Source organism: Pseudomonas sp. FP597 (assembly GCF_030687435.1).
GTDB classification, from domain to species: domain Bacteria; phylum Pseudomonadota; class Gammaproteobacteria; order Pseudomonadales; family Pseudomonadaceae; genus Aquipseudomonas; species Aquipseudomonas lactucae.
Genome location: NZ_CP117432.1, coordinates 2,419,249 through 2,476,919, shown reverse-complemented (window position 1 = coordinate 2,476,919; position 57,671 = coordinate 2,419,249). Strand labels below are relative to the sequence as shown.

At 54.8% G+C, this 57,671-nt stretch carries 51 protein-coding genes and 4 pseudogenes (1 of these 55 running past the window's edge); 21 read left to right on the top strand and 34 right to left on the bottom strand.

What is annotated here, in order from left to right; translation table 11 throughout:
* Positions 1 to 417: 417 nt before the first annotated feature.
* From PSH66_RS11575 to PSH66_RS11565, 3 genes are all read right to left on the bottom strand, one after another.
* A complete protein-coding gene (locus PSH66_RS11575) occupies positions 418 to 1,695 on the bottom strand; it encodes an FAD-binding oxidoreductase (protein ID WP_205489420.1) in 1,278 nt (425 codons plus the stop codon).
* A 68-nt stretch (positions 1,696 to 1,763) separates the two neighbouring features.
* Positions 1,764 to 2,681: a GNAT family N-acetyltransferase gene (locus PSH66_RS11570; RefSeq protein ID WP_205489421.1), complete on the bottom strand. Its 918-nt coding sequence runs from the start codon at positions 2,679 to 2,681 to the stop codon at positions 1,764 to 1,766.
* 37 nt (positions 2,682 to 2,718) lie between these two features.
* The gene (locus PSH66_RS11565; RefSeq protein WP_305429117.1) at positions 2,719 to 4,044 is read right to left on the bottom strand and encodes an FAD-binding oxidoreductase; all 1,326 of its coding nucleotides are present in this window, start codon (positions 4,042 to 4,044) and stop codon (positions 2,719 to 2,721) included.
* A 991-nt stretch (positions 4,045 to 5,035) separates the two neighbouring features.
* Here PSH66_RS11565 and PSH66_RS11560 point away from each other — a divergent pair.
* From PSH66_RS11560 to PSH66_RS11550, 3 genes are all read left to right on the top strand, one after another.
* A complete protein-coding gene (locus PSH66_RS11560; RefSeq protein ID WP_225908575.1) occupies positions 5,036 to 6,469 on the top strand; it encodes an NAD-dependent succinate-semialdehyde dehydrogenase in 1,434 nt (477 codons plus the stop codon).
* 77 nt (positions 6,470 to 6,546) lie between these two features.
* Positions 6,547 to 7,044, top strand: coding sequence for a CMD domain-containing protein (locus PSH66_RS11555; RefSeq protein ID WP_205489423.1), 498 nt, complete (start codon positions 6,547 to 6,549; stop codon positions 7,042 to 7,044).
* The gene (locus tag PSH66_RS11550; RefSeq protein ID WP_305429115.1) at positions 7,041 to 7,616 is read left to right on the top strand and encodes a peroxidase-related enzyme; all 576 of its coding nucleotides are present in this window, start codon (positions 7,041 to 7,043) and stop codon (positions 7,614 to 7,616) included. Before PSH66_RS11555 ends, PSH66_RS11550 begins: the two co-directional genes overlap by 4 nt.
* 252 nt (positions 7,617 to 7,868) lie before the next feature.
* On the opposite strand, the gene PSH66_RS11545 is transcribed toward PSH66_RS11550, so the two are convergent.
* Positions 7,869 to 8,264 (bottom strand): VOC family protein, encoded by a 396-nt coding sequence (locus PSH66_RS11545; RefSeq protein ID WP_305429114.1) that lies wholly within the window; start codon positions 8,262 to 8,264, stop codon positions 7,869 to 7,871.
* Positions 8,265 to 8,411: 147 nt separating this feature from the next.
* Positions 8,412 to 9,265 (bottom strand): annotated as a pseudogene (locus PSH66_RS11540) (aldo/keto reductase).
* A 424-nt stretch (positions 9,266 to 9,689) separates the two neighbouring features.
* Here PSH66_RS11540 and PSH66_RS11535 point away from each other — a divergent pair.
* Positions 9,690 to 9,890, top strand: coding sequence for a DUF1737 domain-containing protein (locus PSH66_RS11535; protein WP_305429112.1), 201 nt, complete (start codon positions 9,690 to 9,692; stop codon positions 9,888 to 9,890).
* A 55-nt stretch (positions 9,891 to 9,945) separates the two neighbouring features.
* On the opposite strand, the gene PSH66_RS30140 is transcribed toward PSH66_RS11535, so the two are convergent.
* Together PSH66_RS30140 and PSH66_RS11530 are read right to left on the bottom strand one after the other, a co-directional pair.
* On the bottom strand, positions 9,946 to 10,080 hold the full coding sequence (locus PSH66_RS30140; protein ID WP_370694831.1) for a transposase domain-containing protein: 135 nt from the start codon (positions 10,078 to 10,080) through the stop codon (positions 9,946 to 9,948).
* Between the two features lie 7 nt (positions 10,081 to 10,087).
* Positions 10,088 to 10,754, bottom strand: a pseudogene (locus PSH66_RS11530) (IS66 family transposase zinc-finger binding domain-containing protein); the annotation flags it as partial.
* Positions 10,755 to 10,917: 163 nt separating this feature from the next.
* On the opposite strand from PSH66_RS11530, the gene PSH66_RS11525 reads away from it, so the two are divergent.
* On the top strand, positions 10,918 to 11,400 hold the full coding sequence (locus PSH66_RS11525; protein WP_305429110.1) for a GNAT family N-acetyltransferase: 483 nt from the start codon (positions 10,918 to 10,920) through the stop codon (positions 11,398 to 11,400).
* Positions 11,401 to 11,523: 123 nt separating this feature from the next.
* Here the strand turns inward: PSH66_RS11525 and PSH66_RS11520 are convergent, their stop codons facing one another.
* The 8 genes from PSH66_RS11520 to PSH66_RS11485 form a co-directional block, all read right to left on the bottom strand.
* Positions 11,524 to 12,030, bottom strand: coding sequence for a GNAT family N-acetyltransferase (locus PSH66_RS11520; protein ID WP_205489431.1), 507 nt, complete (start codon positions 12,028 to 12,030; stop codon positions 11,524 to 11,526).
* Between the two features lie 88 nt (positions 12,031 to 12,118).
* Entirely contained in the window at positions 12,119 to 12,556 is a 438-nt protein-coding gene (locus tag PSH66_RS11515; protein ID WP_305429109.1) for a GNAT family N-acetyltransferase, read from the bottom strand.
* A 55-nt stretch (positions 12,557 to 12,611) separates the two neighbouring features.
* Entirely contained in the window at positions 12,612 to 14,138 is a 1,527-nt protein-coding gene (locus PSH66_RS11510; protein ID WP_205489477.1) for an IS66 family transposase, read from the bottom strand.
* Between the two features lie 60 nt (positions 14,139 to 14,198).
* Positions 14,199 to 14,534, bottom strand: coding sequence for an IS66 family insertion sequence element accessory protein TnpB (tnpB, locus tag PSH66_RS11505; protein WP_225908577.1), 336 nt, complete (start codon positions 14,532 to 14,534; stop codon positions 14,199 to 14,201).
* Positions 14,531 to 14,857 (bottom strand): transposase, encoded by a 327-nt coding sequence (locus PSH66_RS11500; RefSeq protein ID WP_217664562.1) that lies wholly within the window; start codon positions 14,855 to 14,857, stop codon positions 14,531 to 14,533. Before PSH66_RS11500 ends, tnpB (PSH66_RS11505) begins: the two co-directional genes overlap by 4 nt.
* Positions 14,858 to 14,915: 58 nt before the next feature.
* Positions 14,916 to 15,224, bottom strand: coding sequence for an IS66 family insertion sequence element accessory protein TnpB (tnpB, locus tag PSH66_RS11495; RefSeq protein ID WP_305429104.1), 309 nt, complete (start codon positions 15,222 to 15,224; stop codon positions 14,916 to 14,918).
* Positions 15,221 to 15,553, bottom strand: a complete 333-nt coding sequence (locus tag PSH66_RS11490; RefSeq protein WP_305429102.1) for a transposase — start codon at positions 15,551 to 15,553, stop codon at positions 15,221 to 15,223. Before PSH66_RS11490 ends, tnpB (PSH66_RS11495) begins: the two co-directional genes overlap by 4 nt.
* A 71-nt stretch (positions 15,554 to 15,624) precedes the next feature.
* Positions 15,625 to 16,994 (bottom strand): IS3 family transposase gene (locus PSH66_RS11485; RefSeq protein ID WP_131700679.1). Its coding sequence is split into 2 segments (ribosomal slippage): positions 15,625 to 16,526 and positions 16,526 to 16,994, totalling 1,371 coding nucleotides; the frame shifts between segments, so codons are not numbered across the junction.
* Positions 16,995 to 17,214: 220 nt separating this feature from the next.
* On the opposite strand from PSH66_RS11485, the gene PSH66_RS11480 reads away from it, so the two are divergent.
* Positions 17,215 to 18,330 carry an AraC family transcriptional regulator gene (locus tag PSH66_RS11480; RefSeq protein ID WP_205489433.1) on the top strand — a complete coding sequence of 372 codons (1,116 nt, stop codon included), beginning with the start codon at positions 17,215 to 17,217 and terminating at the stop codon, positions 18,328 to 18,330.
* Here the strand turns inward: PSH66_RS11480 and PSH66_RS11475 are convergent.
* Positions 18,327 to 19,925, bottom strand: coding sequence for an NAD(P)/FAD-dependent oxidoreductase (locus tag PSH66_RS11475; RefSeq protein WP_205489434.1), 1,599 nt, complete (start codon positions 19,923 to 19,925; stop codon positions 18,327 to 18,329). The genes PSH66_RS11480 and PSH66_RS11475 overlap by 4 nt on opposite strands.
* 291 nt (positions 19,926 to 20,216) lie before the next feature.
* Between PSH66_RS11475 and PSH66_RS11470 the strand changes: the two genes are divergently transcribed.
* Together PSH66_RS11470 and PSH66_RS11465 are read left to right on the top strand one after the other, a co-directional pair.
* Complete coding sequence (locus tag PSH66_RS11470) at positions 20,217 to 21,098, top strand: TauD/TfdA family dioxygenase (protein ID WP_305429100.1); 882 nt, start codon at positions 20,217 to 20,219, stop codon at positions 21,096 to 21,098.
* Positions 21,099 to 21,116: 18 nt separating this feature from the next.
* The gene (locus PSH66_RS11465) at positions 21,117 to 21,431 is read left to right on the top strand and encodes an EthD family reductase (protein ID WP_205489436.1); all 315 of its coding nucleotides are present in this window, start codon (positions 21,117 to 21,119) and stop codon (positions 21,429 to 21,431) included.
* Between the two features lie 121 nt (positions 21,432 to 21,552).
* Here the strand turns inward: PSH66_RS11465 and PSH66_RS11460 are convergent, their stop codons facing one another.
* The 8 genes from PSH66_RS11460 to PSH66_RS11425 all read right to left on the bottom strand — a co-directional run bounded on the left by PSH66_RS11460 (position 21,553) and on the right by PSH66_RS11425 (position 29,352).
* Positions 21,553 to 22,674 carry a PLP-dependent cysteine synthase family protein gene (locus tag PSH66_RS11460; protein WP_205489437.1) on the bottom strand — a complete coding sequence of 374 codons (1,122 nt, stop codon included), beginning with the start codon at positions 22,672 to 22,674 and terminating at the stop codon, positions 21,553 to 21,555.
* A 32-nt stretch (positions 22,675 to 22,706) separates the two neighbouring features.
* On the bottom strand, positions 22,707 to 23,084 hold the full coding sequence (locus PSH66_RS11455; RefSeq protein WP_205489438.1) for a Rid family detoxifying hydrolase: 378 nt from the start codon (positions 23,082 to 23,084) through the stop codon (positions 22,707 to 22,709).
* A 106-nt stretch (positions 23,085 to 23,190) separates the two neighbouring features.
* Positions 23,191 to 24,693 carry an FAD-dependent oxidoreductase gene (locus tag PSH66_RS11450; protein WP_305429098.1) on the bottom strand — a complete coding sequence of 501 codons (1,503 nt, stop codon included), beginning with the start codon at positions 24,691 to 24,693 and terminating at the stop codon, positions 23,191 to 23,193.
* Positions 24,694 to 24,967: 274 nt separating this feature from the next.
* Positions 24,968 to 26,272 (bottom strand): FAD-binding oxidoreductase, encoded by a 1,305-nt coding sequence (locus tag PSH66_RS11445; protein WP_205489440.1) that lies wholly within the window; start codon positions 26,270 to 26,272, stop codon positions 24,968 to 24,970.
* A gap of 78 nt (positions 26,273 to 26,350) precedes the next feature.
* Complete coding sequence (locus PSH66_RS11440; protein ID WP_305429096.1) at positions 26,351 to 27,016, bottom strand: amino acid ABC transporter permease; 666 nt, start codon at positions 27,014 to 27,016, stop codon at positions 26,351 to 26,353.
* Between the two features lie 10 nt (positions 27,017 to 27,026).
* Complete coding sequence (locus PSH66_RS11435; protein WP_205489442.1) at positions 27,027 to 27,695, bottom strand: amino acid ABC transporter permease; 669 nt, start codon at positions 27,693 to 27,695, stop codon at positions 27,027 to 27,029.
* On the bottom strand, positions 27,679 to 28,482 hold the full coding sequence (locus PSH66_RS11430; protein ID WP_305429095.1) for an amino acid ABC transporter ATP-binding protein: 804 nt from the start codon (positions 28,480 to 28,482) through the stop codon (positions 27,679 to 27,681). The genes PSH66_RS11435 and PSH66_RS11430 overlap by 17 nt, the downstream gene beginning before the upstream one ends.
* A 48-nt stretch (positions 28,483 to 28,530) precedes the next feature.
* Complete coding sequence (locus PSH66_RS11425) at positions 28,531 to 29,352, bottom strand: ABC transporter substrate-binding protein (protein ID WP_205489443.1); 822 nt, start codon at positions 29,350 to 29,352, stop codon at positions 28,531 to 28,533.
* Between the two features lie 275 nt (positions 29,353 to 29,627).
* On the opposite strand from PSH66_RS11425, the gene PSH66_RS11420 reads away from it, so the two are divergent.
* Positions 29,628 to 30,131: an Lrp/AsnC family transcriptional regulator gene (locus PSH66_RS11420; RefSeq protein WP_205489444.1), complete on the top strand. Its 504-nt coding sequence runs from the start codon at positions 29,628 to 29,630 to the stop codon at positions 30,129 to 30,131.
* 354 nt (positions 30,132 to 30,485) lie between these two features.
* Here the strand turns inward: PSH66_RS11420 and PSH66_RS11415 are convergent, their stop codons facing one another.
* Positions 30,486 to 31,145, bottom strand: a complete 660-nt coding sequence (locus PSH66_RS11415; protein ID WP_205489445.1) for a TetR/AcrR family transcriptional regulator — start codon at positions 31,143 to 31,145, stop codon at positions 30,486 to 30,488.
* 107 nt (positions 31,146 to 31,252) lie between these two features.
* Here PSH66_RS11415 and PSH66_RS11410 point away from each other — a divergent pair, with 107 nt between their 5' ends.
* From PSH66_RS11410 to PSH66_RS11385, 6 genes are all read left to right on the top strand, one after another.
* Positions 31,253 to 32,425 (top strand): serine hydrolase, encoded by a 1,173-nt coding sequence (locus tag PSH66_RS11410; RefSeq protein ID WP_205489446.1) that lies wholly within the window; start codon positions 31,253 to 31,255, stop codon positions 32,423 to 32,425.
* A 167-nt stretch (positions 32,426 to 32,592) separates the two neighbouring features.
* Positions 32,593 to 33,897: a M20 family metallopeptidase gene (locus tag PSH66_RS11405; protein WP_370694830.1), complete on the top strand. Its 1,305-nt coding sequence runs from the start codon at positions 32,593 to 32,595 to the stop codon at positions 33,895 to 33,897.
* 249 nt (positions 33,898 to 34,146) lie between these two features.
* Positions 34,147 to 34,920 carry an SDR family oxidoreductase gene (locus PSH66_RS11400; protein ID WP_205489448.1) on the top strand — a complete coding sequence of 258 codons (774 nt, stop codon included), beginning with the start codon at positions 34,147 to 34,149 and terminating at the stop codon, positions 34,918 to 34,920.
* A 64-nt stretch (positions 34,921 to 34,984) separates the two neighbouring features.
* On the top strand, positions 34,985 to 36,736 hold the full coding sequence (locus PSH66_RS11395; RefSeq protein WP_305429092.1) for a monovalent cation:proton antiporter-2 (CPA2) family protein: 1,752 nt from the start codon (positions 34,985 to 34,987) through the stop codon (positions 36,734 to 36,736).
* Between the two features lie 4 nt (positions 36,737 to 36,740).
* On the top strand, positions 36,741 to 37,322 hold the full coding sequence (locus PSH66_RS11390) for a DUF924 family protein (protein WP_305429091.1): 582 nt from the start codon (positions 36,741 to 36,743) through the stop codon (positions 37,320 to 37,322).
* A gap of 70 nt (positions 37,323 to 37,392) precedes the next feature.
* A complete protein-coding gene (locus tag PSH66_RS11385; protein WP_205489450.1) occupies positions 37,393 to 38,301 on the top strand; it encodes a LysR family transcriptional regulator in 909 nt (302 codons plus the stop codon).
* 50 nt (positions 38,302 to 38,351) lie between these two features.
* On the opposite strand, the gene PSH66_RS11380 is transcribed toward PSH66_RS11385, so the two are convergent.
* Positions 38,352 to 39,269: a LysR substrate-binding domain-containing protein gene (locus PSH66_RS11380; RefSeq protein ID WP_205489451.1), complete on the bottom strand. Its 918-nt coding sequence runs from the start codon at positions 39,267 to 39,269 to the stop codon at positions 38,352 to 38,354.
* Positions 39,270 to 39,458: 189 nt separating this feature from the next.
* Between PSH66_RS11380 and PSH66_RS11375 the strand changes: the two genes are divergently transcribed.
* The 5 genes and pseudogenes from PSH66_RS11375 to PSH66_RS11355 all read left to right on the top strand — a co-directional run.
* On the top strand, positions 39,459 to 40,208 hold the full coding sequence (locus PSH66_RS11375) for an SDR family NAD(P)-dependent oxidoreductase (protein ID WP_205489452.1): 750 nt from the start codon (positions 39,459 to 39,461) through the stop codon (positions 40,206 to 40,208).
* A gap of 96 nt (positions 40,209 to 40,304) precedes the next feature.
* Complete coding sequence (locus PSH66_RS11370) at positions 40,305 to 41,606, top strand: MFS transporter (protein WP_205489453.1); 1,302 nt, start codon at positions 40,305 to 40,307, stop codon at positions 41,604 to 41,606.
* A 19-nt stretch (positions 41,607 to 41,625) separates the two neighbouring features.
* Positions 41,626 to 42,474, top strand: a complete 849-nt coding sequence (locus PSH66_RS11365; protein ID WP_205489454.1) for a transketolase — start codon at positions 41,626 to 41,628, stop codon at positions 42,472 to 42,474.
* Positions 42,471 to 43,493 (top strand): transketolase family protein, encoded by a 1,023-nt coding sequence (locus PSH66_RS11360; RefSeq protein ID WP_205489455.1) that lies wholly within the window; start codon positions 42,471 to 42,473, stop codon positions 43,491 to 43,493. The genes PSH66_RS11365 and PSH66_RS11360 overlap by 4 nt, the downstream gene beginning before the upstream one ends.
* 50 nt (positions 43,494 to 43,543) lie before the next feature.
* Positions 43,544 to 44,407: pseudogene (locus PSH66_RS11355) on the top strand (alpha/beta hydrolase); the annotation flags it as partial.
* On the opposite strand, the gene PSH66_RS11350 reads toward PSH66_RS11355, so the two are convergent.
* The 7 genes and pseudogenes from PSH66_RS11350 to PSH66_RS11320 all read right to left on the bottom strand — a co-directional run bounded on the left by PSH66_RS11350 (position 44,360) and on the right by PSH66_RS11320 (position 56,724).
* Positions 44,360 to 48,847: a RecQ family ATP-dependent DNA helicase gene (locus PSH66_RS11350; RefSeq protein WP_305429088.1), complete on the bottom strand. Its 4,488-nt coding sequence runs from the start codon at positions 48,845 to 48,847 to the stop codon at positions 44,360 to 44,362. The pseudogene PSH66_RS11355 and the gene PSH66_RS11350 sit on opposite strands and share 48 nt — an antisense overlap.
* Positions 48,848 to 49,610: 763 nt before the next feature.
* A pseudogene (locus PSH66_RS11345) lies at positions 49,611 to 50,741 on the bottom strand (NAD(P)/FAD-dependent oxidoreductase).
* The gene (locus tag PSH66_RS11340; RefSeq protein WP_205489480.1) at positions 50,734 to 52,356 is read right to left on the bottom strand and encodes a methionine--tRNA ligase; all 1,623 of its coding nucleotides are present in this window, start codon (positions 52,354 to 52,356) and stop codon (positions 50,734 to 50,736) included. The pseudogene PSH66_RS11345 and the gene PSH66_RS11340 overlap by 8 nt, the downstream one beginning before the upstream one ends.
* 4 nt (positions 52,357 to 52,360) lie before the next feature.
* Positions 52,361 to 53,482, bottom strand: coding sequence for an FAD-binding oxidoreductase (locus PSH66_RS11335; RefSeq protein WP_305429085.1), 1,122 nt, complete (start codon positions 53,480 to 53,482; stop codon positions 52,361 to 52,363).
* Between the two features lie 2 nt (positions 53,483 to 53,484).
* Entirely contained in the window at positions 53,485 to 53,838 is a 354-nt protein-coding gene (locus tag PSH66_RS11330; RefSeq protein WP_205489459.1) for a cupin domain-containing protein, read from the bottom strand.
* A 16-nt stretch (positions 53,839 to 53,854) separates the two neighbouring features.
* On the bottom strand, positions 53,855 to 55,198 hold the full coding sequence (locus PSH66_RS11325; RefSeq protein ID WP_305429083.1) for a lysine N(6)-hydroxylase/L-ornithine N(5)-oxygenase family protein: 1,344 nt from the start codon (positions 55,196 to 55,198) through the stop codon (positions 53,855 to 53,857).
* A 98-nt stretch (positions 55,199 to 55,296) separates the two neighbouring features.
* A complete protein-coding gene (locus tag PSH66_RS11320) occupies positions 55,297 to 56,724 on the bottom strand; it encodes an MFS transporter (protein WP_305429081.1) in 1,428 nt (475 codons plus the stop codon).
* An 86-nt stretch (positions 56,725 to 56,810) separates the two neighbouring features.
* Between PSH66_RS11320 and PSH66_RS11315 the strand changes: the two genes are divergently transcribed.
* Positions 56,811 to 57,539: a helix-turn-helix transcriptional regulator gene (locus PSH66_RS11315; RefSeq protein ID WP_205489461.1), complete on the top strand. Its 729-nt coding sequence runs from the start codon at positions 56,811 to 56,813 to the stop codon at positions 57,537 to 57,539.
* Between the two features lie 16 nt (positions 57,540 to 57,555).
* On the opposite strand, the gene PSH66_RS11310 is transcribed toward PSH66_RS11315, so the two are convergent.
* On the bottom strand, positions 57,556 to 57,671 hold the end of the coding sequence (locus PSH66_RS11310) for a glutathione S-transferase family protein (protein WP_205489462.1). It continues 541 nt past the right edge of the window; 116 of the gene's 657 nt are visible here — the last part of the coding sequence; its start codon lies beyond the right edge, outside the window; the stop codon is at positions 57,556 to 57,558.

Sequence of the window (57,671 nt, the reverse complement as noted above, 5' to 3'; positions counted from 1 at the left end):
GGTTGACCGGGACGTCCTGCAAACGCAAACGACGGTGATGCCAACCTCAATACCAAATACGGAACCCGCGATGGGTCTTAAGCGACATGGCACCCTTGCAGTCTCTCAGTCGAGCCAACAATCAGCGGCCGATCCGCCTAGCGGCACAACGTTACGGATGTATCAACGCTTTGCTGCACCACAAATTGATTACAGCACCACCCGACCATGCAAAACGTTTGGAATGAAACCCCGCCTGGCACAAACCACCGTTTTCAGCCTCGCCATCAGTAGAGTTTGCGGAGTGCACCACGCACGGGCAAATCCATCCTCCGTGCACTTTTCCGAGTATTTTTTACAATGTCTGCGCGGTGATCAGCCGTCGAACCGAATCAAACAGCGAGTCGGCGCAGATTGCTCATATATCGGTACTTCGGTTCAGCGCACCAAATCCTGAAACCGGTAATACGCACCCACCAACGGTAAAAACCAGGGATTCCCGAAATGCCCGGGGATCGCCGGCCAACTGAAGTCCCGCCATGGGTTCAGGTCGGCGCGACCGTCAAGAACTTCGGCCATGATCGCGCCCATATAGGTCGACATATGCGTGCCGTGGCCGCTATACCCCATCGAGTAGAACAACCCATCGTGCTCACCGGCCCGTGGCAGGCGGTCACGGGTCATATCGACCATACCGCCCCAGCAGTAATCAATGCGGGTGTCGCTCAATTCCGGAAAAACCTCGATCAGCGATTTCTGCAGGATGATTCCGCTTTTCATGTCGGAGGCGGGATTGGAGGTGGCGAAGCGCGCACGCCCACCGAACAGCAAACGATTGTCGGGGGTTACCCGAAAGTAATTGACGAAGTTTTTCGTATCGACAGTCATGCGCCGGCGCGGAACCAGACGGTCAAGCACCTCGACTGAAAGGGGCTCTGTAACGATGATAAACGCCCCCACTGGCACGATACGCCGGCGAAACCAGGCCAAGGGGCCCACCGAGGAGGTGCCGGTCGCCAGCAGCACCTGCTTGGCACGCACTTCACCGCGCGGCGTTTTGACCTGATGCACGGTGCCGGTCTGACGCGAGAGGCCAAGCACCGGTGCATTTTCATAGATACGCACGCCACGCCGGGCAGCCGCCTCCGCCAGACCCTGACCGTAGCGGCCAACGTGCATACCGGCGCTTTTTGCGAACACCAGGCCACCAAAATAACGATCTGAGCCGATCTCGCTGCTCAATTGCTCGCGCGTCAGCATGCAGGTGTCAGGATCGCATTCCTGCTCCATGAGCGCCTGCGACCGGGCCAGCTTGTCAAAGTGCTCAGGCTTCGCCGCGAGCTTGAGCTTGCCAACGCGTTTGAAATCGCAATCGATACCCTCCTCCGCGATCAGCGACTCAACTTTGCTGACCCCGGCATCAAAGGCGCGATACAACATATTGGCGCGCTCACGCCCAATGGCCGTCGACAGTGCGTAATAATCCTGGGCAAAGCCGTTGTTGCACATTCCGCCATTGCGACCGGAAGCGGCGTTACCGACCAGGCCGGATTCGAATACGGCCACTCTCGCGCCTTTTTTTGCCAGTGCTATAGCGGCGGACAAACCGGTAAAGCCAGCGCCGACGATGGCCACATCCACCTCACCACTAGGCGCATCGCGTTCACCCGACGCAAATTTGGGCGCGGTATCCAGCCAATAGGGCATCAGTTTCATAAGGGCTATCCATCATCTCAGGGTTAATCATCAGGTCGCGAATTCCGCAAGCTCGCGGTCAATACACCTCAACCGATCGACTGGTTGGACAGGGCAAACAACTGCGCACCAGTTTCAGCGCGGAGAACCTGTGATTGGGCAGCGCGCACCATGGGAATCGCATGACCAACACAGGGCAGGCCCTGCTCGGTCAACCAAGGCGACAAGCCTGTGTCTTCAGTGACATCGATCCGCACGAACCTTCCTCGATGGGCATTAGCGAGTGCCGTGATCAGTGTTCGGGCATCCACTATCGCAGTCGCGCCCCTGGCGATCACCGGGCCGATGACCACGCCGCGCCCGAACTCGCGCGCACAGCCGTAGGCTAAAACACCCGCGCCGCGGTCGATGACCAAGGTATTGGCGACGTCGAACAAGGCATTGAGCAATTCACTGCGGTCGCGGCCCGTGGCGGCCAGATCCAGTTGTCGCAGCGCTTGCTGGTCCTCGGCCTGCATGGCACGAACCTGCCCCGATACGGGAACAAAATGCACCGCGTGTTCAAGCATCGCTTGATGCTGGTTGACCTGCCCCTGGGCAACGAAACCCAGTCGTCTATACAGCGCCAAGCCTTCCTGGGTGGAATTGAGGATCAGCGTTCGCTCGCCGGCCTCCTGCATCAGGCGGTCCATCAGGGCGCGCCCGAGGCCCTGGCCCTGCAACACCGGAGAAACAATGATCATGCCCACCGAGGCATGGGTCTGGCCTTGTGACCACCACAAAGCCGTCGCCACCAGCCGTCCCTCCACTTCCACAGCAAGGCCAGCGCCAAGGTCGAAGGCGAATCGCCAGTCCGCCTCGCGATACGGCCAGCCCAAGGCGGATGAGAGGCCGACCGCCTGTGGTAGATGATCTGCGCGCAGGGGCATCAGACGCGGTGCCGCCGGGTCTGACGCCGTGACGGAGCGTGGCTGGGATCGGGCCGTCTGGTCGGAATCCTTCAACATACAGGCGATACCTCTGGTTCAAATGGAGGGAAAACGCTTAGAAGTCCGCAACTTTGCCCCAGGCCGACGCTTGAAAGCGGTCCGGGTGATAAGGTTGCGGATCGACAATGGGGACGGCACCGCTGACGATATCGGCAATCAAATGGCCCGCGCCCGGCCCAATACCGAAACCATGACCACTGAACCCCGCCGCCAGTACCAGGCCCGGCAGGCTGGCTATCTCGCCGATCCCTGGAACACCATCAGGCGTACTGTCCACGTAACCCGCCCAGGCTGTAGTGAGCGAAGACGCCTTTAATGACGGAACCAACTCCACCGCGCGTTTGTAAGTCAACTGGACAATCGCGGCGTCGACCTTCGGATCGAGAATTCGCATCTTTTCCATCGGTGTCGGCTGGTCCAGGCGCCAGCGTTTCCAGCTTTCATGCCCCGAACGCACCCCCTCCAACCCACCAGGCGCCAGATTGCGCCATCTCCGTTGAAACATCGGCAGGAACTGCGTAGCGAAACCAAGCAGTTGCGGTGTGAAGTCGACACGTCCCCGGCCACTGATCGCCAGTGTATAACTGCCATCGAAACGCCGCGTCATGGAGACATCGGACGTGTGCAATGCACTGGGTATCGCCTGGCTTGGTGGAGAAACCGAAAGCACGGTCTGACGAATGGTGGCTTGGGGAAAACGAATACCATATTGGCGACAGAACGAAGACGCCCATGCGCCGGCGGCAAGAACCGCGAGGCGGGTGCGGATGATGCCCTTTTCGGTAACGACCGCAGAGAGTCGACCGGCCTCGGTCTCAAGGCCACGGACGGCGCAGTCTTGATGGACAGTGCTGCCAAGGGCCAGGATGGCACGAGCCACCGCCGGTGCGGCGCGAGATGGGTCCGCAGTGCCGTCGGAGGGGGCAAATACCCCTCCCTTCCAAGCCTTGCCGGTGGCCCTTGCGCGTTCGGCTGCTTGCTGCGCATTGAGCATGTGGGTCTCGACATTGACCGTACGGGCGAACTTCCCCCAACGCGCCCACCCCTCAAGCTCAGTTTCATTATTGCTCAGGTAGAGCAGCCCGCACCGAGTAAAACCTGTTTGCTCGCCGGTCTGCGCGCCGAACTGCTCCCACAACTCCAGGCTTTTGGTCGCCATCGGCAGCTCACGCGCATCGCGATTTTGCTGACGGCACCAACCCCAGTTACGACTCGATTGTTCAGCGCCTATACGGCCCTTTTCGACCAAAGCGACCTTCATGCCGCGTTTGGCCAGGTAATAGGCGGTAAACGCCCCGATAATACCGCCGCCAATCACGACCACATCAGCGTCCGTCGGCAAATCTGGAGAGGTAGATACGGAGGTCAAAGGAGCTGGCATGTTCTGGATCCGTTGAGGAGGAAAGTGGCATAGGCATCCGAGCCCAATGATTCGTGCTACGAACAGGCACGTTGTCAAAACTGACGCGATTTCGAAGTTGCAACACACTTTTATTACAACACCGAAAAATCAGCAGATAGCGTTAAAAGAGTCGTGAGGCTGATAGAAAAAGCCGTATTGCCTCTGTGCTTCAGCAGACTTTGCGGACTGCGCCAAGCTTGGGCAAAACCACGACTCATGCGCTGTTCTGGAGCCAGTCAGAGGCCAAACATTTACTGCCAGCCTTACCCTTCATTAAACCGGCAACTCCCGCCCACAGGACCGACGAAGCCTGCGGCTGGTGCAAACATCCAACGCCCAACGGCGTGGAGTATCTGATACCAACCGGCGACCAGTCGGACGGCCGGCACACGCGTCGGATAAAAAGGAATTTGGCGCATCTTATCTGCCTACATCAGGCCGATGTGCGGGAGTCTGCCCTGCGACCACTTGCACCACGTATTTGCCTATATAGGACGCCATAGCGACGCCCGTGCCGTTGTATTCAATGACCGAGACTTGGGAGACTTTCAGAAAGCCACCATCAAGTGGGCGGTGCTGCTCTCACTCTTGATGACAATAGCGTCGCGGCTGACGGGCGCAATTACGCTGTTCACCTGAAAGCAAAAGCGGTCGATAAACTCTCACAGTGCTTTTGGGCGCTGGCATCGTCGACGGGCCGCTTCACAACCACGAGAAAAACCTTCCAAGTAGTCGATAGGAAATCATCGACAACACGCCATTCACATATATTTTTCAATATCACTTCTATTCATGGAAATAGCTTCTAACACACGAATGTTTTCTGCAAAAAAACAGAAAAAGTTTCGGGGTCAGATGCCCTATATTTTTATTGAAGCCCAGGTGTCGTAAATCGCGCGTAGCTCAGCACCACTTTGAGTTTTTAGCCAAGCCGTGGGACGTCAAAACCATTAGCAACTGAGAGGTGATCATGGAACAAATACCACTGTTTATTGGCGGTGTATGGCGTAACACGCATCCCAATGAATCGATCCCTGTAGTCAATCCGGCAACTGAAGAGCAGATCGGACTCATTGCGAAAGCTAGCTTGACTGATATCGAAGACGCGGCGATCGCTGCCGAAAAAGGTTTCGCTGCTTGGAAGCAGGTCAGCGCACTTGAGCGCGCGACGATTATGCACAAAGCCGCGAATTTGATTCGTGAGCGCGCGGAACATATTGCCCGTACCCTAACCATAGAGCACGGGAAGCCCTTGGCGGAAGCGATGGGTGAAGTCGGCGCAACCGCAGACACAATCGACTGGCACGCAGAAGAAGGCAGGCGTACGTATGGGCGCGTCATCCCATCTCGCGCGTTAGGTGTTCATCAATTCACCCTGATGGAGCCTATCGGACCTGTAGTGGGATTCGCCCCATGGAATTTCCCACTTATTCAAGCGGTTAAAAAAGTCGCCGGTGCACTTGCCGCTGGCTGCTCGATCATTTTGAAGGGTGCAACAGAGGCACCTACATGTGCAGTCGAGTTGGTCAAGGCGTTCGCTGACGCTGGCGTCTCTCCTGGAGCCGTCAACCTGTTGTTTGGCGATTCGGGCCAAATTTCTGAGCATTTGATCGCCCATCCTTCTATCCGGAAAGTAACGTTCACCGGATCGACGCCAGTAGGCAAAAAGCTTGCGAGCCTTGCAGGGCTTCATATGAAGCGATCCACGATGGAACTGGGTGGCCACGCACCTGTGATCGTAATGGATGACGCGGACATCGCCACAGCCGTCAAGATTTCTGTCGCGGCCAAATACCGCAACGCAGGCCAGGTTTGTGTTTCCCCCACTCGCTTCCTCGTTCATTCGAAAGTGTTCGACGAGTTCGTTAGCCGCTTCGTAGACGGAGCGCGAGCGATCAAGGTAGGTGACGGTCTCGACCCCCAGGTAAATATGGGCCCTATGGCACATCGTGGGCGTCTTAAAGCGACAGAAGAGCTCGTGGCTGACGCCGTATCGCAGGGTGCGAAGCTTGAGACTGGCGGTAATCGCGTAGGCGATAGAGGTTATTTTTTCGAACCTACCGTTTTGACAAATGTGCCGGTGACCGCCCTGGCGATGATCGATGAACCTTTCGGCCCGATTGCTTTGATCAATTCCTTCGACGACATCGACGAAGCCATCAAGGAAGCGAACAGATTGCCCTATGGCCTCTCTGCATACGCCTATACACGATCACTCAGTTCGGCCAATAAGCTATTCAACGGCATCGAGTCTGGCGCCATCTCGATCAACCATCACAGCGTAGCCCTGCCCGAACACCCATTTGGCGGCGTAAAAGATTCCGGATACGGAACCGAAGGAGGCCCTGGGGCACTGGATGCGTTCATGACCACGAAATTCGTTTCGCTTGCGAGCGTTCTTTAACCTAGGGCGAACATTTGCGGTCCTGTCCAGCATAGCTGTACTCAGGAAGTTACGCGTCGCTAACCATTGGAACTTATATGCTTACTCCGAATATTATCGAGCGTCTTGTTGGCGCAAACGAAAACTCTCCAATCGCGATGGCCATTGCGCAGCGCTCGGAAATTATGGCCCTCAGTCAAGCGAGCCATGATGCTGTGATCATTCCTAAAGATCCGGGTGGTCTATCACATGCAGAGCGTGCAGCGCTTGCGGAACGAATCGCCAGGTTGAGCGATTCTGAAGAACTGGCTGATCACTATCATGTGTGTCTTGAATCAGCGGATGGCGACGAAGGACTTTACGTTGCGGCCAATCCTCAGCAGACCGCCTATGGGGATGAGCGCTTCATGGCAATCATCCGATTCACTGATCTGGTTACTCAAAAGCCGCGCGAAGCGACCAAGCAAGACATCGACACATTGAAGACTGTCGGAATCACAGAGCCGGATATCGTGAGGCTGACTGAGGTTATTGCGTTCGTTAACTATCAGCTTCGGGTCGTTGCTGGATTTAAAATCGCGGGAGAAATCGAATGAGCCAAGTCGTGCATAATTTCACGGTATCGGTGCCTCACTGGTCGCCATACATCAAGCCTGTTGAGTTGGAAAGCGCAAGCCAGGAGCAGCTAGATGCGATGAAAGTGACCCCATCGAGCAAGAAAATCTCGGAGTATGTGCTCACTCTTGCTCATGACCCTGAATCGCTCGCGGTACGATCCCCTTTGTTTAACGCCATCATGTACGGTCGCGCCGGCTTGCCGCCAGCTGAGCGTGAACTGGGAGCGATTGGTTCTTCAATCGTCAACCGATGCGTCTACTGCGCAGCAGTACACGGCGCCCGATACAATCAGTTGACCAAAAGTACAGAGCTGGTTGCAAAAATCTTTGCCGACGAAACCGAAGCGCAATTGGATGATAGGTCTCAGGCGTTGTTCGACTTTGCGGTCGAGCTGGCCAAGTCACCCCCAGTGCTGACTACACGGCATGCCGACGCTTTGAAAGAGCTTGGCTTTGATACGCTTGGGGTCGTCGACCTTGTGCTGGCCACAGCCATCTTCGGATGGGCGAATCGCCTGATGCACGTTCTAGGCGAACCTGTAAAAATCTGATGAGCACATCGTTCACTAACGAGTAGCCACGAACTGCCCGTTAGTGAACAATCAAGATGCATCGCACAATTCAGTCCCTCCCCTTCGTGCCCCCATTCGCACCACTCACTCAGCTCTTAAACGCGTCCGCGATAGCCTTGGAATATTCGTGTCTGCCGTGCTAAACATTCGTAAGCGTCTGCCCAAGTCACCTTGCGTGACTCAGGTAAGAACCCGCTGAGTCGGCAACCTCATCAGCGCAGAAGTCGAAGGTCAGTCACCGCTGTGGCATACGCAACATATCTTGTTGCCGTCGGGGTCTCTGATATAAGCACCGTAATAATCTGCAGAGTACTGAAGACGCAGTCCTGGTGCGCCTTCGTCTGATGCCCCATTAGCCATAGCGATCGCGTGAAAGTCATCAACCTGCGCCCGCGTTTGGGCTTCGAACGCAACCATCGACCCGTTACCTGGCGTCGCGCGTTCGCCATTTAGAGGGCTATAGATGCAGAACGCCGTACCTGAGTCAGTCGTGCTTTGGGTGAATAGAGCGTGTTCAGGATTGTGCTTGAGGGCAAGCAACGTGATGCCTAGCGGTGCAAGTAGCCGCCCATAGAAGTTTGTAGCGCTGGCGAGGTCGTTGGTGCCGATTGTGATATGGCTGAACATGACGCACTCCGATGGGATTAGGGTATGCGTCTACCTAACTTACCTCGTGTAGACATGCATCAGCAGGGGGGCAGTTTTCAGTCGGCAGAACAGCCTTTACCGGGTCAGTTTTCGGTCAGCTGCAACACCTCAATCTCAGATTTGGGCTCAGAGGCCCATTTCTATGGTCTCAGGGTCAGGCCCCAGGCGGCCGGTTTGCTTGAGCTGTGCAATCGCCTCAAGCTCGTCGCTGCTCAGCTCAAAATTGAATATATCAAGGTTAGCCGCCATGCGCTGAGTATTGGTGGAGCGCGAGATCGGCACATGGCCATTTTGCAGGTGCCAGCGAAGGATGACATGGGCAGGTGTTTTGCCGTGGCGCTGGGCGATTTCGGCGAACAGGGGCATTTTCAGCAACTCGCCACCTTGGCCCAACGGGCTCCAGGACGCGGTGATAATGCCTTGCTGGTGGCACCACTTGCTCAGGTTGGCCTGGTTAAAATCAGGATGGACTTCGATCTGGTTGACTGACGGCACCACGCCGGTGTCATCCATGATGTTGGTCAGATGCTCCACATTGAAGTTCGACACACCAATGGAACGCACTCGACCTTCCTGCTTCAAGCGCACGAAGGCTTTCCAAGTCTCACGATACGCACCTTTCTTCGGGATGGCCCATGAATGAGGTACAGATCCAAGGTTTCGAGTCCTAGGCGCTGCATACTGACGTCGAAAGCTCGTAGGGTGCTGTCGAAGCCCTGGTCGGTATTCCATAGCTTGGTGGTGATAAAAATTCGTTCCCTGGGTAGTTCGCTTTCAGCGACGGCGCGACCAACTCCGGCTTCGTTACCGTAGCTCACCGCTGTATCGATATGCCGGTAACCAGCTGCCAATGCAGCTTTGGCCGCCTCGTAAGCCTGCGCATCATCTAGTTTCCAGACCCCGAAGCCGAGTTGCGGAATTTGTACGCCGTCGTTTAGAAAGATCAGTGGAGCAGATGCTATCCGAGGGACGAGTTCCATGTTCACAACGTCCTATATAGTTTTTAGTGGAGGCAAGTAGCATGTGAGAGTAGCGCTGCGTCAAATTGCTTTTCAAGCGCGCCAAGGAATTCTTCATGTTGGTGTCTTTCTTCCATCTCGGGGAAATTGTTGTTCTCTGTCGGCCGTCACTACGGCGCGTGGTGAACAAATCGAATGCAAGCGAAGGGTTAGTGGCAATGCAACTGGGTGGTCAAACTCATGCAATTACGGTAAGCGCCCAGCGTAAGCGCCTGGGCAACCCGCCTTGTAAAGTGCGCGCTGAGGATGGGTACATTTTCTTCAAAATGGCAGTGTCACACGAGTGGTGTAATCTATTTCAGAACTCAAGATACGCAAGCCGACAACCTATGCCCTACATGAGCAATCTTGAGCCAGAACCACCCTATGTTAGAGGAGCTCGCATGTGACCGTACCACCGGACGATCTGCCAATTTATCGTATTCTTACTGGCCCTGACGATGCAGCTTTCTGTCACCGTGTGAGTGCTGCATTGCAGATGGGTTACCAGCTCTATGGTAGCCCTGCTGTCACCTTCAATGGGAAAAATGTGATAGTGGCGCAAGCGATCATTTGGGGCGGATCTACCCTTGTATCTGTTGGGTAATCAGTCTGTATCGATGATGGTTAGAAGTATGCCTCCGGCATCACGCCTTGCGTAATTAGACCGGATGCCACCTATGCGGCAGTAACTGATCGATTTCGCTCGCCCGCTGCGTCGGCAGGCGCGTGAGGACGTCCTTCAAATAAGCATACGGATCATGCCCGTTGAGCCGCGCCGACTGGATCAAGCTCATGATCGCCGCCGCCCGTTTTCCGCTGACGGTAAAGCGGCAGGTGGTCGGCAAACTTGGCAATCATGACGTGGGCCAGCAGCCCGGCGGTTGGGATACCCTTGTCGATGATCTGGGCCGGAACCGGTGCCTGGATCAACGTTTCGCAGTCATCGCAGACCCATTTGCCACGCACATGACGCTCGACGTTGAACACGCCCGGTGTGTATCCAGCTTTTCGCTGACGTCCTCGCCGATGCGCTTCAGGGCGCAGCCGCATGGGCAGTGAGTGTTGTCAGGTTCGTGATGGATCAGCGTGCATGGAAACTCAGCCGGCAATGCAGTGCGCTTGGGTTTCTGTTTTTTCTTGGTCAGAGTTATCACTGCCTGCAAGCTTTGAAACTCTGCTTCAATTGCCGCGATATCGGTGTCGATCAGGTCATCGAGCAAACTGGCCTGCTCGGGATTCATCTGCTCGCTGCGCTTGGCAAACTTCAAGCGCTTGAGTTGGCGATCTCATGGGTCAGTTTTTCGATGAGTGTTTGGTCGTGGTGGATCTTCTTGTCCATGGTCTCGACTGTCTTGCCCAGAGTGTCGACCTGGTGGTCGAGCGTCTCGACACGCTGCATCAACTGCGCAGCTAAGGCACGCAGTTGGTCAGTAAGCGTCTGCCCAACACACCTTGCGAACGTTTGAATACGACGTGAACAGTCATTTTTCTCACGCTTGACTCCTTCCTCATGCCCACGCTTGGCCCACACCGTCCCATGCCAGCAATCGATCAGAACAACCGTTGGAATGGCTTGTTTAGTATGAGACAAAGACACTTTTCAGGAGCGCCTTAACATGGAGGCTACACGTATGGACGAAGTCATAAGTTATCGAGAAGCAACAGAAAAGGACGCGCCAACGATTTGTGAGTTGGGACAATTGCTCAACTCGGTTCACCATGCTGCACGCCCTGATATCTACGCCGCTGCAACCCCTGAACCTACGCGCGACCTGCCACACTGGATGAGTTTTTTTGACAATACGGCACAGATTGTTTTTATAGCGCATGTAGGCCTCCAAGCGGCAGGTTTTATCACTGCCAGCATATCGTCAAGCTCCGGGCCACTGATGAAACCGCTGAGCTTCGTGCGCATTGGATCTGTGTGTGTAGCAGAGAAATATTGGGGGAAGAGTATCGGGCGGGGCCTTGTCCAAAACGTTCAAAAATGGGCTGCTGAGCGCGACGCTAAAGACATCAGACTGTCGGTCTGGGCTTTCAATGCACCGGCAATTCGGTTGTATGCAGAACTGGGGTTCGAGATTCGTGCATTCGAGATGGGAATGCGCCTCTAACAAGCCTTGCATTGGTTTTCCACAGCCCACTTATATGGCAGTAGATCGCTAATTTCTCGCCCGCTGCGTCGGCAAACGTGTGAGAACGGTAAGCGTCGGTTAACACACATTACTTGGAAAACATTAAGTAGGAGCAAACCAGGCCATAGTGATATCGGCAATCAAAGTGCCGTCTGGCAGTAGGATTCGCTTTTGTAAGCGTCCTTCCTCAACAAAGCCAAATTTTTCGTACAGGCGCCGGGCACGCGAATTGGTTTCACGCACCCGTAGCTCGATCTTAAGTAGGCCGGGCCGGGCTTGGGCCCATTCCAGAAGCGCGGTCATGAGTGCTTGGCCCACACCTTGCCCCAGGTTATTGGGATGCACAACGATAGTCAGACTATATACGTGTGCGAGTGCTTCAAGCCTATGAGGCTCAAGTAGCGCATGACCGACCACCAAGCCGTTTCGTTCTGCCACCACATACAGACCCTCACGAGTTAATACGTTGATTTTGTCCTCAAAGGATTTACAGCTGAATTCACTCGGACGGGAGATCAGCAGCCCAGGCGACCGAGCAGTTTCTCGTTCAGCGTTGCACAGCACAACTGCGTCAGTGATCAACGCGTTTCGAATGGCTAGGTCGTTCAAGCCACACCTCTATTATAAGCGTCCGCCAAACGCACCTTGCGCAATTGGCCGGGCGCCATCTAACCGTCTCAATACCTTTATTCTCGCTTTACTTCAGTTGCTTCTCAAAACGAATGTCACCTTCTGGTAGGTTCTTCACGGGCTGCCAGCCAAGGTTTCTATAGAATCCGCTCGCACGGCTTGCTTCAGCGGTTTCTAACCATATCTTCTGATGGCGTTGAAATAGAAAAGTCTCTGCTTTGTGCATCAGATTGCGCCCCAACCCGTACCCTTCGAATTCCGGCAAGACGAAGACCGCGAACACGCAACCATCTTCAATATCGACCATCGAAAAACCGACTGGAACACCACTGACCTCCGCGACCCAAGCGCACGGAGTCTCTGAAATTGCCTGACTTATAGCTTCAGGCGTTATGCCTATCTCCGTTAACTGATCTTGGGATAAGTGATTTTCCCGAACACTGGTTCGAATCTTAAAAATCGCATCGATATCGGCAAGTTTGGCAAGCCGGATTACCGCGTCCATGGCATCTTCCTTTTTTCTATCCCTGTGATGGAAGCATCCTTACATATCCGGGCTATCAAGGGTGGCTCCAATTGTGTGGCAACAACTCCCCAATCTCACTTGCCCGCTGTGTCGGCAGTCGTGTCAGCACATCCTTCAGATATGCAAACGGATCATGCCCATTCATACGCGCCGATTGGATCAGACTCATGATCGCCGCCGCCCGCTTACCACTGCGCAACGAACCGGCGAACAACCAGTTGGAGCGCCCAAGAGCCCATGGCCTGATCTGGTTTTCGACGGCATTGTTATCTATAGGCACAGCACCGTCTTCAAGGTAGCGCGTCAGCGCTACCCAGCGTTTAAGACTGTAATCCAAGGCTTTGGCTATTGCTGATCCGTTGGGCACAAGATCGCGATGAGTCAGCATCCACTCGTGCAGTGCTTTCGCCAACGGCGCTGCTTTTTCTTGCCGTATTCGGCGGCGATCCTCATCACTCATCTCGCGCGCCTGGCGCTCAACTTCGTACAGACCGCCAATCGAGTGCAGTGCCTGTCCGGCCAGTTGGCTTTTATTCGCCGCGTGCAGATCGAAAAACTTGCGACGCGCATGAGCCATGCAGCCAATTTCGGTCATGCCTTTCTCGAAACCGGCTTTGTAGCCAGCAAAGTTATCGCACACCAGCTTGCCATTCCAGGAACCAAGGAAGTTACGCGCATGCTCACCGGCGCGACTCGGGCTGAAGTCATAGACGACCGCCTTAAGTGCCGAAAACGGTGTAGTGCAGTAAGCCCAAACATAGGCTCGATGGGTTTTCTTTTCACCGGGCGCAAGCATCTGCACCGGCGTCTCGTCGGCGTGGACAACTCGTTGCGCTAGAACCGTTTCTCGTAAAGCATCAACCAGTGCCTGAAGCTGTACACCGGTCTGTCCGACCCATTGAGCCAGTGTTGAGCGCGGGATCGCTAAACCGGCGCGTCCAAATATTTTCTCCTGCCGGTACAGCGGCAAGTGATCAGCAAACTTCGCCACCATCACATGAGCCAGCAAACCTGCGGTCGGAATCCCCTTGTCGATCACTTGAGCCGGAACTGGCGCTTGGATCAGTGTTTCGCACTGACGGCAGGCCCATTTTCCACGCACATGCTGTTCGACGGTGAACACGCCCGGCGTGTAATCCAACTTCTCGCTCACGTCCTCGCCGATGCGCTGAAGCTGGCAGCCGCAAGAGCATTGCGTGTTTTCCGGTTCGTGATGAATCACGGTACGTGGAAACTGGGCTGGCAGCGGTGCACGCTTGGGTTTTTGACGTGTTTGCTCAGGAGCCGGGGCCGGCAAGAGTGCGCTCAATTCGGCGTCGATAGCTTCAAGATCAGTATTGAGCAAGTCGTCAAGCAAGTTGCCTTGCTCGGGGGTGATCTGCTCACTGCGTTTGGCAAACCTATGCCGCTTGAGGACGGCAATTTCATGAGTCAGCTGTTCGATGAGGATCTGATCGTGATGGATCTTCCTACCCATGGTGTCGACCTTCGACATCAACTGCGCTGCTAACGCACGCAGTTGGTCGGAGGTCATTTGGTCGAGGTTGGGCAAGGAAGTCATGCCCTGGATTTTACCAAAGCAGATCGCTGGCGACAGCACACCAAGACGCGAATTACATTTTTAAAGCAGTGTGATGGTGCCTCCTGCGCCGACACGCTGCCAAGGCAGGCCAAGCACCAGGGCCTGAAGTTGTTCGGCGTCCAGTTCCATCTCGCAACCTTGTCGAATACCTGGCCAGTGAAACTTACCCTGGTTCAACCGTCGTGCGGCCAGCCAGACACCAATCCCATCATGCACCAGGACTTTCATGCGGGTAGCACGGCGATTGGCGAACAGATAAGCACAGTGCGGCTTCGCCGCACCGAACACCGCAATCACCTTGGCCAGAGCGGTCTCGGTGCCAGCACGCATATCCATGGGCTCGGTGGCGAGCCAGATGCTGTCGATGCGGATCATAGGGCAAATCCACGGACAAACTGAGCACAGCCCTCGGGATCGGAAGCGGGCCATTTCACCGTGATGGTTTGCTCGCCAAATGGCAGCTCAATAACCGCCGACGCTTGAGCCTTTGGCTTGGGATTGACCGGCGCGACGTTGACGGGAACAAACGCTGGCAACACGACTGCTTGCTGATCACGAAAAATCGGTAACCAGCGGCGTACGACATTAGCGTTGATACCGTGACTCATCGCGATGGCCGCCACGGAAACACCAGGCTGTTGGCATTCGTGAACCACTTGGGCTTTAAAGGATTTTGAGTAGGACTTACGTTCACGCATGGCGATCCTGATATTAAGGGTAATTGCGTCCGCTTAAATTACGCGGACACAATCGACCTTAATGCCGGGGTTCGGAAGGTGTGTTCGCCGGCCCCTTACGTTGCTCGGTATCCAGCTCCATTTCAGAGCCATTGCGAATACCAGGCCAGTGAAACTTGCCTTGGTTTAACCGGCGCGCCGCCAGCCATATTCCGAAGCCGTCATGCACCAACACTTTCATACGATTCGTGCGGCGGTTGGCGAACAGATAAGCACAGTGCGGCTTCGCCGCACCGAACACCGCAATCACCTTGGCCAGAGCGGTCTCGGTGCCAGCACGCATATCCATGGGCTCGGTGGCGAGCCAGATGGAATCGATGCGCATCATCGCAGCAAGTCTCGAAGAAAGGTCGCGCAGGCAGCAGCACTTTCAGTCGGCCAGCTCACTCTGACAGAGCCACGCGGGTGCTGGATTTCAACACAGATACTCAACGATGCAGCTTGCGTATTTGCTCCGGCCAATGGCATGTGGAGCGGAAAAAAGGCAGGTTGCAGCGCGGTACTGTTCTGCGTTTGCAGGCGAATCCATTTGTGGACGAGGTTTGTATTGAGGTCATGGCTGAGTGCGATGCTGGCAATCGAAGCCCCTGGCTGGGCACACTCTTGAATGACTTTGGCTTTGAAGGACTTAGAGTAGGAACGGCGTGTTGGCTGCATGAAATACCCGCTTAAAAGGCTAGAACTGGTGTCCACTTAAATTGATCTGACCCCGAAATGTTGGACGCCTTCTATGCCCGTCGTGCTTGAGTCCTGTATTCCACAGGGCTCAGGCCACTTAGCTTCAGCCTGATTCGCGAATGATTATAGTAGTGTATGTAGTCCTCTATACCTGCTTCAAGCTCATCGAGACTGTTGAATTTGTTCAGGTAAAAGAACTCGGATTTCAACGTGCCAAAAAAGCTTTCCATAGCCGCATTGTCATAGCAATTTCCTTTGCGGGACATGCTTGGCTTTACCGCACGCTCGTTCAGCACGCGGCGGTAGATAGGCATCCGGTACTGCCATCCCTGGTCGGAATGCAAGAGTGGTTTATCGCATGGCCGCAGCCTCTCAAAAGCTTGCCGTAGCATCGCACCAACCATGTCGAACAGCGGGCGCCTCGCGGTCTTGAAGGCGATTATTTCACCGTTATATAGGTCAAGGATCGGCGAGAGATAAAGCTTCTGCCCCCCGACCCGAAACTCCGTCACATCGGTTACCCATTTCTGGTTCGGTCGTTTGGCATCGAACTTCCGTTTCAGCAGGTTCGGCGCTACCTGACCCTCTTCGCCTCTGTATGCCCGGTATTTCTTTATGCGCACACGGCTTTTCAACTGAAGCTCGCCCATGAGGCGCTGAACAGTCTTGTGGTTCACGAGGTGGCCAGATCGCCGAACGGCAGCAGTGATACGGCGATAGCCATATCGGCCCTTGTGCTCGTCGAAAATTGAGCAAATTCTGGACTTCAGCTCCGCGTATTTATCAACGGATTGCTGCACCTTTTGTTGATAGTAAAAAGTGCTACGGGCCAGGCCAGCCAATTTCAGAAGGCCTTCCAGAGGGTGCTCCTGCCTCAGTTCAATCACGATTTGCGCTTTTTCCGCTGCGCTGCTCGTTCCTTCGCTTGAACCAAGGCATCGAGCTTTTTTAAATAAGCAATTTCCATCCGCAACTGGCTCAATTCGGCCAGCAAATCATCACGCGTACGAGCTTCATCGTCCGAAAATTCAAGCTGAATGGACGGGATGGGGTTTGTCATTTTTTTGTGAAGTCCGCTTCCTGGCTGCCGGGACAAGGCCTCCAAACCGCCTTCATCATACCTGCGCTCCCATTCGCCAATGATGTCGGATTTCCGGATATCAAACAGGGCAGCGACTTGGCGATAGGACAGCTCTTCCTCTCGCATGCGCTGCAATACATTCAGCTTGAACTCAGGGCTGTAGTTCTTCTTTCTCTTACTTTTGAGGCCTGCGGCACCAAGCGCCTGATATGCCGCAATCCACTTTCGAAGCGAAGAGGCATTGACCCCGTGACGATGCGCGACCTCTCTGTGACCTGCGCTCCCCGAACAGTAATCTTCAACAACCGACAATTTCGCCTGCTCTGTGTACTTTTTCATGACACCCCTGGATGTTGATGTCCAACATTTCGGGGTCAGATCAAAATTTAAGTGCACACCATGTCTGGGCTTTGCGGAGCTGGATAGATGACTTGGCCGGACGCATACAAAAATTCTTCATATTGCCTTGCTGAATTCCAATGTAAGAGAGCAATACTGAGCCTATACAGCTGAGTTTATCTTTTTAACCAAGCATCGTAAGGCGGATAAAGGACTTACTATGATTCGACCTCTCACCGTCAGCGTTACCTGGCTTATAGGTGTCATAGAGGAACTCACTCGGCAAGGCATCGAACCTTTCCGCTTGGGTGCTCCCTGGACTCAACACTGGCAAGACGTGGCGCCTACCAAGCAGCTGCAGCTCGTGCAGGTGAGAAGGCTTTGGCAACGAGCGATGCAACTGTCCCAAGATCCGCTGCTCGGCTTGAAGGTTGGCGTAGCATTGCCGCTGCAGTCAATGAATGTCGTAGCGCTGGTGTTGATGCACAGTGGCTCACTACGCCAAGCACTCGCCCACACGGTTAGGCTGCAGCAATTAGTTAGCAACTCTGGCCGCTTTTTTGTAGAACCTGCTACCAACAACGGTGTAGTGCTGGCCTACCACGCAGCACCAAGTCCTGTGGCCATGCATCCCGCACAAATCGATTCGCTTTTTGCCGCGTACATGCGTCTTCTCTACAACTGTATGCCGGCTGACCGTAGACCAATCAGAATTGAGCTACCAGGCACTGACGCGTGTTTAGCAGACCGCTACCAAGTCTATTTTGGATGTCCTGTCATTCTTGGAGTGGAGCACGCTCGCGTCGTATTTGACGATGAACTGTTGGACTTACCTTGGCACGCCGCCGATCCAACACTGCTTCGCATCGTACTCGGTCGCGCGGAAATGATGCTTAAAACCCAAGGGCACTCGGACACGCTCGTCGATTACGTAAGTGCTGCCATCGCTGCGCAGGGATTTGCGCAAGCGAATTGCGATAACGTTGCGCGCTCGCTGGATCTGAGCAGGCGCACTCTTCAGCGCCGATTGGCTGAGCGCGGTTCATCCTTCCGTTTACTACTGGAAGCGGTGCGTATGGGTGAAGCATTGGAAGGACTAGCTGACCCCAATCTGCCGCTTGTGATGCTAGCAGAGCGGCTGGGCTACGCAGAGCCCAGCGCATTTTCGCATGCTGTGCGAGGTCATTTCGGTAAATCACCTAGTGCGCTGCGCCTTGAATTAATAAGCAGCTTGTCTGCAGGAGGAAAGGCCCCTGCAATCAACAGCACTGAGAGTTTTGACCACCAGAGGACGCCGTGTAATGCCGATTCGACGCGGCGCGAACTTGAGGACTAAAGCTCCCGAAAAAGGTCACGTCCAAGAACGGCACTCGCCGCAACCAGCCCACTCACCATCGCGCCACTGACTCCGGCAGCCGTCACATCTTGCCCGCCGAAGAACAGCCCTTTAACAGGGCCGTGTGCGCGCATCCAGCGTTGTGCAAAACGCAGCGGTGTTTGCTCATATCCCATGAAATTACCATGGCTACGGTTTAGAAAGTGGTTGAAGGTCAGAGGTGTAGCCAACTCGGCATGAGCAATGCTTCCACCGATCTGAGGATAATGTTCCAACGCTACGGCCATGAGGTCTTCGCTCAGTCTTGCCGTCATGTCCTCGTACTCTGCGCCTCTGTGCTTCCACTTCGTGCCAGTGAAACGCTCGAAGACTGACCAATCAGTCAGGCCGCATATATCCATCGTGCTCTGCTTAGGGTGACGGTCATGCCAACTCGGATCCCGCAGTGAAGGATGGGCAATGAAATGCAGGGGCATAGGCTGCCCCTCTGGATCAGCTCTGTACCTTGCGAGGTTCGCTGGGAGATCGTTGCTTGGATGTACCCAAAGATTGGCTGGGTGAATGTTCAGATCGGCGTTTGCGATGTCGATGCCAAGGTTAAGCACAGCAAAACATTGAGTGGTACCGATGCTCTTAGTTACCTCGCCCAAAGGCTGGGCCAGTTCAGAATCAGCATGAGCCAGAAGCGGTACGGTCTGAGAGATACCAATCGCACTGACGACTCTGTCCGCGCGAATCTGGCTTCCAGCAGCGGTTTGTACACCCACCACACAACCATCACACATTTCGATGCTCACAACTTCTGCCGCCACCAGGCAAGCTCCTCCTGCAGCACGAACCGTGTCGGCCATTGCCGTGACGATGCGTTGCGAGCCGCCAACGGGGTAGCTAGCGCCATCGATGTAGTGACTGAATACCATTGCATGAATCGCAAAAGAGGCCTGCGCAGGGGAATTGCAGTAGTCGCCGTAGTTCCCACACCAGACTGCTTTGAGGTCAGCGTTGTCAGTCAATTCGTCCAGAACATCCTGCACTGTGCGCTGTGCAAGTGGCATGAATGCAGTCTGAGCCCTGGTAAACGCTGCCTCAGATGCTGAACGTGGTAACGCCCGCTCTCCAAAGAAGGATTTCGCAGCCCGGCTTGCCTCACCCACTAGCTCTACGTAACGATCGATCGCGCTCGCTTCGTTCGGAAAGTAGTCCTTAAGCCGATCCTTGTAGGCTTGTGCACCGGCCATATGATCGTAGCTATTGCCACCTACGATAATGCGATTGTAGTTTTCGGGCATGGGCGCCCATTCAAGTTGCCCACCTGAGACCTTGTCGAAAAGGCGATAGAGTCCACTCGTCTTGCGGTGTACCTCACCCATGTAGTGCAAGCCTACGTCCCACTCGAAGCCTTGGCGTTTGAAGGATTGCAGACAACCACCCAACACCGCGTGGCGTTCGAGCACCAAAACGCGCTGTCCTTCGAGAGCCAACAATGCGGCTGTGCTTAAGCCGCCTGCGCCAGAACCTATGACAATCGTGTCGAACCTGCTGTCTAGCTCGCCCCGAGCCAGCGCGCGCTTAAAACTCAGATCGTAATCGCTCATCGTTCGTCCCTTCCCTGCCCTTTCCGGGATCTTTATTAATCACTGCTGCGCAATCGCTATGCAGCCCGGCTGAGTGTGGGTACGTGGGGAATCTGCGTGAATGGCGCCACACGCCAAAGATTTGTTTCGACACGACAATCTAAAAGGAGGAACAACAACCGCCCAAGGTATTGGCATCCCAAATCAATTCTCTGTCGCACGGTAGCAACGACGGCAGAGGACTGGCATTGGAGAATCCCTCCATGGTCTTCCTGTGATTATTTATAAAAACGAAAGAAAGGGACTGCGATGATGGACAGCAACTTTAGGCATATTCATGTGGAACCCGAGGCTCACGGTTTCGGAGCCAGCATTACTGGAATCTCGATTGATAAGCCACTCGCGGCAGATGTACTAGGAGAGGTGAAGGACGCGTGGGCCAGGCATTCGGTAATTTACTTCCCGGATCAGCCGCTCTCTCACGCACAACTGGAGGCATTCACTCTTCAGTTTGGTGAGTTTGGAGTAGATCCATATATCGTCCCGATGGAGGCTCATCCGCACATTCTCGAGCTCAGACGCGAGGCTGATGAAAAGGCAGTTAACTTTGGTGCCCAGTGGCACTCAGACTGGAGCTTTCAGGAACAGCCGCCTGCGGGAACCATCCTGCATTCCAAAATCACCCCGCCCGTGGGTGGCGATACGCTATTTGCCGACGGCTATCGTGCCTACGATGACCTTTCTGAGACGATGAAAGGACTCATGAATCATCTCGTCGCGATACATTCTGCGAGCATGCCCTATGGCAAAAATGGCCTATTCGCAAAAGAGACTGAAGCACGCTCAATGAAGATAGTGGTCAGTGAAGATGCCGACAAAACCTGGCCACACCCGCTGGTACGTGTACATCCCGTAACGGGTCGCAAATCCCTCTACGTGAGCCCTGTCTACACGCTGGGTATTCAGGGTTTGACTCATGGGGAATCAACGGCGCTGCTGAGTTATTTGTATCAGCACATGGTGCAGGATACATATGTCTACCGTCACCGATGGGCGCCGAACATGCTTACTCTGTGGGACAACCACTGCACGCTTCACAATGCAGACGGTGGCTACGACGGCCACCTGCGCCTCATGCATCGAACCACCATCTCAGGCGAACGCCCTGTACGTGTTGCCGCCGTTAATCAATAAACCAAGGGAATACGCTCAATGATTGATGTAAGCATTCTGTACCCGAATGAAGCTGGCGCTACCTTCGACTTCGATTACTATCGTGAAAAGCATATGACGATGATTCAGCAGAAAATGGCCGGGGCCTGCAGCCACTTCACTATTGAAAAAGGCCTTCAAGGCCCAGTGCCTGGAAGCGCTCCGACCTACCTTGCGATAGGCCATCTCTTCTTCGAATCACTTGACGCATTCGCGACCGCATTCGGGCCGCATGCGAAGGCCATCGGGGCGGACATCGTCAATTACACCGATCTCAAGCCCATCATTCAGATCAGCGAAGTGCTTGTGGGCTAATGTCCGCTCGCTTCAGAGATCGCTACTGTCCCAAAAGCACCTGCTCTTACAGAGTCAGGTGCTTCTTGTGCACGTGCATAAGCGGCATCCACTTTAATGGCTTCTAAGGTGTAACAAACAGCTAATCACTTCGAACATTTTTACAGAGGTCGATCAGCGAGACATCCGCCCCCTTACCATCGAGAAACGCATTCAGATATTTCTCATACGGTCGGATGTCAATATTGGCTTCTTTAAGCCAATCAGCATCGTAATATGTAGAGGCGTAACGATCTCCCGAATCGCAAATTACCGATACGATCGAACCTGTCTGTTTCTGGGAAAGCATTTGCTCCGCGATACAACAAACACCAAAAAAATTCGTTCCTGTAGAGCCACCCACACGGCGTGATAATCTTTCTGAGAGAACGTGCATGGCAGCAAGTGAAGCGGCGTCTGGAATCTTGATCATGTGATCGATGACATCAGGGATGAACGAGGGCTCAACCCTAGGCCGACCGATACCTTCGATGCGGGATGGAGTCGCGCAAATGCTCCCCTTGTCCCCAGTATCGAAGGATTCGTAGAAAGCGGAATGTTCCACGTCAACGACGCAGAGTCGCGTATTCAAATGCTTGTACTTGATGTATCGCCCTATTGTGGCGGAGGTGCCTCCTGTTCCGGCACTCATGACCACCCAGGCAGGCTCAGGATCCTGTTCCATTGCCATCTGGGAAAATATACTTTCAGCGATATTATTATTGCCACGCCAGTCTGTGGCGCGCTCGGCATTTGTAAACTGATCTAAATAATGGCCGCCCGTTTCACGGGCAAGTTGCTCAGCGACCGTGTAGATAGCGCCAGGATTGTCAACGAAGTGACATGTGCCTCCTAGTCGATTAATAGCATCGATTTTCTGGCAGCTAGTGGAGCGCTGCATTACTGCAGTAAAGGGTAGATTTAGTAGCTTAGCGAAATACGCTTCGCTGACAGCTGTTGAGCCAGAAGATGCCTCGACTAGCAAGGTACCTTTCTTTATCCAGCCATTGCAGATGCCATACAGGAAAAGCGATCGTGCCAAGCGGTGCTTCAGACTACCTGTAGGGTGAGTAGACTCATCCTTTAGATAAATCGATATTCCAGGCAGCCCGTTAAAATCTAAAGGAATCAGATGTGTATCGGCGGAGCGATTGGCATCCCCCTGCAACACGCCGATCGCCCAGCGAGTCCACTCTTTATCCTGATTACCGAGATTAAGATTCATAAATATCCTGTATATGGCTACTGATTCAACATTCAGTCCAGCGCGACGATGGCATCTACTGCAACGAGGGCTCCTTTGGGTAATGCGGAAACCTCGAACGTGGCGCGAGCAGGGAACGGAGAAGAGAAATAGGTAGCATATACGTCATTCAACTTCGCAAAACCACTCAAATCCGTGACCATTATTGTTGTCTTGATAGTCTTTGAAATATCTGTACCCGCTGCCTCAGCAATCGCTGAGATATTACTGAGGCACTGTTTCATTTGAAGCAAAGCATCGTCCGCCACCAGCTCTCCTTTGGCTGGATCAATGCCTAACTGCCCCGAAACGAATAGATATTCACCATGACAGACCGCCTGGGAATAGGGGCCAACGGCAGCAGGGGCTAACAAAGTTGAAATATTTCGCATAAAGGGATCCCTATCCATTATTTATGGATATTAAGAATTTATAATTTTATGTCAGCAAAGGTATCGACCTTCGATACCTTTCATGGGCCAAGCAAGGACAAATAATTCAATTAGCGTAAATCTTGCTTATTTTATTTGAATTATTAAAGGGAACAACCCCTATCATCTCAAGGTCGGCATAATCGGTGAATTTATTATAAATCTCCTCAGCATCCTCAAGATAAAGCGACTTTGTGATACCACGTACCGCGCGAGGAACTGAGTATTTAAACCCGCTAATAGCCGAACCGGAAAGCCCCATGCTTACAAGGGCGCTATAGGTAAAGTTGAACACATTCTTAATATAGGGGGCTTCCCCAGGTCTTTTTTCGACAAACTCAAAATTCTCGCCCAGGTAGGGATGGCTGGATATTTGAGTATCTTCCTCCCCATGGACAGGACTATATTTGTCTCGCCACAGCGCTATGTCATTGGCAATACTTGAAAGCTCTGAGCGTAGTGAAAAATCGTTCACAAACCCAACAGCAACTATCAAGTAGTCAACCTTGAGCCTATCTCCAGATGCAAGGGTGACCTCAACTTGTTCTTTTCCGTCTTCAATGACGAGTTTCACCCCTTCCCAGGCCGCATTGGTACGAACGCTCGCACCTTCTAACCCTGACAATCGATTGTAGGCGTCCTGGGGAGCTGGAATGTTGTACCTGAACATGTGCCGCATATATTTCCACTTCAGGGAATCATCCATATCAGCGTAATGATTAAGGAACCCTGCTTTTGCCATCCAGATCTGAGGATTAATCCGCTGGATATCCTTGCGGCGAATACAAACAGTAGCCTCCAACGCACCAGCCTCAAGCGCGGTCGACGCATTGTCGAATGCAGATGCGCCGGCACCGAGAACAGCGATCTTTTTGCCTACAAGCTTTGAAAAATCAATATGCTCTCCTGAAGAGGCATATCGTTCTTTAGGCAACGCCGATGAGATAAACTTGGGTACATGCCAGGCTCCACTGCCATCAACCCCTGTCGCAACAACCACTCTACGAGCATAAACAATCTCGCGAGCCGATACTTCTCCCTGACCATCGTATCTGTTAAGTTCCAGTCGAAATAATTTGTCATCTGGCATCACGTTGGAGACACCAGTAAGATTTTCGACTGGAATCTTGAGAGTATCGCGGCACCATGTCAGATATTCTTGCCAGTCCCCTTTCGGGATTTTTACGAGTTGCTCCCAAGCCTCTTCGCCGTATTTGGCTGTGTACCACGCTTGAGGTGCCAGACTGGTTAATGTCGCATCGATACCTGGCAAATGTTTTACAGTACGCAAAGTACGCATGCGTGCCGTATTGTTCCATGGGCCTTCCAAGCCTTTGGGCTGCCGATCAAAAACAACGATGTTATCAACCCGTTCCCGCAAGAGACCTGCAGCAACTGCCAACCCGCCTTGGCCTCCCCCGATGATAGCTACGTCGTAGACATGCTTACCGCTAGGGTGTGCCTTAGGCAGAACCCAAGGGTCATGAGGAAAGCGTAAGACGTGGAGATCTGCCTGTACCCTGGACGCCAATTCATCAAGAGCACTGTACTCTGTTGATTTCACACTCATTTTCTTCACCTATCTACTAGATCCGAAATATAGGTCATCTCGTCGCAAACCGCCCAGAGGCCGCTCATATCGCCATTTCGCTAATTGGGCGCGATAAAGTCAGTGTATTCTTCCTTCACCAGAAGCCGCTTCCAATCTTCACCGCTAAAACCAAGCAAAAATGAATAAACTTCTAAAAAAAACCAAACCCTTGGAATTATTTTTCCGACACTTGCAAGAGCGCTAGAAAATATCTCTAGCCACAACCGAAAGCCAGCAATTTTGTCGTTGTTACCTACGTAAAAAGCAATGTATTGCGATAGAAGCGAATTCCAGCGTCATATGCTTCTAACGCAATCTCACGCATTGGATATTTCGTAGACTTTCTCAGCGGCAACGGAGTAACTACGTCATCGCCGAGTGCGATCTTAGCCAGCATTTTTCCGAAGTAAGCGTTTGGCGCAATGCCTCGCCCATTGCACCCGATGGTTGCATAGATACCTGGACGAGGTTCAACAAGATGCGGCAATCTGTCGACGGTTTGGCCAAGCGTGCCCGACCACCGATAGCCCCATTTGAATGTAGGCGCGAATGGGTAGACAAACTTCATTGCGCGGTTTACCCAGTTATCCCCTTCTGAATGAATGGGAAGGAACCCAATAGATCCAACATGAAGACGCCCTACCGGGTCATATCTGAACCACAGCGGTATCTTATGGGTGTCCCACATGGCTATGTAGTGAGGCAAAATTCGCTCTCTCCACTCAAGAGGTAACGGATCTGCAGTGGCGATACCAAAAGCACCAAGGGGCATTATTTCTTCTTTGAAGCCTGGTACCAGATCATTGCTGTATGCGTTGGTTGAGAGAATGACCTTGTCGGCTTTTATGGTCGTATCGCTGGTAGTAGCGATCCATCCACTACCTGAGGGTTCCAGCGAGGTAACCTTAGAGCCCGTGGAAATCCGAAGGCCTCGAGCGACTGCAGCTCGCGCTAACCCGCGCACATAAGCAAGCGGTTGAAGGGTAAATCCACGGTGATCGATTAACGCAGCTTTGTATCGAGTCGAACCGTTCATCTCTTCGAGTTCAGAACCGTAGACCATCTGCACATTCGCGCCCAAGGCTTGCCAATCCGAAGCCTGAGCTTCGAGTTCTCGAGTTTTCTGAGGAGTCGTTGAGCAGCGGATGATAGGTCTTTCGTCAGCAGCACAATCAATACCGTAATCGCGTATCAGCTGACGCACGATATCGGGCGAGCCACCGAGCTCTTTCAAAAATAGAGGGCCATAATCTGGGCCTAACGCACGAAGAATTTGTTCCGGCGAAAGAAACTGTCCAGGGTTAACCTGGCCTGCATTTCGGCCACTTGCACCCGAGCCTATCTCCTGAGCCTCAACCAATATTGTTTTGGCGCCGCGTTCAGCACAGTGAAGCCCAGCTGTCACCCCATTGAAGCCGCCACCAATGATCAAGACATCACAAGATTCTTGTCGCGCCAGGGATACGCTCTCTGGTCTCTCCCCTCCGGTCGCAGACCACATTGAATGGTGGATTTCAGATTCTTGCCCACTAATGAAAGGTCTATCGCCATTAAACATAGTCAATCCTACTTCGCTACGAGCGCTTAATTTATTAACTGTTTTTGATCGCTACACAGGGTTGGTTTTTTTGCTTAACTAAATAGCCATGGTATGCAAAATTTTCCGCTCCAGCGCCGTGACAGCACGGGTGATAGGGAACGCAATCACAAAATAAATGACGGCTGCGGCGGTCAAGAGCTCTACCGGATGGCCCGTTCTATTAGATATATTTTGACTAACGAACATTAAGTCAGCCATACCCACGGCTGAAACGAGAGCGCTTTCCTTAAACAGGCTAGTGCAATTGGATAGCAGTGTAGGCGCCGCCCTGAGGAGCGCTTGTGGTAGAAGAACGTACAAGGTATGAACACGATAAGTCAGCCCGAGAGCAACCCCCGCGTCATGTTGCTCTTTGCTAACGTAGCTGAATGATGCACGAAACGTTTCACTCGTTATCGCAGCCATGTACAACGTCAGCGCGATGATGCCGCACGTCATATTCGAGAGCTCAATACCCAAAATCAGAGGCAAGCAGAAAAATATCCAAAACAACTGAATCAGTACTGGGGTACCGCGAAATAGCGCTACGTACACAGTGCTGACCCCATAAACAATTTTGCTTTTGGAGCTTCTTGCAATCGCCACCAAAAAACCTAAAGCACACCCCAAAACAACGCAGATCGCTGTGAGTTTCAGCGTTAGTAAAAGCCCATAAAACAACGCAGCCTTGTAATCAAAGATCACTGAAAAATCTAGTTCCATGGTCGCGTCCTCATGAATTTTCCGCTTTACGGCGCCGCTCTATATACTCTACGAGCTGAGAGACAGGGAACGAAATCGCGAAATATATAAGAGCAATTACGGTAAACACTTCGATAGGTCGATAAGTGTCGGTCGCCAATATTTTTCCCATGTACATGAGATCTTGCAAGGCGACGATAGCAACCAACGCTGTTTGCTGGAACGCACCAATGCCGTTTGCAACCAATACGGGCAACGCCGAACGGAATGCCTGCGGAAGTACCACATATACGGTGCGTTGAAACGGCGAAAGTCCCAGAGCAACAGTGGCATCATACTGATTGCTTTGAACGCCTTGGATGGCAGCCCTATACGCTTCCGCGTTAAACGCTGCCAAATTGAGTCCAATCGCCAAAATCCCCATCGTCAGTGCGTCTATGTAAACATCGAATATGATGGGTATACAGTAAAAAAACCATACGATCTGAACAATTGCGGGAGTACAGCGGAAAAACTCGATGAATAAGGTAAACGGCCAACGGATAATCGGATTAGGGCTCATCACCAATAGCGCAATAATGAACCCCAGGCTCAATCCGATAATATTCGCGGCCACCGTGAGCTCCAGGGTTACAACTAACCCTTTGAGCAATGGCCAGAGACCGTTCGCAATAAAGAACAAATCAAATTGATAGTTCACGTTCGACTCCTGCCGCCTCGCCAATATGAAAGACTCGCTGTATGAACTCTCTCGTTCGAGCTTCCTTCGGTCTACCGAGTACCTGCTCAGGTGGGCCGTCTTCGACGACCACACCACCAGCACAAAAGATCACCCGTGAGGCGATATTTTTGGCAAAGTGCATATCGTGAGTCACTATTACCATTGGCATGGATTGTTCAGCCAAATGCATAATAACTTGCTCAACCTCGGCAACCAGTTCGGGATCGAGTGCAGAAGTCACTTCATCAAACAACATCAGCTTAGGATCGAGCATCAAGGCCCTAGCGATGGCGACGCGTTGCTTCTGCCCACCAGATAGGTGAGCTGGATAGGCTTTTTCCTTCGCCTCCAGCCCAAACCTCGTCAACAACCCCCGTGCTCGAAGTTCTGCTGATTGTTTTGATTCACCTCTCACCTTAATTGGTGCAAGGGTCAGGTTCTGAAGAATATTCAGATGCGGGAACAACGTATAATGCTGGAAAACCATTCCAATGTTACGGCGAATATCCTTATCAATTACCGTTCTGCCGAACTTGTCGGTTGTAATATAGTTCTTGCCTTGAAACAGCAATTGGCCCTTATCAATATCCTCTAGCCCCATCAACACGCGCAGCAACGTACTTTTCCCACCACCACTCGGCCCAATCACGACGACACGGTCACCGGGGCACATGCTAATATCCAAACCTTGCAACACAGGTTTTATGCCGCCTGCATAACTTTTATGCAGCCCCTTCATTTCGACGAGATAGTTTGCATTTGCCATTAGCTTCTACTCCAAGTTCAGACAGCCTCTAACAACCACTAAGACAAATTACTTGGTCTCGTGCGCGATAGCTTTTTTGATCAGCTCATCCATGTGACCTGATGTAACGGCTTCATTGATATAAAGGTCTAATACTTGAAGGTCAGCATATGAGGTATCACGTCGCAGGCCGAACGAAACACCTTTTTTGTCGATTGCCGGCACCGGCTTAAGGACGACAGCCCAGTCGGTATGTGAAGCAGCAAATAAGTCATTGGCTGCTGCCGTATCGAAAATCACATCAGCGCGTTTAGACATTACAGCCAAACGGATTTCGTCCGGACCAGGCAACCGCATAATCGATGCGTTTTTGATAATGGCCGTCAGTGACTTATCTTGAGCAGTACCCGACGAGACAGCGATGGTCACGCCTGGCTGGTCGATATCCGCAAGGCTTTTCGGCTGGTTTGTCTTGGGGTTTTTTTGGTTGTAGATAAAGGTCGATTCGGTAGCTGATAAGTTTTTTGAGAAGACGATAGACAGAGCACGTTGCGGGGTAGCAGTCAGTGCCGGTGCCAAATCCCATTTTTTGGATTGCAAGCCGGCAATCATGTTGTCCCAACTGGTGTCCACAAATACAGGCTTGACCTTGAGGATCTCCGCAAACTCTTTACACGCATCAACGAAGAAACCTGAATACTCGCCGGTGGCCGGGTCTTTCATGATGTATGGCGGAGCCTCCGCCGTGCCACATCGAATAGCCCCCGATTTCTGGGCAGCAGCCCAAACGCCATCCCCCTCACCCTCGGCGTAGACGCCTGACGATCCGAAAACCACTCCTGCCAGAACCAATGCCGGTAACAGACGCACGCCCATACGTTTGAAAATCATATCGGTATCTCCCAGTGATGCGCCGGCCAAGCGCTGATTCGAGGGGATGGCCCCCTGAGCCTTTTGTTATTTTCAGCGCGCCTGCCCAGGGGCTGGGACGCACCTCTTTTTTTCTTCCTGTTGAAGCACTCTGCTCGATCCGTTTAGCTGATGAAAAAAGACTACCATTTGACAATAGGTAAACTATTGCAAAATTTCCACACCTCTACCTCTTGACATAGAATCACCTTCCAATGTTTTCTGTATCTCTGCAATATTTTTCCGAGGCCCTGTAAATGACCAGTTCTTCAAAGCTGACGGATCGCTCCTCCCGCCTAGATCGTATCGATCGTCGAATATTGGCAGGCCTCCAGCGGGACTCTACTCAGCCCGTGACCGAGCTCGCAGAGCAAGTCGGGCTCTCGATGACGCCATGTTGGCGCAGAATTCAGCGTTTGGAGCAGCAAGGTTTCATCAAAAAACGGGTCGCCATCCTTGACCGAACGACGCTGAACGCAAAAGTGACAGTGTTCATCATGATCAAGACCAGAGAGCATTCCATTGAATGGATAGATCGCTTCTATCAAGCGACGCGCGACATGACAGAAATCGTTGACATCTATCGGATGAGTGGTGAGGTTGATTATTTGATACGCGCTTTTTTGCCGGATATCCAAGCCTATGATGTGCTTTATAAAAAGATCATTGGTCAATTACCCGTAGCCAACATCACGTCGATGTTTGCAATGGAAGAAATAAAATCAACAAGTGAAGTCCCACTTGATTTCATTCCTGACTAAATCGGCCCGATAGCAGCTCTTCGTATCCAGATGAGTTGCTGGGTCTAAGCGCTTAACTATCACGATTGCCGATGGCGGATCTTTGGAAAAAAACCATCCAGAGGGCAATCGAACTATTAATCCAACCTACTGATACCTAAATATTTTCAGATACAATAGCAGGCTGGAGGTCGCATGCTAGACTCGTCAACTCCCGGCCCCGCCATGCAAAACTACCATTCACTAGGTAGGTCTTCAACACTAAATTTAACACTCCGCTATATTAGCTCGTCTGCCAAACGCTCCGCTATGCCCCCCACGTATCGTTCGTGCGCTGTATGACTGCAGACCGAGATGTTTTGACTGTAATGAACGCTACCGTAAGCGCCGCGGATGGCTACGGTTGACGGTGTGCCTGAGATACGGAGCCAGCAGTGCAAACGCTTCTGCCTCAAGATCGCCGGAGCTTAACCATTGAGGGCACTCAATCACTGCGCGATGAGTGAGCGCTTCGACAGTCGTTTCGATGATGAAAGCAAGCATCTGAAGTTGGGACGTGGCCAACTGAGGAAAGTGTTTTGCCAGATGCTCCTGAAGTAAAAACGACAGTTTTTCGCTAAGCTCAATTGCCTGTTCATAAAGCCCAACACGTGGGACCTGCTCTATCAGGACTTTATGCAGCTCAGGCTGCAGTCGATGTGCGTCCAAGCTTGAACGAATGATTGCAAGCAGAAACACATCGAGTGAGGAGTCGCAATGGGTTTGCAGCGCAGACTCAACGACTGCGAGCACTTCACGAAAATGCCCCTCAATGACGCTCGCCACCAACGACTCTTTATTTGGAAAATATTGGTAAAGCGTTCCAATGCTGACGCCTGCGCGTTCGGCAATGGCCCCCGTCGTTGCGCGCTCATAGCCACACCGGACCAAAACCTGAGAGGCAGCCTGCAGAATGGCCTCAACGGTACGCCTGGAACGTTCCTGCACGGGCACCTTTCTCGCGGTGGTACAGGCCGCTCTGCTGTTAGTCGCCATGTCGCCTCCAAACGCGAGTTGTGAACCTGAGGGCTCCCTCATATTGTAAATGAAGCCGGCAATGGCCGCCCTCTTGTCTTTTGATCGCCATAACGTAAGGAGCATTGATGAACATGACATCTACCCTCTCGCCAGGTATCGACGCGACCCGGATCGCACGGCTGTCAGCTGCCATTAATGAAGACATTGAGGCCGATAAGTTCGACGGCGCCGTGGTACTCGTCGCCCACCGTGGCACCGTTGTGCTTCACGAAGCATTCGGATATGCAGACCGGGCCGCTAACAAACCAGCCCGACTCGATTCCGTGTTTATCACCATGTCCATCTTCAAGCAGATGGTAAATGCTGCTGTGCTCCAGCGGATCGATCGAGGTGAAATTGGTTTCACAACGCAGGTGCGAGAGTTGATTCCCGACTACGCGGCCAATGGAAAAGGCGCCACGACCATCGCTGATTTGATGCTGCACAAAGCTGGCCTCCCGTTAGGAGCGCCGGGAATACCGCCCGAGAAAATCGGCGATATCCAAGCGGTGAGCAACGCAGTGAGCGCCATGGTGCCCCAATCGGTTCCGGGCACGAGCATCAGTTATGCGGCGGTGCTCGGACACGCTGTGCTCGCTGAAATAGTACGTCGACTCGATGGCGGGCATCGCTCATTCGGTCAGATTCTCAAAGAAGACCTTATCGAACCTCTAGGAATGACGGACACATCACTGGGCTTCGGACTGCGGGAAGACCAAATCGAACGTGCGGTTCCGGTGGTGGTAAAAAATCATGCTCCAGCGCTATTGGACCCTGCGATGCTGGAGGGCGCAGGGAAGCATGCGGCGGTGCCCGGGTTTGAGATTCCCGCAGGTAGCGCCTACACCACCGCTTATGACTGGTTTCGCTTTGCCGAGGCCTGCCGTCGAGGAGGCGAGATCGACGGGGCCCGCATCCTTAGCCCAGCAATTTTGCGCTTCGCTCGCACGATCGCAACGGCCGATATGACAAACAGCCTTTGGGACTATGCACAGAACATGAGAGGGTGGCCAGCGATCCCGGCAAACCTCGGACCCGGCTTTTACGTCAGGGGAACTGGAATCACTTCACATGCTTTCGGCCAGCTCTCCTCCCCTGCAACCTTCGGAGGCATCGGAACCGGCTCTACCTGTTTCTGGGTGGATCCCGAGCGAGAGCTCACTTATGTGTTTCTTTCAGCTGGGTTGATGGAGGATTCCTACAGCTGGGAAAGACATCAGCGTTACGCGGACCTCGTACAGTCTTCGGTAATTGACTGAACAATCCTCTAACTGGAGCGGATCAATTCGTGCTGAACAATAGGCCCGCCTCGGCGGCCAACAGCACCGATCCCCGTTCAGAATCCGTGCCTGTCGACACGCGTTTGAATAACTCAAACACCTATCGACGAGCCGATTTTCGGTAACAATCAAAGGGTCAATGAACGATGCCCAGCTTGAAGAAGTGGTTTTCCCTGCTCATCTGGCTCTTGCTCTCGAAAGAAGCACTGGCGAAACCGGCGCTCGATGAGCAGAGCATTGTCTCGTATGTAGACAGTCACCATGCGGCACAGATCGACCTGCTTAAAAAACTCGTCAACATCAACAGCGGAACGGACAACGTCGAGGGTGTGGTCGAGGTTGGCAATCTGATCAAGCCAGAGCTTGAAGCGCTTGGCTTCGATACTCGATGGCATGATTTGCCTGCTGAAATGAAGCATGCCGGAAGTCTCGTAGCCGTGCATAACGGTGCAAAATCTGCCAAGCGACTCTTATTGATAGGCCATTTGGATACTGTTTTTCCCAAAGCCAGTGCGTTCCAGACATTCACGTATGTCAATGACGGAAAGAGAGCCAAAGGCCCCGGCGTCATCGACGATAAAGGCGGTATCGTCACGCTGCTGTACGCCCTGCAAGCGTTGAAGCAAAACGGATCGCTGGACACTATGAACATCACTGTGGTCCTTATCGGTGATGAAGAACTCGCGGCAAAGCCGACCAGTGTTTCCAGAGCAGTGCTGATCAGCGAAGCCAAAAAAAGCGACATTGCGCTGGGGTTTGAATTTGCTTTATCGCCCAATCAGTTGATTACCGAACGCAGGGGATTAAGTGAATGGTTTCTGACCAGCACCGGTGTCGACAAACATTCGGCAACCCTCTTCGAGCCTGAAACGGGTTTTGGTGCGATCTATGAATCGGCCCGTGTTCTGGATGAGATGCGATCCAAGCTCTCCAATGAGCAAGGACTGACCTTGAACCCTGGACTCATCGTGGGCGGCTCCACTGCCGTAGAAGATGTCGCCAGCGGACAAGGTACAGCCTCAGGCAGAAAAACGACGGTTGCCAGGGTTGCATCCGTACATGGCGATCTGCGGTTCAGTAATGAAGATCAAAAAAATGCCGCACAAACCCAATTGCAAGAGATCACAGGCCATGCGCTGCCGCAGACCAGCAGCACGCTTAAAATCAACGACATCATGCCGGTCATGGCTGATCGCGAAAGTAATCGAAAGCTTCTGCAAGCTTATAGTCAAGTCAGCGTTGATCTGGAGGGCCCCGTGTTAGTTTCCGCGCCGTCTGCGGAGCGAGGCGGCGCTGATATTTCCTATGTGAACAAGTATGTGACGGCGAGCCTGGACGGCCTCGGAGCTTGGGGAGAAGCGGCCCATAGTGAAAATGAAACCATCGACCTGGATTCCTTGCCCGTGGTCACGAAGCGCGCCGCTATTTTCATGAGTCGGTACGGTAAGTAGCTGTTTCTTTTCAGGCAAATGGGTTTGCACATTGCCGATTCGCCCTAGAACGCAATGTTGCGTTAAACCAGGCAGTCTAAGTTCTCCGGTTTATGGCCCTTGGCGGGCCATAGACAGCGGCCCAGGCGCTGCTTCAAATCCCCTTCATTAGGCGGATTCTATGGATAATCCATCCAGCCAAACCTCATTTATCCGACGCCTACAGACGCCTATGCTTAAACTTCTCATACTCGCACAGGAGAGTTTCCCATGGCAGACCATTCCATCAAAGGCAAGGTAGTACTCATCGCCGGCGGCGCCAAGAACCTTGGCGGCCTCATCGCTCGCGACCTGGCTGCGCAAGGCGCGAGGGCCATCGCCATTCATTACAACAGCGCGTCCTCCAAGGCCGATGCCGATGCAACGGTTTCGACCATCCAGGCCAGCGGTACCCAAGCCGTGGCATTACAGGCTGACCTCACCACTGCGGGCGCCGTCGAGAAGCTGTTTGCCGACGCCATCAGCGCTATAGGCAAGCCGGACATCGCCATAAATACCGTCGGTAAAGTGTTGAAGAAACCCATGGCCGAGATCAGTGAAGCCGAATACGACGAGATGACAGCCGTCAACTCCAAGACCGCGTTCTTCTTCATCAAGGAAGCCGGGAAAAATCTGAACGACAACGGCAAAATCTGCACAGTGGTCACTTCGCTGCTGGGCGCGTTCACGCCGTTCTACGCTGCTTATGCCGGCACCAAGGCACCGGTCGAGCACTACACGCGTGCGGCCTCCAAGGAGTTGGGTGCGCGCGGCATTTCGGTGACCGCGGTCGGCCCCGGCCCGATGGACACGCCGTTTTTCTACCCGGCCGAAGGTGCAGATGCCGTGGCGTACCACAAGACAGCGGCGGCGCTCTCGTCGTCCAGCAAAACCGGGCTCACCGATATCGAGGATGTAGTGCCCTTCATTCGCCACTTGGTAAGCGACGGCTGGTGGGTCACCGGGCAGACCATTCTCATCAACGGCGGCTATACCACCAAGTAAGCCACTTGACCAAGGCCAAACTCTTGCGGCGTGGCATCGCCGATATCACCTATTGAGGCACGATATGTCGATCGAAGGCGGTGCGGGTGATCTGATCAGGATCGTAACCTTGCTGGGTGCGGCAGTGATCGCGGTGCCGTTGTTCAAGCGCCTGGGGCTGGGCTCGGTACTGGGCTATCTGGCGGCGGGCCTGGTGATTGGTCCGTTCGGGTTGGAGCTTTTCAGCGACCCGCAGACCATCTTGCACACCGCCGAACTTGGGGTGGTGATGTTCCTTTTCGTCATCGGCCTGGAAATGCGGCCTTCCCATCTGTGGAACATGCGGCGCGATATCTTCGGCCTGGGCAGTTTGCAGATTCTGGTCTGTGGTCTGTTGCTTAGCGCAGTGGGCCTCGCTTTCGGTTTCTCGCTGGCGGTGTCTTTCGTCAGCGGCATGGGCTTTGTGCTCACCTCCACCGCTATCGTCATGCAACTGTTGGGTGAACGCGGCGACATCGCAGCCCCACGCGGTCAAAAGATAGTGGCTATCTTGCTGTTCGAAGACCTGCTGATCGTACCGCTGCTAGCACTAGTGGCATTCATCGCGCCCATCGACCCATCCGCGCCAGCGGACGGATCTCGCTGGCTCGGCATTGCCGTCGCGGCCGGCGCGCTGGCAGCATTGGTTGCGGCGGGCATTTGGCTACTCAATCCGTTATTTCGAATCCTGGCCAATGCCAAAGCCCGTGAGGTGATGACCGCTGCAGCCCTGCTCGTGGTGTTGGGCGCGGCACTGCTTATGCAACTGGGTGGCCTGTCCATGGCCATGGGTGCCTTTCTGGCTGGCGTTTTGCTTTCCGAGTCGACGTTTCGCCACCAACTGGAGGCCGACATCGAACCCTTCCGCGGTTTGTTGTTGGGTCTGTTCTTCCTCGGCGTGGGCATGTCGCTGGACCTGGCGGCGGTAGGTCGTAACTGGCCCATCGTCATCGCCGGCGTTCTCGCGATGATGGTGAGCAAGGGCGTATGCATCTACGCCGTGGCGCGGCTGGCGAAAAGTTCGCACACTGACGCCCTCGACCGCGCCGTGCTGATGGCCCAGGGCGGCGAGTTCGCTTTTGTGCTCTTCGCCGCCGCGCTGGCCAGTCGCGTAATCGATCCGACGGTCAACGCCAACATGACGGCCATTATCGTGCTCTCCATGGCGCTAACCTCGCTGGTGGTGCTCGCACATCGACGATGGGGGCCGAGGACCGGGGCGTCCATGGAGGGTGCGCAAACCCCGGAATCACTGGCAGGCAGCGTGCTCATCATCGGTTTCGGTCGCTTCGGCCAGATCGCCAGCCAGCATGTGTTGGCGCTGGGAGCGACTATTTCCATCATCGACCATGACCCTCAAGTGGCCAGAGACGCCAGTGACTTCGGTTTCAAGGTGTACTACGGCGACGGCACTCGCCTTGATGTGTTGCATACCGCTGGCGCGCACCATGCTCGCGTCATCCTGGTCTGCGTGGATAACGCACGGGCCGCCACTCAGATCGTCCAACATGCCAAGACGACGTTCCCCCACGCCCGGGTGCTTGCACGCGCTCATGACCGCGAACATGCCATCGAACTGATCAAGGCCGACGTGGATTACCAAGTCCGTGTCACCTTCGAATCGGCCATGGCTTTTGGCTACGAAGCCTCGATGGCGCTCGGAGCAACGCCCGAGGCGTCCGAAATACTCGCCGCGCGGGTACGCCGCACCGACGCTGAACGACTGGCCATCGAAGTATCGGGTGGCATCTATGCAGGCAAATCCCTGATTCAGGGGAATGCGCAACCGAAGGGCTGACACGATGACGAAAACACCCTTCCTCCCCCCCAAAATGCAGCTCGATAGCAGCATACGCGCGGCCGAAGTGGTCCAATTCTGGCGTGACGTCGGCGCGGCGAGATGGTTCGACAAGGACCCAGCCTTTGATCAGCGCTTTCGCGAACGTTTTCTGACGCTGCACCTGACGGCGGCCCGACGAGAGATCGACCACTGGGTAGATGAACCGGAAAGTGCGTTGGCGCTGATGATCCTGCTCGATCAATTCCCGCGAAATGCTTTCCGCGGCACTGCCCACATGTACGCAACCGACCCGCTGGCCCGGCACTTGGCACGCATTGCTCATTCGCAACGACATATGGACGCCGTTGCACCGGAACTGCGTTTGTTCTTCTGTCTGCCCTTCGCGCATTCGGAAGACATCGCCGACCAGAACATCTCCGTAGCACTCAATACCCGACTGGGTCCGAACGCCCGCTCCCACGCCAAGGACCATCGCGAGATCATCCGCCGTTTCGGCCGCTTTCCGCACCGTAATCCATTACTGTTGCGCCAGACCACGACGGCGGAGCAAATCTTCCTGGATCAGGGAGGGTTCGCGGGGTGATCATCCGCCCGCCCCACGGATACCAACTTCGCGACCAGGATTGGCAGCGCCCCGAGGATTGAATGCCCCTATGGATAAACTTGATCAATACCGCGTCTTCGTACAGGTCGCCGAAATGGGCAGTTTCATCAAAGCCGCCCATGCGCTGGAACTGCCTCGCGCCACCGTTTCTGCGGCGATTCAGCAATTGGAGGAGAAGATCGGCGTGCGCCTGTTGAACCGCACCACACGCCAGGTTCATCTGACCGCTGACGGCACTCAACTGATAGAGCGCCTGCGTCCATTACTGGCGGACGCCGAGGACGTCGAGCAATTGTTCCAGAGCAGTCAGCGGCAAGTCGCCGGCCTGCTCAGGATCGACGCGCCCAGTCGCATTGCGCGACGCCTCATCGCGCCGGCGTTACCGGGCCTGTTGCGCCGCTATCCCAAACTGCAATTGACACTCGGTTCCAGCGATCGCGCCATCGACCTCGTGCAGGATGGCGTCGACTGCGCGATACGCGTAGGGACCCTGCAGGACAGCAGTTTGGCGGTGAGACCCATCGGGACTATCGCCCTGATCAACTGCGCCAGCAAAGCCTATCTCCATGAGCACGGCGTGCCGGAGCAGCCAAACGACCTTGCCTGGGGGCACTGGGCGGTTGGCTACGCCTCGCCCACCACAGGTCGGGAATTACCCTGGGAATACTGTCCGGCCGATGGGCAGGCGCAGATGAGCAGCGTGCCCAGCCGGGTCGTCGTCAACAACGCCGAGAGCTACATTGCCTGTTGCCGTGCCAGTCTCGGCCTGATCCAGATACCCCGCTTCGACGTAAAACACTTGCTGGACAGCGGGGAGTTGATCGAGGTCATGCCTGCGTTTCGTGCAGCGCCCATGCCTGTGTCCCTGCTGTACCCGCACAGACGCCAGAGAACGCGTCGACTCGGGGCATTCATCGAGTGGTTCGAGAACTTGATCGGGCCGCATCTGGAACCGTAATACGCGATCGCACACCAGTACCAGATCAGGTGAGCGATAGTATCGGTTGGCTAGAATTCAAAACTATGCCCAAGCTCTCCTTCCATCCATTCAAGGAATCGCCGAACCCGGGGAAAACTTGAGTGCGCCTTGGGGAACACCAGATGATGGGCGGCTACCTGAGAACTCAGCGTCTGCGGCGCGACCTCGATCAGCGAACCGCTGACCAGATACTTCTGCGCCAGTAGCGTGCTTTCGAGGGCAAATCCCAAGCCGTGGCTCGCCGCTTCGAGCGTCATATATGACCGGTCGAAACTCAGCGCATACGGATTTTCCGGACGTGCCAGCCCATGTTGCGCGAACCACTCCGGCCACCGCAGCAGCGTGGCTTCGGATAGAATCAAATCCTCCGTCAGAAGATCGACGGCGCCTTTGATTGGGCGACGCAAGAGCAGCTTTGGCGAGGCCAGGACAGCAAAATTTTCGTTGCGCACCGTACGCACTTCATAGCTTGGCCAGTTAGGCCGGCCATGACGAATGTCGACGTCGATCTTGTCGCGGCTGAAGTGCAGCGATTCGTAGGAACACGATAAATTTATCTGAACGTCCGGGTTGCTCATGCGAAATGCCTCCAGGCGCGGCATGAGCCAGAGCAGTCCGAAACTGGGGGCGGAATGCAGGCGCAGGCAGTCCAGACTCACGTCGCTCGCGGCCCGCTCTGTCGCGGCTTCCAGGCTTTGCAACAGCCCGGAGATGTCCTTCAGATATTGCTCGCCCACCGGCGTCAGAGTCACGCCGCGCGCCGCGCGTACGAATAATTGGCGACCAATCATAACCTCCAGCTTGGCGAGTTGATGACTGATCGCCGACGGGGTGAGATCCAGTACTTCGGCCGCTCTTGCCAGATTGCCAAACCGAGCAGTTTGTTCAAAAGCCTGAATTGCTCTCAGCGGTGGCAGGCTGGATAAGGTGTCGTCATCTCGTCGCATCAGTGCTCCGCCTGTTATTCAGCTGGTTGCCGGGCAATATCATTCAAACATTTGTCCTTTGCGTTGACGAGAGGTGAATTTTATTCACTCAGCAGTGACGTTTGCGTTATTGCTCGACCCGTCTGCCGAGAACACTCTGAACCCATCGATCACTGAATCGAACCATAAAAACAATCAGAGGGACTCGCTATGCTTCTCCAAGGCAAAGTCGCCATCATCACTGGCGCGGCATCCGAACGTGGCATCGGCCGCGCAACTGCCAATACATTCGCCAGACACGGCGCCCGTGTCGTCATCCTGGATCTCGACGAGTCGGCCGCCCGTGACGCTGCCGCTGCTCTCGGCGAAGGTCATCTGGGGCTTGCCGCCAACGTCGCGGACGAGGCTCAAGTCAAAGCCGCGGTTGCCAAGGTCATCGAACAGTACGGGCGCATCGACGTACTCATCAATAATGCCGGCATCACTCAGCCGATCAAGACCCTGGATATCCGCCCTGGCGATTACGACAAGGTTCTGGATGTCAGCCTGCGCGGCACACTCTTGATGTCGCAGGCGGTCATTCCAATCATGCGCACGCAGGCTGCAGGCAGCATCGTCTGTATGTCTTCAGTGTCTGCTCAGCGCGGCGGCGGTATCTTCGGCGGGCCGCACTACAGTGCCGCGAAAGCTGGTGTTCTGGGCTTGGGCAAAGCAATGGCACGGGAGTTCGGCGCGGACAACATCAGGGTGAACTCCATCACGCCTGGTCTGATTCATACCGACATCACCGGCGGCCTGATGCAGGACGAACGTCGCCACGCGATCATCGAAAGTATCCCATTGGGTCGGCTCGGCGCAGCGCAGGACGTGGCCAACGCTGCGTTGTTCCTGGCCAGTGATTTGTCCTCCTATCTCACAGGGATCACCCTGGACGTAAACGGCGGTATGTTGATCCACTGAGTGCAAGTGTCATCAACCGCTGACTGTTAAGTGCTGGATCAAAGATACGCCGGGCTTCGCGCCTGACGGTCTATAAAAATAAGAGATCAGACCATCATGATGACCACCATGACGCTGGACACTGTGTCAACTGTGCGCTCAAGCGCGTACCGCAAAACTGCCTGGCGATTGATGCCTTTCTTGATGCTGTGCTACCTGTGCGCCTATCTGGATAGGGTAAACGTCGGATTCGCAAAGCTTCAGATGATGAACGACCTGTCCCTGAGCGAGACCGTCTACGGACTCGGCGCAGGGATGTTTTTTCTTGGCTATTTCCTTTGCGAAGTGCCGAGCAACCTCATCCTTCACAAGGTCGGAGCGCGCCGCTGGATTGCGCGCATCATGATTTCGTGGGGCATCATTTCCGCACTCTTCGCCTTCGTGGAAACTGCCTGGCAATTCTATGCGTTGCGCTTTCTTCTCGGCATCGCCGAAGCAGGCCTCGCACCAGGGCTGTTGCTTTACCTCACCTATTGGTTCCCCTCCTACCGCCGCGCGAAAATGACCGTGCTGTGGTTCATCGCCATTCCATTGTCGGGGATGATTGGCGGGCCGCTATCAGGTTACATCATGACCAAGTTCGCAGGTCTGCATGGCTGGGCAGGCTGGCAATGGATGTTCGTCATTGAAGCCATTCCGACGGTGATCGTAGGTCTGATGGTGCTCGCTTACCTCAAGGACGGCGTCCATCAAGCGACCTGGCTTACCGAAGATGAAAAGCAGCTGATCAGCAAGGAATTGGCCGAGGATAACAGTCGCAAAGTTACCCACGCATCGGTTGGCGCTTTCTTGCGCGATCGACGCCTATGGATGCTCGCCTGCATTTACTTTTGCGTCGTCATGGGTCAGTACGCAATCACCTTTTGGTTGCCGACGCTTATCCGCAACGCAGGAGTTTCCGACCCGATGCACATCGGTTTACTCACCAGCCTCCCCTACCTGTGCGCCATTGTCGCCATGGTGTTGATGGGCCGTAGCGGTGACAAGCACCGGGAGCGCCGCTGGCACCTCGTAGGGCCAATGGTTGCCGGCGCCATAGGCCTCACGTTGGCGGCGATGTTCGGCGGCAACCTGGTGCTGTCGGTCTTGAGCCTTTGTCTTGCGGCGGCGGGTGTTCTTTCGGCCTCGTCATTGTTCTGGATGCTGCCCACAACACTGCTCGGTGGCGTCTCCGCCGCAGCGGGAATCGCCGGCATCAACAGCTTTGCCAATCTAGCTGGGTTCTGCTCGCCTTACCTGATTGGCTGGATCACCACCGCCACCGGATCGAGCGCGATTGGCATGTACCTGATAACTGGCGTGCTATGCCTCGGCGCCTGTCTGGTGCTGCGCATTCCGGCCGCTTCGGTCAATCGTTGAGTTAACGGAGAATTTACCCATGACTGCCAATCCCTCACTTGCATCGTCCACCACGTTGCTGCAGCGCGCCCATAACATCCGCCGCCACGCGCTGCGCATGGGTCAGGTCCAGGGCCAAGGCTATGTCGGCCAGGCACTGGGCGCGGCAGACTTGCTGGCCGTGTCGTACTTCCATGCCTTGAACTACAAACCTGAAGATCCGGAATGGGAACATCGCGATCGCTTTTACCTTTCCATCGGTCATTACGCGATTGCGTTGTATGCCGCACTGATCGAGGCGCAGATCATTCCTTTGGATGAGCTCGAAACCTACGGCTCGGACGACAGCCGCTTGCCCATGTCCGGCATGGCCGCCTATACCCCTGGCATGGAGATCACAGGCGGCTCTCTTGGCCAGGGCCTGGGAATCGCGGTGGGGGCCTGCCTGGGTCTTAAGCGTAAAAAATCCGCCTCCTTTGTTTACAACCTGCTGTCTGATGGCGAGCTCAATGAAGGTTCCACATGGGAAGCCGTCATGTCTGCTTCGCACTGGAAACTCGACAACCTTATAGCCATCGTAGACGTTAACAATCAGCAAGCCGATGGGCACTCCAGTGAAGTGTTGGCATTCGAGCCCATCGTGGACCGGTGGCAAGCCTTTGGCTGGTTCACCCAACGCATAGACGGTAACGATCTGGACGCGTTGGTTCAGGCATTCGATGCTGCCCGCAGCCACCCAGACGCGCAGCCCCGCGTCATCATCTGCGACACCAGGATGGGTAAAGGCGTTTCGTTCCTGGAAACCCGCGAAAAAACGCATTTCATCCGCGTGGATGAGCACGAATGGGATCTAGCCCTGAACAACCTCGAAGAAGGGAAAACCGTATGAGCAACATAAACAACCCTACGGCTCAGGCACCCGTGGCTGCCAAGAAAAAGCTGACAACCTCGGCGATGATCGCCTCGATTGCCGCGGAAGGTCAGGCAACCACATCCGCGCCCTTTGGCCACGCGCTCGCAGCACTCGCCAATCTGCGCTCGGATATCGTAGGTTTATCCGCTGACTTGTCCAAATACACCGACCTGCACATCTTCGCGAAGGAACACCCCGACCGGTTCTACCAGATGGGCATGGCCGAACAGTTATTAATGAGCGCGGCAGCGGGCATGGCCCGTGAAGGCTTTGTTCCCTTCGCCACCACCTACGCGGTTTTCGCTTCGCGTCGTGCCTATGACTTCATCTGTATGGCGATCGCCGAGGAGAACCTCAACGTCAAGATCGTCTGCGGCTTGCCGGGACTTACCACCGGTTATGGTCCAAGCCACCAGGCCACGGACGACTTGGCGATATTCCGCGCCATGCCCAACCTGATGATCATCGACCCCTGCGATGCCCTCGAAATCGAACAGGCAGTCCCCGCCATCGCAGCGCATCAAGGCCCGGTCTACATGCGTTTACTGCGCGGCAACGTGCCTCGGGTGCTCGACGAATATGGATATCAGTTCGAGATCGGCAAAGCCAAAACCCTGCGAACGGGCAATGACGTCCTGGTCATTTCCACCGGTTTGATGACGATGCGAGCCCTGGAAGCCGCTAAAGAACTCCAGGCCGACGGCGTGGATGTCTCGGTGCTGCATGTACCCACCATCAAGCCTCTGGATGAGCAGACCATCCTGGCCGAGGCAAAAAAATCGGGCAGGCTGGTGGTCACTGCTGAGAACCACTCGATCATCGGTGGACTGGGAGAAGCAGTGGCAACGGTGTTGCTGCGCAGTGGGGTTACGCCGACGTTCCGACAAATCGCCCTCCCTGACGCGTTCCTCGATGCGGGAGCGCTGCCGACGCTACATGATCGCTACGGCATCTCGACTCAGGCCATCTGCGCACAGATCAAAAGTTGGTTGTAAATCCTATGCCGGTAGGGGCTGGGTCAGCCCCTGCCAAGGAGGAAATACGCTTGAACATTGAAAGCCTGCTCGACCCTTCTTACGCATTTTTTCTGGAAAAACCACCAAGTGAATGGACGTTCGCAACGCTTCCCGGCATTCGAGCGCGAATCAGCGCCGACAACCCTCCCCCTCACCTGGAACGCTGCGAACAACGATGGACAACCGGCACGCCGAGCGGTTGCAGAGTACGTGTGTGCATCTACCGCCCCTATCCAGTCATTGAAAATCAGGCACTGCCGGTCATTTTGTACCTGCACGGAGGAGGTTTCGTGCTGGGAAGCCCGGAGATGGTCGACGATTATCTGGCCGACCTCGCTGAAGCGCTTGAAGCGGTGATCGTTGCGGTCGATTACAAGCTGGCGCCGGAGTATCCCTTTCCGATCCCACTGCAAGATTGCTATACCGCGCTGACCTGGCTTTTCAGCCAAAGCGTTTCACTTGGCGTTGATCCACAAAAAGTTGTAGTCATGGGCCACAGCGCAGGCGGCGGACTGGCCGCCGCATTGGCACTGCTGGTTCGAGAGCGGGGACAGCACTCACTTGCCGGCCTGCTATTGGTTTATCCGATGCTAGATCATAGAACCGGCTCGAGTGTCGCCCCCGTTGCTAATCCCACTACCGGAACGTTGAATTGGCAGCGCAAAGAGAACCAGTTCTGCTGGCAATGCATGCGAGGTAAGTATGACCTTGGCGACGACCATGCATACCTTTTTTCCGCTGCGCTGGCGCCCGATCTGCGCGGTCTGCCGCGAAGTTTTATAGGCGTCGGAGCCTTGGATCTGTTTTTGGAGGAAGACGTGGACTTCGCGTTAAAGCTTTCGCGTTCAGGCGTGCCAATGGAACTTCATGTTTACCCAGGCGTACCGCATATGACCAAAGGCGGTGAGCAAGATGTCATACCATTCTGGCCCGAGCTGCTTTTCACTCATGTATGTCCATGTCTCGGAAGCACTCAGCGGCTCGGTAATTCCTCGTAGTATTTCAACAGCCTGCACGAAGCCTCGCTGAGCGGTCAGAGGTAAGACACCTTCCTTGTCGGCGGCAAGGCAATACGGAACGCCGTGAGCTTCACACCAGGCCTGAAGGGGCAACAGGTACTGGTGGGTACGGGCCAACACCGCACACCCATGCCAATCCTCGCTGTCCAAACTGAGCAGACGCTGCAGCTCAGCCACAGCAGCCTGGGCCTGCACGTTCGCCCGGGCGTGCCCCTCAGCCTCTATCCTCAGGCGAAGCACACGCCCAGCCCGCTCAAGGTCCAGAGTCTCCCAATCGCCGCCCTTCGGCAGTGCGCGGCGAATAGTATCGATCTGAATCGGGTGCTCTTTTTTGAGGCGATCAGGATTGCGACCAATGACCCTGTTAGCCGCATTGATGATGCGGCCGCTGGAGCGATAGTTGTCGACCAGATAGTTCTTTGTGGCCGAGTATTCCTCGCGAAAGCGCTCTATGTAGCGATTATTGGTATCACGCCAGGCATAGATGTTCTGATCGTCGTCACCTACCGCCAAAATGCACAGGCGCCCTTCTTCTTCGGCCTTACGCCCGGCCAAAGCACTCACGAGTCGATACTGCAGGTCGTCAATGTCTTGGTATTCGTCGACGAGGATGTAGCGGTAACCTCGCATCAGTTGCTCGCGTAGATCGTCCTCGCCTTCTACCCGCCGCTTGCCTTCGAGCAGCTCAACAGCCTCTCCCATCACCTGAGCCAGACGCCCTTCCTCGACCGTTTCGCCTTGTTCGAAGCGAGTACCTGTAAGGCGCATCGCCATGCGGTGATAAGTCATCACGTTGACCCCAAAAGCATCGGGACCAACCAGCTTAAGCAGGCGCTGCTTGATCTCGTTTGCCGCATGACGGTTGAAGGTCAGAGCCACGATGCAGCGCGCCGGCACACGCCGAACTCGCAATAGATAAGCGATACGATGCACGATCACGCGAGTCTTACCTGACCCTGGACCCGCCAGAATCAGACGATTCACGTCATCGTCGTCGGACACAATAACCCGCTGGGCAGCGCTGAGCCTCTCGACAATGCTACGCCAGGACTCTTCACTCGTGGCTAGCTTAAGCACCTCCTCGCGACCTACAAAGTAGCGACGAATGAACTCCTGTTTGGCTAGTGTGAAATAATGCTGAACGAGGTCGCTGGCCTCTCGCATCGAGTCGAGCCCAACCTCGGCATACTCGCGCATGACGTGAACCTGAATACGTTTTTCTCGGTAATGCTCATCAAGGCGCTGGTGGTCATCCTTAAGGTAGCCGGTACGCTTTTCCGGCTCAACTTCAATCGTCATAGCGCGACGCATAACGGTCATGCCGTGGTTCAGCGTTAGCACGTCCTGCTTGTGCAGGTACAGCAGCACGTGTTCAATAGCTTTACGGCGCTGCGACTCGGGGATTCTGGAGCGCAGTTCAAGATCCTGATCAATCAGACCTATAAGTTCGCCGAATGTGGTGTCGACCAACAGATCTTTGTTTCGTGAACCCGGTGGCAGTTTGCCAATTAAAAACGCGAGTACTACGGCAGCTAACGCACGTCGGCGCTCGCCTAATCCTTGAATACCTCTCCAGCTATACCCCACGCGGACACGTAACTTGAGGAAATCCTGAGTGATCTGACGCAGTTCGAAACTGCTACGCAGTTGACTCTCGCTGTCGTGATCCTGGGCCAGACTGCGCAGCAGTCGCAAGACGTGCAGCGGTATCAAATCTTTGTTGTCGGAAGCTATTTTGAGCGTCGAGGTCAACAGCGGCACATTAAGATCCTGCCACTCGCCGTTCTCGGCCTCCGGTGCCAATTCCTGTAACAGGTCAAACAAGGCAGATTCTAGCTTTAAGGTGGCTTGCAGACGTTGGGTGGAAGGAAACACGACGCCATGCCGAACATACAAAGTGAGCTTAGAGTCGTTGACTAAAATCCCCAAGTTCTCCATCTGACGCAGTGTCGCAGTGACTTCTTCTGACGTGAGACTGGTAAGTGCCATCAAGGCATCAGTGTTGATGCGCTCATCAACACTCGCCTCGTACAGATAACTCAGAATAGCCTTAAATTCTCCCAGCCGTCTGGCCGGCAATTTGGCGGTGGCCAGACGCTTGTCGGCCTCTACCTTAGTCAGCTTCAGGCTTGCCGGAAAGATTTGGGTCTGATTTTCCTCCCTCTTTAAAAACTGCCCGCGCTCAAGCCAGGACACAGCCGTGACGACCTTGGTTTCAGCATCGCGTTCCCCGGCCTCAAAGCTAGTATCGACCTGTTCGTCCATCAATACTTCACCGGCAGTGATGACGAGCCGGCCGCCCTTGCGTCGGTCGCTCTCCTTGCGCAGTTTGCGCAGGATCTGTTGGATATCACGCAGAGTCAGCTTCGATCCCTCGCACATTCCGAACTGGTTCTCGATGTCCTGAGCGTCATACAGGAGCACGCATCGAGCCTGCCCTTGATCGCGCCCAGCGCGGCCAGCTTCCTGCAAGTAGTTCTCCAGCGATCCCGGGATATCAGCATGTACCACTAGGCGAATATCAGATTTGTCTACGCCCATGCCAAAAGCATTGGTGGCCACAATAATCTTCAGCTCCCCGGCCTTGAAAGCGTCCTGAATGTCCTTCTTGTCGTGTGGCTCCAGCCCAGCGTGAAAATGCTTGCAGGCCCAGCCATGGCCGATTAAAAACTCCGCGAGTTCTTCAGCACCTTTGCGGCTAGACACGAATACCACGGCGCCGCCCTCGCTACCGCCTAGCTCTTCCTCAAGTAATGCCTGAGTGTGGTGACACTTCTCTGACCGGGTACAAGGCAAGACTTCGAAGTGCAGATTGGTACGCTCGTGAGTACCGATGAAATGCTTAAGGGAGATGCCCAGTTGCTCTTCAAAGTGCTGCTCAATGTCCTCAATCACGTCAGGCTTGGCAGTAGCTGTAAAGCAGCCGATCGCGGCGAGCGGACCGTCCCCCGTGAACTGCTTGATGAAACGCGAGACATAGAGGTAATCCGGGCGAAAATCTGCGCCCCATTTGGACAAGCAATGCGCTTCGTCGAAGATCCAGGCACCGACCTGACGCTGGGAGATCGCGCGGCGAAAGGCCATGTTGCGAAACTGCTCGGGCGAGACCAGCAGAATGCCTACATCCCCTAACTGGATCTTCTCCAACACCTCGGCTCGTTCAGGCATGGTTAACAGGCCGTTCAAGGTCGCTGCACATTGGACGTTGCGACCAAGAAGGCCGTCGACCTGATCCTTCATCAGCGACTGCAATGGCGAAATGATTACTGTCAGGCTGCCGTTGCGGTGAAAGCGGTTCAGAGCGGGCAACTGGTAGCACAGGGATTTTCCACCCCCTGTCGCGAGAATTGCGAGCACGTGCTTTCCCTGCATACCCGCCAGTACCACGTCATGCTGTAAAGGGCGCCCGTCCGGTTCAGTCCGAAACTCCTGAATTGGAGCGAAGTAGCGCCTGAGCTCGTGGCGGGGGTCATGAGTAGTGCTGCAGTAGCCGCAGTGGCTTCCTCCGCAGGGGACGTCACGCAGCTCGGCAATCAATTTACCGGTTGCTGGAAATTGGTGGCGCACCCAGGGTGCTAGAACCGAGTTGCCGCCCGAGACGCGCAGCCAGGCCAGCGCATAAGCTAATGGCCAATGGAGACTCTCGTCCATAAGGTCGGCTTCCAGCAATTGATTCAGTCTGGTGCTGCAGACTTTGGAAGTGCGCTTCAGGTCCGGGTCGGTTTCCCTAAGCAGCTCGGGAATCAAACTGCGCAACTCTGTGAGGCTAGGCTCCTGGCCAGTGATCGAGGAGAAGAGCGCGCCCAGGTCGCTCTTCGGCGTTGGGGCGAGCAGCGCTTGGTAGCAGAGCAGTTCTGCCTGGTGCTTAATGCTCAGTTCTTCAAATGCCCGGCGCTGGTCATTGAATAGTGTCAGGGTCGAGCGGCAATCGGACAGCGGAGAGTTAAGGCTGTCACGAATGAGTTTGTAGTCTTTGACCAAACGGTGATACGGGTTCTGCGGAAAAGCTAACGGCGATAGGCGCAGGGTGTCGATCACCGGCAACTGATGTAAGGCGAGATGCGCAGCTTGCTCTTGGAGTATCGGCAAGTCATGGTCAATGACGTTATGGCCGAGCACAAAACTAGCGCCCTGCCCTAAGCGTTCTAAGACCTCAAGGGCAGCGGGCAGATCCTTGTCGACTTTATGCTCGAGCTCCTCTCCCGTGTCAGGACGCATCGCGCCAATCATAAAAATGCGATCAGGTTGATTGGCTCTGCCGGGGACGACTTCTAGGTCAAAAATCAGGCTTGTAGGTAGAGTCATTGAAACCATTCGAACAGCATCCTTGCAAAAAACCACTTGGCTTTCGTCACTTTAACGGCAAATGGCCAGCACAGATAGGTGTCCGCGGTCGCAGTGAGACGCATGATGCAGGTCGGCGATGGATATCGAGGCATAGGAGCGGGAACTAGTGCGGATAGCGTCGGCATTGTCTTTCTTCCCAAGATGGGCATTTACAATCTGAGCGAGAAAGTATCGAAGCCGAGCAAGTAGCTGCTTTCGTCCCCGTCAGAACCGGTTCACCAAGTTGCGTAGTTTTAGGTGACGGATGTCATAAAGTTCACCTAGGGCGTTCGGCTGATTGATAATTGCCTCAAATACTCGCCCATACGAATTATCAGGCACTCTGAAACAACGAGCTGTCGAGATTTTCGAGCGCACAGCCCGAATCAAGGTGACTTCACCGAACGCTTACAAATAGCCGCCCTCGAAAAATACTAAACTACAAAACGCCCGCTAAACGATTTATCAGATTTGTTGTATTGACCGGTTTAATCCATAGCCAAAACCGGATATTCGTCAAATCAGCCAGAGAGTTTAGCTTTTGTCTATTCAGAACGGTCAACGTCCGACGGAAATGCGGATGCCCCAGCCAATCCAGATCAGTAGATAAAGTCATGGCCCAATTCTTTCTGCATGCATTCAAGGGACCACCTGATTCGAGGTAATGTTTTTTGGGGACCCCAACAACTTGAAAGATTGCGTATCCGCAAGCTCATCAAAAGGTCGCTCTCCACTCTAGTGTCAGTCAGCGCTACCGCAGGAATCGCTCCATCGCGAAAAGCGCCAATGACTGGGGCACCTGTCCTTTCATCACCCAATGCGCAATGCCCTGCCCAAACAGCGGGGCAAATTTGAAACCATGCCCGCTGAGCCCGGCCGCCACGATCAATCCAGGCATTCGCGGGTCGGCACCGACAATCGGGTTACCATCGGGTGTGCTGTCAAAAAACGACACTCGACGCCCTAAGGGTTACGCGCCTTCCAGTCTCCCCAATCGTGTTACGGCCCTATCTCGATAACTACACACAGTGGCGTTACTCATGCTGCGATCAAAAGCGTCCGGGTCGATTGCATAACTATCGGATGCCAGCAACGAGCCGATGAAGTAGGTTCCCGGACTGTCCGGACGTAGGTAGAACCCCGCGCTGCGATCACCGTATCCCGGCATAAGCTGATCTTGATCTGGGGACGCCACGGTGACAATGCCCACACATTGTCGCGTGGCGCTGATTGGCAGCGGCACCCTGCAATCCGTCGCCAGCACGGCCGCCCAAGGTCCGGCGGCATTGACAACATAACTGCTGGCGATAAACCCGCTGTCCGTTTGTACCCCGGCCACTCGCCCCGCCCGGCAGATAATCCGTCTTACTGCCCGGCCCTCTTCGATTACCGCGCCGCCGCTGCGCGCGCCTGTCGCGAAACTTTGGGCGGTCCGAATCGGGTCACAATATCCAGCATCAGGCTCATGCACCACTCCTACCAGGCCATCCGTCCGCAGGTCAGGAACCAGCACTTGCGCCTCGGCCGGTGATAGCCATCGCACCGCAGCCCCATGCGCTTGCAATAGCGCAACATTAGCCTCGGTCGTCTGTTGCTCTTGCCTGGAAATCGCGGTCAAGAACCCTGTTGGTCGATAGCCGCACTCCCCCGGATAGTGTTGCGACCAATCACGGTAATCCCGTACGCCCTGGCCTGCCAACTGGCTCAGTGCCGGGTCGGCATAGTACTGGCGCACGATCCCCGGCGAAGCGCCTGAAGACCCCGAGGCAATTGCACCTTTGTCCAGAAGGCGAACTGAAAGTCCAGCCTGTACCAGATGCCAGGCAATGCTGCAGCCGGTCGTCCCGGCGCCTATCACGATTACATCGGCATATTCATGCATCGTTGGTCGTGCGCTCAAGAACCAAGCTATGTGGCAAGCAAGGCTGCAACAATGCAGGGGACAGCGGCAGGAAATGGCTACGTGACAGGGTGGACTCTCGAGGCTGCGATGTGGCGAACAACGACTGCAGGGCCGGTAATCCATCATGGCCCAAACATTGCCACAGATACTCGGACAGTCGCGGCATGATCGGCGCCCCCAGGTAAGCCAAACCTTTGAGCCAGGTATAGGCTTGCTCCTGCTGCATGACATCCAGGTCCGGTCGCTGCATCCACTGGTGCAGCACTTCCCAGGCATTGCGCACCGAAACCGCATCCAGTTGGAATGCTTGATCCAACTGGGCGACAGCCGTCTCAAGAGCCGGCCGCAACGCCGATGGGACCGTCAGCATTTGCCCGGCACCGATGCTGGCTAACGCCATGTCGATTCGGCCGTCGAGCGCCCCTGCCAAGTCCACGTTGACCACCTCGACAAACTCTTCTACAGCGAAGTTTGTTTCGCCCTTTTCAGGGCTTTCGCGACACAGGAAATACCGCACGCCGTCACTGCTGGCTGGGGTCTTTTCCACAATGTCAGCGGCCCAGATCACATGCAGGCGGCTGGTGGAAAACTTAGTGCCCTGCAACTTGTAGAAATAGTTAGTAAGAACGTAATCAAACGACTGGTGATCCTGCAGAGCGTCCATGACTGCGACACTACCGGCCAGCAATAACACCGCATTGTCGATACCGAAACTGACCAATGTCGTGACATCGCTGTTGCACAGCATAGCCTGGCCGTGATCAGGATCTTTCTCCAGGGAACGATCGGCGCAGGTCAACGCATATTCCCAGCCAGACTCAAACAAAACCCTGGGGTTGGCAAAGCGATCCGGGCTCCAGGCGACGCCCCAGTCACCCGGTGCGGTCAGGCGGATCAAATTGTTTTCCCGTTCCAGAAACCGTGAAATCACCTCGATAATCGACGGCGGCGCGCCCGATGCATGCATACGCCGCAGCAGGCTGTCCGGATTCGCTACCTTCAGAAATAGACTCTCTACCTCGACCCATTTCAGGGGGCTGTCGCCCATACGCGGCTGAGGATTGAGCATGGCTTCCGGACGGAACAGCGCACCACAGGCTTCGCAGAAGTAACCACCGGCATCTGTCTGGCAGTATGGGCACCGCCCCAGCAACCAAGCGCCGGCCAAATAGCGGCTGGTTTCAGGGCAATACAGTACCCGTTCAGTCACCGTTTCAGTGACACCCGACGCCACCAGACGCTCCACAGTGCGCTGAGCATTGCGGGCGTGACGTTGGGCATAAGGGCCTTGTACCAGATCCAGAAAGTCGTCGACCTGCACATCCATTGCCCGCAGATCGTTTGCAATCTGCCGGTGATAGTCGCGAACAACCTCTTCTGGCGCGCGCTGCTCTTGCAAGCCCTTCCAGAGCACATAGGAGTCAAAGCCGTCGACCGCCGATACTACGTCGACATTGTGGCCCTGGGTCCGCAGGTAGCGACCCAGCATATCCAAGCGCAGATAAGGCCCGGCAATGTGTCCCAAGTGAAGCCGACCATTTGGGGTCGGCGGAATCGGCATCAGGAAGAATTTTTTTGCAGTGATAGGCATCATCTTTTCAGTCCATAGAAACAGGCAGATGTGTTTGGCCACGCGCAGTGACACGGTCGGGACGATGGGCGACGATCAACTCAAGGGCCTCGCTGGCAATCCCGGGGGCCAAGCGAAATCCCGCTCCGCTGCCGGCACCGGCAACGACCACATTGGTCGCGCAGTCCAGAGTCACCAGGGATTCGCCGCCAAGGCTGTAGCTGTCGCAGAACACCCGCCCTCCCCGACACCGACCAACGAGGTCGGGCAGATACCTCGCCAGGACGGTTTTAGCCACCTGAACATCGTGGTCGTTGATCTCCAGTTGATGTTTGCGCGGCGCAACGTCCCACTCATCGCAGCGAAAGCTGAACAACCATTGATTACGCGCCGCAAGCGGCATCAGGTAGGAATCGGACTGTGGGAGAAACAATGCCGCTGCATCACGAGGTGGAGCACCGTCTATATGCAAGGCCACCACCTTCTTGACCCGAAGCCCGTGTTGGGCGGCAATCGACCCAAAGGGGGACTCGTTGATCCAAGGGCCCATTGCTACAAGGGTTCGCTGGGCATAGATGATGGAATCGTCTGACAAGGTGAGCCGCGTCGTCCCGCTGTCGACGTTATCGATATGGCTGACGCCCAGCCCTTCGATACAGCTGACATTAGCCGATGCAAGGCTGTGACTAATCAACATCCGCGCGATCAAAGGCGGCTCGTAGCTTTCGGCTGAACCGCCACTCAAAAGGCTTTGCGCGGCGTCGACATTGAGCCTTGACCCCAGGCGTTCGCCCAACGCAAGCGCCGATACATCGGCAAACTTGACGTCGAAATCGACTACCGCACGCTGGATATCGGCCGCAAACTCGCCATCGGCGAGCCAAAACACCGGCGCTTGCGTGGTACGGATTGAAAACCGGTCACGAAACGCCCGGTAAAGCCTTGCACTCTGCCCGGCTAGCCGACGTTCGCGCTCCGATCTTCCGGTCGCAAGCAGCACGCCCGCCGAGTGAGACGTCGCACCGTCGCCGATCCGGTAGCGGTCAATCAACAGGATTTTCCAGTCGGGGTAGCGCTGCACTGCATGATGCAGGGTCCAAGCACCAATAATGCCGCCACCGATGATCACTAGATCGAAATCTTGCGTCATGCTCATGCCCACCACACTGAAAATACCTGAACTTGGCCCGCGCCGTTATTGCGTGCAAAGTGCGGCTTAAAGGGGGAAAAATAAAGGCTCTCGCCGTTTTTCACCCTGTGCCAGATGCCGTCATAGAAGACATCCAGATCACCTTGAGAAATGAACCAGATCTCACTGACGGCGTGCTGGTCTTCCTCGGTCCCGCAACCAGCATCAAGGGTGAAACGTGACGACAGCACGGGCGCGTTGGCCAGTTTGCCAGCGTAGTTGTGCATGAACAGACGTACGCCTTGCTGTGTGACCTGTTCTTCGGTTTCGCGAATCACCGGGGCATTGCCCTTGGAGGTTAGCGTTATCGGGTCCATTGATAAGCTCCTGGATCTAGTTGGCCACCGCACTCAGGCGGTCAAGGCGGGCATCCGTGACCTCATCAAAGACCTCACTTGCTCCCCATTGAACAAAAGCCTCAGGTTCGACAAGGTCATAGAGGGCTTGCCCGCAAATGCTGTTGATGATTTTCGCGCAACGCCAAGGGATTAACCCCAGGTTCGGGTCGGCAATGCCCCTTTGACTGCGGGCGGCGTTTTGCACATAAATGGCCGAACCCTCGGGGCCATCCCACGCGATGGAATAGTCATCCTTGACCACGTATTCGCCCTCACGCCTGGTAATTCGTGACTCAAGCGCGGCCAGGCATTCAGGCACCTGATAGGCGTAGCCCGTACACAGCACTGCAGTGTCAGCGCTCAGTTCTTCGCGCACCTGACTGTGCCCATGGATCATCGCCAGGCTCCAATGATTGTGGCGCTGGTGAATAGCCGTCAGCTCGCGGCCCGGCAATAGACGGATCTTGCAGGGGTGCTGCAACACGTTTTGAAGTTCGTACATACGCCGATAAATAGACTGCAATAGCGATTGCGAAATGCCGTCACTGGCCAGCTTCTGTTCGGCCAGCAGTGGCTGGCGTACGTGCTGGGGCAACTCGAAGAAGTGATCGCTGTACTGCGGGGTGTACAGCTCGTTGGTGAAAGGCGACTCATCCAACGGGGAAAAATTCCAGCGCCGCGAGACCCAGGTCACACTGGCTGGCAGCGCGCTGGTATCGGACAGCAGGTGCTGGATGATCTCCGCCCCGGTCTGGCCGCCACCGATTATCACCACGCGCTTGTCCTGGAGGGAGGGACTACGGGTCATATATTGCGACGAATGAAAAAGCGTGTCCCCGACAAAAGGTTTCGCGCATTCCGGTACCAACGGCTGCTGTCCGGTGCCCAGCACCAGGTTGCGTGCCGGCTGGACCCAATGGTCGCCCTTGAGCATAAACAGACCATTTTCAAATTCAACTGAGCGCACGTCGCTATTGAATTGCAGACTTGGCAATTGGCTGCTGGCCCAACGGTAATACTGGTTGAATTCGCGCCTGAGCACTTGATCAAAATTGGCGTTGATAAAACTCAGCAGCTGCTTTTTCTTGGCGAGATAGGCAAGAAATGAAAATGGATTGGACGGGTCCACAAGACTGACCAGGTCTTTGAGGTAGTGAACTTGCAACATCGCCTCAGGCACCATCATCCCGGAGTGCCACTGAAATTCGCCGCTGCGCTCAAAGAACTTAGCCGTTATTTTTTTCGGATACGGTTGAGCCAGCGCAGCCAGGCTCAAATTGGCTGGCCCAATACCGATACCCGCCAGATCTATTACTTCAGCCGCAGAGTGCAAGATCATGATCATTATCCCTAGTGATGATGTTTTTCAGGTGCAGCAACGCCTCACGACCTTCGCAGACGCGTGCTGAGCGACTTCTGTTTACAGGTGAAGGTAAATCAACTTCCCACGGTTTGGGGCGCCGGTGTTTTCAGTACCAATGCGGACACCGCCATGGCCAGCAACGACAGGCCAATCGCAACGCTGACTGCGATATAAATGGCCTCGTTGAGCGGTTGGATCGAGGTCAGCAACGCGCCGAATATCGCGACGCCGAACGCGGAACCACTCTGTCGGCTGGCATTGAGCGTGCCGGCCGCCACCCCTGCCTTGGCACGGTCAACCACGCTCATAAGTGCCGAAGTGGCGGCCGGGGTGATGATCCCGGCGCCAAACCCCACGGCTGGGTAACACAGTGCGATCCGCCAGTACAGCGCGTCATTGGCAAGGGCGAACAGTCCGATGAATCCCAAGGCGTATAACCCAAACCCGGTGCATAGCACAGCTCGGGGCCCATAGGCACGGGTCAACCGGCCGCAGGTGAAACTGCCGAGAGTGACCATCGCCGTCAAGGGCAGGAACGCCAATCCGGTATCCAGGGGCGACCATCCGCGATTCGTCTGGAAATACAGGCTCAACAGAAAGAACAGGCCGTAGAACACCAGCGCGGAAATCAACGACAGAAAGGTTGCACCTGTGAACACCGGGTTGCGGAAATAGTGCAACGGCAGCATCGGATCCTTATGCCGGCTTTCGGTCACCAGGAATACGCACCAGGCTGCACAGGCCAGGATTATGCCCGCATACACCCATTCAGAATTCCACCCAAGCTTTGCCCCTTCGATCAGCACTGCCACCGAAGTGGCCAGGGCGACGATGGCGGCGACCTGGCCGGTGAAGTCCAGATGGCGATTGGGTGCCAATGGAGGCGAAGGAGGAATACGTGACGTCAGCCATACGCCGACCAAAGCGATGGGCACATTGATCAAAAAAATACTGCGCCAGCCAAACAGCTCGATCAGCACGCCGCCTACAAGAGGCCCGGCCGCCATGGCAATCCCACCACAACCTGCCCAGACACCGATGGCACTCGCCCGTTGATGGGTCTTCGGGTAGGCATTGTTGATCAGCATCAGTGAGCACGGCACCAACATGGACGCACCCACCCCCTGCAGCACTCGGGCAGCGACCAATTGAAGCAGGTCAGTTGCCAGACCACATAATGCAGAAGCAACTGCAAACAAGACCAGACCAAGGCCGTAGATCTTTCTTGCCCCGCAACGGTCGCCCAATAAACCGCCCGTCAGCAGTAAACTGGCGAACGTCAAGGTATAAGCGTTGATCACCCACTGCAGCCCGGTGATATCTGAATCAAATGTCTTAGAAATGGATTCCAGTGCCACGTTGACGATTGACGTATCGAGAATGACAACGACGTAACTGAGGCTTGTAGCGATCAGAACCTGTCGTTGGTAGCGACTCTTGATTTCCATGACTACGCATTTCCTTTCACTGACGGCGGATTGACTATAAGCAGCTTTTTGCAAAAAATGTTTCGGGGCGTGTCGAAGTGTGTCTAATTATGTCATGCTGAAAACCGAGGTGATCCGACACACCCAGGGAGTTCAAAGGAATGACCCAGCCCAAGATTTCTTCCATCGCCTACTTAATCGCCGAACCCGTGCGGGCGGTCATCCTGATCACCCTGTCCGATGGTGGCTCGTTGTCAGCCAGCGCACTGGCGGACGCCGCCGGTGTCACACCACAAACCGCCAGTTCGCACTTGGCAAAACTGCTCGATGGCGGACTGCTGACTGTTGAGATAAAGGGGCGCAACCGTTTTTATCAATTGGCAGGCCCCGACGTTTCCCACGTATTGGAAAGCCTTGCAGCCGTCTCCCCACAAACCAGTTCCTGGAGCAGCCTGCCCAATCGCGCCGCCCATGAATTGCGTTTTGCCCGTTGCTGCTACGATCATCTGGCCGGTCAAGTTGGCGTCGCGGTGGCTCAAGGCATGCTGGAGCGCGAGTTCATCGTCGAATGCAATGAGCGTGAATATGCGCCTACCCCTCGCGGCATTGAATGGATGCAATCCCTCAATCTGGACCACGGCGAGCTGTGTTTCGAAGCTCATAGCCAGGCTCGCCGATGCCTGGACTGGACCGAAAGGCAGCACCACATAGCCGGACCGCTGGGTGCACACCTGCTGGATACCTTCTGCAACCTGGGCTGGATGCGCCGATCCACAGGCACTCGCGCCGTGACCATTACCGGTGATGGCTGGAGAGCGCTCAAGCACCATTTGGGATTTCAACACTTGCATGATCTTGAAACGCTGGCGCGTCCGCTTGTTTCCGCCTGAAAACCGGCTATGCAAACTACTGCGCAGGCGAAAAAAACCTTTCGATTTCGTGGATGCGGCGCTCTTGATCCAGCCCCGTCGCCTGCCACGCCGCAATGTTGTTCACTCGCTCATACCACGCAGCAACGTTGG

Bases quoted from the DNA above. Each gene is read 5' to 3' on its own strand.
- PSH66_RS11575 (WP_205489420.1), bottom strand. From the start codon at position 1,695: ATGAAACTGATGCCCTATTGGCTGGATACCGCGCCCAAATTTGCGTCG.
- PSH66_RS11570 (WP_205489421.1), bottom strand. From the start codon at position 2,681: ATGTTGAAGGATTCCGACCAGACGGCCCGATCCCAGCCACGCTCCGTC.
- PSH66_RS11565 (WP_305429117.1), bottom strand. From the start codon at position 4,044: ATGCCAGCTCCTTTGACCTCCGTATCTACCTCTCCAGATTTGCCGACG.
- PSH66_RS11560 (WP_225908575.1), top strand. From the start codon at position 5,036: ATGGAACAAATACCACTGTTTATTGGCGGTGTATGGCGTAACACGCAT.
- PSH66_RS11555 (WP_205489423.1), top strand. From the start codon at position 6,547: ATGCTTACTCCGAATATTATCGAGCGTCTTGTTGGCGCAAACGAAAAC.
- PSH66_RS11550 (WP_305429115.1), top strand. From the start codon at position 7,041: ATGAGCCAAGTCGTGCATAATTTCACGGTATCGGTGCCTCACTGGTCG.
- PSH66_RS11545 (WP_305429114.1), bottom strand. From the start codon at position 8,264: ATGTTCAGCCATATCACAATCGGCACCAACGACCTCGCCAGCGCTACA.
- PSH66_RS30140 (WP_370694831.1), bottom strand. From the start codon at position 10,080: ATGAGCTTGATCCAGTCGGCGCGGCTCAACGGGCATGATCCGTATGCT.
- PSH66_RS11525 (WP_305429110.1), top strand. From the start codon at position 10,918: ATGGACGAAGTCATAAGTTATCGAGAAGCAACAGAAAAGGACGCGCCA.
- PSH66_RS11515 (WP_305429109.1), bottom strand. From the start codon at position 12,556: ATGGACGCGGTAATCCGGCTTGCCAAACTTGCCGATATCGATGCGATT.
- PSH66_RS11510 (WP_205489477.1), bottom strand. From the start codon at position 14,138: ATGACTTCCTTGCCCAACCTCGACCAAATGACCTCCGACCAACTGCGT.
- tnpB (WP_225908577.1), bottom strand. From the start codon at position 14,534: ATGATCCGCATCGACAGCATCTGGCTCGCCACCGAGCCCATGGATATG.
- PSH66_RS11500 (WP_217664562.1), bottom strand. From the start codon at position 14,857: ATGCGTGAACGTAAGTCCTACTCAAAATCCTTTAAAGCCCAAGTGGTT.
- tnpB (WP_305429104.1), bottom strand. From the start codon at position 15,224: ATGATGCGCATCGATTCCATCTGGCTCGCCACCGAGCCCATGGATATG.
- PSH66_RS11490 (WP_305429102.1), bottom strand. From the start codon at position 15,553: ATGCAGCCAACACGCCGTTCCTACTCTAAGTCCTTCAAAGCCAAAGTC.
- PSH66_RS11480 (WP_205489433.1), top strand. From the start codon at position 17,215: ATGATTCGACCTCTCACCGTCAGCGTTACCTGGCTTATAGGTGTCATA.
- PSH66_RS11475 (WP_205489434.1), bottom strand. From the start codon at position 19,925: ATGAGCGATTACGATCTGAGTTTTAAGCGCGCGCTGGCTCGGGGCGAG.
- PSH66_RS11470 (WP_305429100.1), top strand. From the start codon at position 20,217: ATGGACAGCAACTTTAGGCATATTCATGTGGAACCCGAGGCTCACGGT.
- PSH66_RS11465 (WP_205489436.1), top strand. From the start codon at position 21,117: ATGATTGATGTAAGCATTCTGTACCCGAATGAAGCTGGCGCTACCTTC.
- PSH66_RS11460 (WP_205489437.1), bottom strand. From the start codon at position 22,674: ATGAATCTTAATCTCGGTAATCAGGATAAAGAGTGGACTCGCTGGGCG.
- PSH66_RS11455 (WP_205489438.1), bottom strand. From the start codon at position 23,084: ATGCGAAATATTTCAACTTTGTTAGCCCCTGCTGCCGTTGGCCCCTAT.
- PSH66_RS11450 (WP_305429098.1), bottom strand. From the start codon at position 24,693: ATGAGTGTGAAATCAACAGAGTACAGTGCTCTTGATGAATTGGCGTCC.
- PSH66_RS11445 (WP_205489440.1), bottom strand. From the start codon at position 26,272: ATGTTTAATGGCGATAGACCTTTCATTAGTGGGCAAGAATCTGAAATC.
- PSH66_RS11440 (WP_305429096.1), bottom strand. From the start codon at position 27,016: ATGGAACTAGATTTTTCAGTGATCTTTGATTACAAGGCTGCGTTGTTT.
- PSH66_RS11430 (WP_305429095.1), bottom strand. From the start codon at position 28,482: ATGGCAAATGCAAACTATCTCGTCGAAATGAAGGGGCTGCATAAAAGT.
- PSH66_RS11425 (WP_205489443.1), bottom strand. From the start codon at position 29,352: ATGATTTTCAAACGTATGGGCGTGCGTCTGTTACCGGCATTGGTTCTG.
- PSH66_RS11420 (WP_205489444.1), top strand. From the start codon at position 29,628: ATGACCAGTTCTTCAAAGCTGACGGATCGCTCCTCCCGCCTAGATCGT.
- PSH66_RS11415 (WP_205489445.1), bottom strand. From the start codon at position 31,145: ATGGCGACTAACAGCAGAGCGGCCTGTACCACCGCGAGAAAGGTGCCC.
- PSH66_RS11410 (WP_205489446.1), top strand. From the start codon at position 31,253: ATGAACATGACATCTACCCTCTCGCCAGGTATCGACGCGACCCGGATC.
- PSH66_RS11405 (WP_370694830.1), top strand. From the start codon at position 32,593: ATGCCCAGCTTGAAGAAGTGGTTTTCCCTGCTCATCTGGCTCTTGCTC.
- PSH66_RS11400 (WP_205489448.1), top strand. From the start codon at position 34,147: ATGGCAGACCATTCCATCAAAGGCAAGGTAGTACTCATCGCCGGCGGC.
- PSH66_RS11395 (WP_305429092.1), top strand. From the start codon at position 34,985: ATGTCGATCGAAGGCGGTGCGGGTGATCTGATCAGGATCGTAACCTTG.
- PSH66_RS11390 (WP_305429091.1), top strand. From the start codon at position 36,741: ATGACGAAAACACCCTTCCTCCCCCCCAAAATGCAGCTCGATAGCAGC.
- PSH66_RS11385 (WP_205489450.1), top strand. From the start codon at position 37,393: ATGGATAAACTTGATCAATACCGCGTCTTCGTACAGGTCGCCGAAATG.
- PSH66_RS11380 (WP_205489451.1), bottom strand. From the start codon at position 39,269: ATGCGACGAGATGACGACACCTTATCCAGCCTGCCACCGCTGAGAGCA.
- PSH66_RS11375 (WP_205489452.1), top strand. From the start codon at position 39,459: ATGCTTCTCCAAGGCAAAGTCGCCATCATCACTGGCGCGGCATCCGAA.
- PSH66_RS11370 (WP_205489453.1), top strand. From the start codon at position 40,305: ATGATGACCACCATGACGCTGGACACTGTGTCAACTGTGCGCTCAAGC.
- PSH66_RS11365 (WP_205489454.1), top strand. From the start codon at position 41,626: ATGACTGCCAATCCCTCACTTGCATCGTCCACCACGTTGCTGCAGCGC.
- PSH66_RS11360 (WP_205489455.1), top strand. From the start codon at position 42,471: ATGAGCAACATAAACAACCCTACGGCTCAGGCACCCGTGGCTGCCAAG.
- PSH66_RS11350 (WP_305429088.1), bottom strand. From the start codon at position 48,847: ATGGTTTCAATGACTCTACCTACAAGCCTGATTTTTGACCTAGAAGTC.
- PSH66_RS11340 (WP_205489480.1), bottom strand. From the start codon at position 52,356: ATGATGCCTATCACTGCAAAAAAATTCTTCCTGATGCCGATTCCGCCG.
- PSH66_RS11335 (WP_305429085.1), bottom strand. From the start codon at position 53,482: ATGACGCAAGATTTCGATCTAGTGATCATCGGTGGCGGCATTATTGGT.
- PSH66_RS11330 (WP_205489459.1), bottom strand. From the start codon at position 53,838: ATGGACCCGATAACGCTAACCTCCAAGGGCAATGCCCCGGTGATTCGC.
- PSH66_RS11325 (WP_305429083.1), bottom strand. From the start codon at position 55,198: ATGATCTTGCACTCTGCGGCTGAAGTAATAGATCTGGCGGGTATCGGT.
- PSH66_RS11315 (WP_205489461.1), top strand. From the start codon at position 56,811: ATGACCCAGCCCAAGATTTCTTCCATCGCCTACTTAATCGCCGAACCC.